The organism is Clostridium sp. C105KSO13 (assembly GCF_001517425.1).
GTDB lineage: Bacteria > Bacillota > Clostridia > Lachnospirales > Lachnospiraceae > Muricomes.
This window is the reverse complement of record NZ_FBWL01000169.1, coordinates 114,808-172,478: the sequence shown is the minus strand read 5'-3', so window position 1 is coordinate 172,478 and position 57,671 is coordinate 114,808. Positions and strand designations below refer to the sequence as shown.

General features: G+C 43.0%; 55 protein-coding genes, 1 tRNA gene, 1 other RNA gene, 3 pseudogenes, 1 riboswitch and 2 other annotated features (2 of these 63 only partly in view). Of the genes and pseudogenes, 11 read left to right on the top strand and 49 right to left on the bottom strand.

Annotated elements, in window-relative coordinates; translation table 11 throughout:
• From BN3456_RS11925 to rpsO, 9 genes are all read right to left on the bottom strand, one after another.
• Positions 1 to 193, bottom strand: partial view of a stage III sporulation protein AG gene (locus BN3456_RS11925; protein ID WP_176699185.1) — the beginning only. 413 nt of this gene lie to the left of the window's left edge; the window shows 193 of its 606 coding nt (coding positions 1-193); the start codon lies at positions 191 to 193; its stop codon lies beyond the left edge, outside the window.
• Positions 183 to 554, bottom strand: coding sequence for a stage III sporulation protein AF (locus BN3456_RS11920; protein WP_089984356.1), 372 nt, complete (start codon positions 552 to 554; stop codon positions 183 to 185). Before BN3456_RS11920 ends, BN3456_RS11925 begins: the two co-directional genes overlap by 11 nt.
• Before the next feature lie 155 nt (positions 555 to 709).
• A complete protein-coding gene (locus BN3456_RS11915; RefSeq protein ID WP_089984355.1) occupies positions 710 to 1,909 on the bottom strand; it encodes a stage III sporulation protein AE in 1,200 nt (399 codons plus the stop codon).
• Positions 1,906 to 2,292, bottom strand: a complete 387-nt coding sequence (locus BN3456_RS11910; RefSeq protein ID WP_089984354.1) for a SpoIIIAC/SpoIIIAD family protein — start codon at positions 2,290 to 2,292, stop codon at positions 1,906 to 1,908. The genes BN3456_RS11915 and BN3456_RS11910 overlap by 4 nt, the downstream gene beginning before the upstream one ends.
• Positions 2,293 to 2,363: 71 nt before the next feature.
• Complete coding sequence (gene spoIIIAC / locus BN3456_RS11905; protein WP_089984353.1) at positions 2,364 to 2,558, bottom strand: stage III sporulation protein AC; 195 nt, start codon at positions 2,556 to 2,558, stop codon at positions 2,364 to 2,366.
• 14 nt (positions 2,559 to 2,572) lie between these two features.
• Positions 2,573 to 3,091 carry a stage III sporulation protein AB gene (locus BN3456_RS11900; RefSeq protein ID WP_089984351.1) on the bottom strand — a complete coding sequence of 173 codons (519 nt, stop codon included), beginning with the start codon at positions 3,089 to 3,091 and terminating at the stop codon, positions 2,573 to 2,575.
• Complete coding sequence (spoIIIAA, locus tag BN3456_RS11895; RefSeq protein WP_089984350.1) at positions 3,076 to 4,020, bottom strand: stage III sporulation protein AA; 945 nt, start codon at positions 4,018 to 4,020, stop codon at positions 3,076 to 3,078. The genes BN3456_RS11900 and spoIIIAA overlap by 16 nt, the downstream gene beginning before the upstream one ends.
• A 157-nt stretch (positions 4,021 to 4,177) precedes the next feature.
• Positions 4,178 to 6,265, bottom strand: a complete 2,088-nt coding sequence (locus BN3456_RS11890) for a polyribonucleotide nucleotidyltransferase (protein ID WP_089984348.1) — start codon at positions 6,263 to 6,265, stop codon at positions 4,178 to 4,180.
• Between the two features lie 73 nt (positions 6,266 to 6,338).
• Complete coding sequence (rpsO, locus tag BN3456_RS11885) at positions 6,339 to 6,605, bottom strand: 30S ribosomal protein S15 (protein ID WP_089984347.1); 267 nt, start codon at positions 6,603 to 6,605, stop codon at positions 6,339 to 6,341.
• Between the two features lie 277 nt (positions 6,606 to 6,882).
• On the opposite strand from rpsO, the gene BN3456_RS11880 reads away from it, so the two are divergent.
• Complete coding sequence (locus tag BN3456_RS11880) at positions 6,883 to 7,980, top strand: prephenate dehydrogenase (protein WP_089984345.1); 1,098 nt, start codon at positions 6,883 to 6,885, stop codon at positions 7,978 to 7,980.
• Positions 7,981 to 8,143: 163 nt separating this feature from the next.
• Positions 8,144 to 9,436 carry a 3-phosphoshikimate 1-carboxyvinyltransferase gene (aroA, locus tag BN3456_RS11875; protein WP_089984343.1) on the top strand — a complete coding sequence of 431 codons (1,293 nt, stop codon included), beginning with the start codon at positions 8,144 to 8,146 and terminating at the stop codon, positions 9,434 to 9,436.
• Between the two features lie 18 nt (positions 9,437 to 9,454).
• Here the strand turns inward: aroA and folK are convergent, their stop codons facing one another.
• The 12 genes from folK to BN3456_RS11815 form a co-directional block, all read right to left on the bottom strand.
• A complete protein-coding gene (gene folK / locus BN3456_RS11870) occupies positions 9,455 to 10,267 on the bottom strand; it encodes a 2-amino-4-hydroxy-6-hydroxymethyldihydropteridine diphosphokinase (protein ID WP_089984342.1) in 813 nt (270 codons plus the stop codon).
• 1 nt (position 10,268) lies between these two features.
• Positions 10,269 to 11,084: a dihydropteroate synthase gene (folP, locus tag BN3456_RS11865; protein WP_089984340.1), complete on the bottom strand. Its 816-nt coding sequence runs from the start codon at positions 11,082 to 11,084 to the stop codon at positions 10,269 to 10,271.
• 6 nt (positions 11,085 to 11,090) lie between these two features.
• Positions 11,091 to 11,573, bottom strand: coding sequence for an HD domain-containing protein (locus BN3456_RS11860; RefSeq protein WP_089984339.1), 483 nt, complete (start codon positions 11,571 to 11,573; stop codon positions 11,091 to 11,093).
• Positions 11,574 to 11,599: 26 nt separating this feature from the next.
• Positions 11,600 to 12,151 (bottom strand): GTP cyclohydrolase I FolE, encoded by a 552-nt coding sequence (gene folE, locus BN3456_RS11855; protein ID WP_347458055.1) that lies wholly within the window; start codon positions 12,149 to 12,151, stop codon positions 11,600 to 11,602.
• Positions 12,151 to 13,446, bottom strand: coding sequence for a bifunctional folylpolyglutamate synthase/dihydrofolate synthase (locus BN3456_RS11850; protein WP_089984336.1), 1,296 nt, complete (start codon positions 13,444 to 13,446; stop codon positions 12,151 to 12,153). The genes folE and BN3456_RS11850 overlap by 1 nt, the downstream gene beginning before the upstream one ends.
• A gap of 110 nt (positions 13,447 to 13,556) precedes the next feature.
• On the bottom strand, positions 13,557 to 14,732 hold the full coding sequence (locus BN3456_RS11845) for a SpoIIE family protein phosphatase (RefSeq protein ID WP_089984335.1): 1,176 nt from the start codon (positions 14,730 to 14,732) through the stop codon (positions 13,557 to 13,559).
• A 7-nt stretch (positions 14,733 to 14,739) separates the two neighbouring features.
• Positions 14,740 to 16,446, bottom strand: coding sequence for a [Fe-Fe] hydrogenase large subunit C-terminal domain-containing protein (locus BN3456_RS11840; RefSeq protein ID WP_089984334.1), 1,707 nt, complete (start codon positions 16,444 to 16,446; stop codon positions 14,740 to 14,742).
• Between the two features lie 15 nt (positions 16,447 to 16,461).
• Positions 16,462 to 18,204 (bottom strand): NADH-dependent [FeFe] hydrogenase, group A6, encoded by a 1,743-nt coding sequence (locus BN3456_RS11835; protein WP_089984333.1) that lies wholly within the window; start codon positions 18,202 to 18,204, stop codon positions 16,462 to 16,464.
• A 15-nt stretch (positions 18,205 to 18,219) separates the two neighbouring features.
• Complete coding sequence (nuoF, locus tag BN3456_RS11830; protein WP_089984332.1) at positions 18,220 to 20,007, bottom strand: NADH-quinone oxidoreductase subunit NuoF; 1,788 nt, start codon at positions 20,005 to 20,007, stop codon at positions 18,220 to 18,222.
• 21 nt (positions 20,008 to 20,028) lie between these two features.
• Entirely contained in the window at positions 20,029 to 20,409 is a 381-nt protein-coding gene (locus BN3456_RS11825; RefSeq protein ID WP_089984331.1) for a (2Fe-2S) ferredoxin domain-containing protein, read from the bottom strand.
• A 28-nt stretch (positions 20,410 to 20,437) separates the two neighbouring features.
• Positions 20,438 to 20,998 (bottom strand): ATP-binding protein, encoded by a 561-nt coding sequence (locus BN3456_RS11820; RefSeq protein WP_089984330.1) that lies wholly within the window; start codon positions 20,996 to 20,998, stop codon positions 20,438 to 20,440.
• 4 nt (positions 20,999 to 21,002) lie between these two features.
• A complete protein-coding gene (locus tag BN3456_RS11815) occupies positions 21,003 to 21,497 on the bottom strand; it encodes an NADH-quinone oxidoreductase subunit NuoE family protein (protein WP_089984329.1) in 495 nt (164 codons plus the stop codon).
• A gap of 180 nt (positions 21,498 to 21,677) precedes the next feature.
• Here BN3456_RS11815 and BN3456_RS11810 point away from each other — a divergent pair, with 180 nt between their 5' ends.
• From BN3456_RS11810 to BN3456_RS11785, 6 genes are all read left to right on the top strand, one after another.
• Positions 21,678 to 22,022: a DRTGG domain-containing protein gene (locus BN3456_RS11810; RefSeq protein WP_089984328.1), complete on the top strand. Its 345-nt coding sequence runs from the start codon at positions 21,678 to 21,680 to the stop codon at positions 22,020 to 22,022.
• Complete coding sequence (locus BN3456_RS11805; RefSeq protein ID WP_089984327.1) at positions 22,023 to 22,445, top strand: ATP-binding protein; 423 nt, start codon at positions 22,023 to 22,025, stop codon at positions 22,443 to 22,445.
• A 118-nt stretch (positions 22,446 to 22,563) separates the two neighbouring features.
• Complete coding sequence (locus BN3456_RS11800) at positions 22,564 to 23,967, top strand: [Fe-Fe] hydrogenase large subunit C-terminal domain-containing protein (RefSeq protein WP_089984326.1); 1,404 nt, start codon at positions 22,564 to 22,566, stop codon at positions 23,965 to 23,967.
• Positions 23,948 to 24,304 carry a hypothetical protein gene (locus BN3456_RS11795; protein WP_347458051.1) on the top strand — a complete coding sequence of 119 codons (357 nt, stop codon included), beginning with the start codon at positions 23,948 to 23,950 and terminating at the stop codon, positions 24,302 to 24,304. The genes BN3456_RS11800 and BN3456_RS11795 overlap by 20 nt, the downstream gene beginning before the upstream one ends.
• Positions 24,301 to 25,017, top strand: a complete 717-nt coding sequence (locus tag BN3456_RS11790; protein ID WP_089984325.1) for a PHP domain-containing protein — start codon at positions 24,301 to 24,303, stop codon at positions 25,015 to 25,017. The genes BN3456_RS11795 and BN3456_RS11790 overlap by 4 nt, the downstream gene beginning before the upstream one ends.
• A gap of 116 nt (positions 25,018 to 25,133) precedes the next feature.
• Positions 25,134 to 25,204, top strand: a tRNA-Gly gene (locus BN3456_RS11785).
• 199 nt (positions 25,205 to 25,403) lie between these two features.
• Here BN3456_RS11785 and BN3456_RS15955 read toward each other — a convergent pair.
• A complete protein-coding gene (locus BN3456_RS15955) occupies positions 25,404 to 25,565 on the bottom strand; it encodes a hypothetical protein (RefSeq protein WP_176699184.1) in 162 nt (53 codons plus the stop codon).
• Between the two features lie 177 nt (positions 25,566 to 25,742).
• Positions 25,743 to 26,018 (bottom strand): annotated as a pseudogene (locus BN3456_RS11780) (NAD(P)-dependent oxidoreductase); the annotation flags it as partial.
• 233 nt (positions 26,019 to 26,251) lie between these two features.
• Between BN3456_RS11780 and BN3456_RS11775 the strand changes: the two are divergent.
• Together BN3456_RS11775 and BN3456_RS11770 are read left to right on the top strand one after the other, a co-directional pair.
• Positions 26,252 to 26,665 (top strand): DUF4430 domain-containing protein, encoded by a 414-nt coding sequence (locus BN3456_RS11775; protein ID WP_089984324.1) that lies wholly within the window; start codon positions 26,252 to 26,254, stop codon positions 26,663 to 26,665.
• Positions 26,619 to 27,188, top strand: coding sequence for a hypothetical protein (locus BN3456_RS11770; RefSeq protein WP_242862869.1), 570 nt, complete (start codon positions 26,619 to 26,621; stop codon positions 27,186 to 27,188). The genes BN3456_RS11775 and BN3456_RS11770 overlap by 47 nt, the downstream gene beginning before the upstream one ends.
• 107 nt (positions 27,189 to 27,295) lie before the next feature.
• On the opposite strand, the gene BN3456_RS11765 is transcribed toward BN3456_RS11770, so the two are convergent.
• From BN3456_RS11765 to BN3456_RS15950, 3 genes are all read right to left on the bottom strand, one after another.
• Entirely contained in the window at positions 27,296 to 28,339 is a 1,044-nt protein-coding gene (locus BN3456_RS11765) for a ribonucleotide-diphosphate reductase subunit beta (RefSeq protein ID WP_089984323.1), read from the bottom strand.
• 94 nt (positions 28,340 to 28,433) lie between these two features.
• Positions 28,434 to 30,758, bottom strand: a complete 2,325-nt coding sequence (locus tag BN3456_RS11760) for a ribonucleoside-diphosphate reductase subunit alpha (protein ID WP_089984504.1) — start codon at positions 30,756 to 30,758, stop codon at positions 28,434 to 28,436.
• Positions 30,759 to 31,160: 402 nt separating this feature from the next.
• Positions 31,161 to 31,433 (bottom strand): hypothetical protein, encoded by a 273-nt coding sequence (locus tag BN3456_RS15950; protein WP_176699183.1) that lies wholly within the window; start codon positions 31,431 to 31,433, stop codon positions 31,161 to 31,163.
• A 265-nt stretch (positions 31,434 to 31,698) separates the two neighbouring features.
• On the opposite strand from BN3456_RS15950, the gene BN3456_RS15945 reads away from it, so the two are divergent.
• Positions 31,699 to 32,256, top strand: a complete 558-nt coding sequence (locus BN3456_RS15945; RefSeq protein ID WP_176699182.1) for a GGDEF domain-containing protein — start codon at positions 31,699 to 31,701, stop codon at positions 32,254 to 32,256.
• A gap of 153 nt (positions 32,257 to 32,409) precedes the next feature.
• Here BN3456_RS15945 and BN3456_RS11750 read toward each other — a convergent pair whose 3' ends face one another.
• From BN3456_RS11750 to BN3456_RS11645, 23 genes and pseudogenes are all read right to left on the bottom strand, one after another.
• Entirely contained in the window at positions 32,410 to 32,979 is a 570-nt protein-coding gene (locus tag BN3456_RS11750) for a superoxide dismutase family protein (protein WP_089984321.1), read from the bottom strand.
• Between the two features lie 49 nt (positions 32,980 to 33,028).
• Complete coding sequence (locus BN3456_RS11745; protein ID WP_089984320.1) at positions 33,029 to 33,802, bottom strand: ABC transporter ATP-binding protein; 774 nt, start codon at positions 33,800 to 33,802, stop codon at positions 33,029 to 33,031.
• Positions 33,795 to 34,676 (bottom strand): ABC transporter permease, encoded by an 882-nt coding sequence (locus tag BN3456_RS11740; RefSeq protein WP_089984319.1) that lies wholly within the window; start codon positions 34,674 to 34,676, stop codon positions 33,795 to 33,797. The genes BN3456_RS11745 and BN3456_RS11740 overlap by 8 nt, the downstream gene beginning before the upstream one ends.
• A 51-nt stretch (positions 34,677 to 34,727) precedes the next feature.
• Complete coding sequence (locus BN3456_RS11735) at positions 34,728 to 35,747, bottom strand: ABC transporter substrate-binding protein (RefSeq protein ID WP_089984318.1); 1,020 nt, start codon at positions 35,745 to 35,747, stop codon at positions 34,728 to 34,730.
• A gap of 119 nt (positions 35,748 to 35,866) precedes the next feature.
• Positions 35,867 to 36,112 (bottom strand) — a binding site (T-box leader).
• A gap of 105 nt (positions 36,113 to 36,217) precedes the next feature.
• Positions 36,218 to 36,961, bottom strand: a complete 744-nt coding sequence (locus tag BN3456_RS11730) for an amino acid ABC transporter ATP-binding protein (protein ID WP_089984317.1) — start codon at positions 36,959 to 36,961, stop codon at positions 36,218 to 36,220.
• A gap of 12 nt (positions 36,962 to 36,973) precedes the next feature.
• Complete coding sequence (locus BN3456_RS16365) at positions 36,974 to 37,657, bottom strand: amino acid ABC transporter permease (protein WP_347458054.1); 684 nt, start codon at positions 37,655 to 37,657, stop codon at positions 36,974 to 36,976.
• Positions 37,658 to 37,705: 48 nt separating this feature from the next.
• Positions 37,706 to 38,536: pseudogene (locus BN3456_RS16360) on the bottom strand (transporter substrate-binding domain-containing protein); the annotation flags it as partial.
• A 111-nt stretch (positions 38,537 to 38,647) separates the two neighbouring features.
• Positions 38,648 to 38,822: riboswitch (Lysine riboswitch) on the bottom strand.
• 456 nt (positions 38,823 to 39,278) lie between these two features.
• Positions 39,279 to 39,776, bottom strand: coding sequence for a hypothetical protein (locus tag BN3456_RS16355; protein WP_242862868.1), 498 nt, complete (start codon positions 39,774 to 39,776; stop codon positions 39,279 to 39,281).
• A 404-nt stretch (positions 39,777 to 40,180) separates the two neighbouring features.
• Complete coding sequence (locus tag BN3456_RS11710; protein ID WP_089984313.1) at positions 40,181 to 41,302, bottom strand: glycosyl hydrolase family 18 protein; 1,122 nt, start codon at positions 41,300 to 41,302, stop codon at positions 40,181 to 40,183.
• A 43-nt stretch (positions 41,303 to 41,345) separates the two neighbouring features.
• The gene (queA, locus tag BN3456_RS11705; RefSeq protein ID WP_089984312.1) at positions 41,346 to 42,371 is read right to left on the bottom strand and encodes a tRNA preQ1(34) S-adenosylmethionine ribosyltransferase-isomerase QueA; all 1,026 of its coding nucleotides are present in this window, start codon (positions 42,369 to 42,371) and stop codon (positions 41,346 to 41,348) included.
• Positions 42,372 to 42,402: 31 nt separating this feature from the next.
• The gene (gene pheT / locus BN3456_RS11700) at positions 42,403 to 44,820 is read right to left on the bottom strand and encodes a phenylalanine--tRNA ligase subunit beta (RefSeq protein ID WP_089984311.1); all 2,418 of its coding nucleotides are present in this window, start codon (positions 44,818 to 44,820) and stop codon (positions 42,403 to 42,405) included.
• A gap of 18 nt (positions 44,821 to 44,838) precedes the next feature.
• On the bottom strand, positions 44,839 to 45,858 hold the full coding sequence (gene pheS / locus BN3456_RS11695) for a phenylalanine--tRNA ligase subunit alpha (protein ID WP_089984310.1): 1,020 nt from the start codon (positions 45,856 to 45,858) through the stop codon (positions 44,839 to 44,841).
• A 100-nt stretch (positions 45,859 to 45,958) separates the two neighbouring features.
• Positions 45,959 to 46,186 (bottom strand) — a binding site (T-box leader).
• A gap of 81 nt (positions 46,187 to 46,267) precedes the next feature.
• Positions 46,268 to 47,110, bottom strand: a complete 843-nt coding sequence (locus BN3456_RS11690; protein WP_089984309.1) for a YihY/virulence factor BrkB family protein — start codon at positions 47,108 to 47,110, stop codon at positions 46,268 to 46,270.
• A gap of 133 nt (positions 47,111 to 47,243) precedes the next feature.
• Positions 47,244 to 47,422: non-coding RNA, 6S RNA (gene ssrS, locus BN3456_RS11685), on the bottom strand.
• A 117-nt stretch (positions 47,423 to 47,539) separates the two neighbouring features.
• The gene (locus BN3456_RS11680) at positions 47,540 to 49,231 is read right to left on the bottom strand and encodes a phosphoenolpyruvate carboxykinase (ATP) (protein ID WP_089984308.1); all 1,692 of its coding nucleotides are present in this window, start codon (positions 49,229 to 49,231) and stop codon (positions 47,540 to 47,542) included.
• A gap of 354 nt (positions 49,232 to 49,585) precedes the next feature.
• On the bottom strand, positions 49,586 to 49,933 hold the full coding sequence (locus tag BN3456_RS11675; RefSeq protein WP_176699180.1) for a hypothetical protein: 348 nt from the start codon (positions 49,931 to 49,933) through the stop codon (positions 49,586 to 49,588).
• Positions 49,933 to 51,453 carry a threonine synthase gene (gene thrC / locus BN3456_RS16080; protein ID WP_278280302.1) on the bottom strand — a complete coding sequence of 507 codons (1,521 nt, stop codon included), beginning with the start codon at positions 51,451 to 51,453 and terminating at the stop codon, positions 49,933 to 49,935. Before thrC ends, BN3456_RS11675 begins: the two co-directional genes overlap by 1 nt.
• Positions 51,451 to 51,915: pseudogene (locus tag BN3456_RS16350) on the bottom strand (3-isopropylmalate dehydratase small subunit); the annotation flags it as partial. The gene thrC and the pseudogene BN3456_RS16350, both read right to left, overlap by 3 nt.
• A complete protein-coding gene (gene leuC, locus BN3456_RS11665) occupies positions 51,915 to 53,189 on the bottom strand; it encodes a 3-isopropylmalate dehydratase large subunit (protein WP_089984306.1) in 1,275 nt (424 codons plus the stop codon). The pseudogene BN3456_RS16350 and the gene leuC, both read right to left, overlap by 1 nt.
• A 35-nt stretch (positions 53,190 to 53,224) precedes the next feature.
• Positions 53,225 to 54,310 carry an aspartate-semialdehyde dehydrogenase gene (asd, locus tag BN3456_RS11660; RefSeq protein ID WP_089984500.1) on the bottom strand — a complete coding sequence of 362 codons (1,086 nt, stop codon included), beginning with the start codon at positions 54,308 to 54,310 and terminating at the stop codon, positions 53,225 to 53,227.
• Positions 54,311 to 54,326: 16 nt separating this feature from the next.
• Positions 54,327 to 55,712, bottom strand: a complete 1,386-nt coding sequence (gene argH, locus BN3456_RS11655) for an argininosuccinate lyase (protein ID WP_089984305.1) — start codon at positions 55,710 to 55,712, stop codon at positions 54,327 to 54,329.
• Between the two features lie 67 nt (positions 55,713 to 55,779).
• A complete protein-coding gene (locus BN3456_RS11650) occupies positions 55,780 to 56,415 on the bottom strand; it encodes an epoxyqueuosine reductase QueH (RefSeq protein ID WP_089984304.1) in 636 nt (211 codons plus the stop codon).
• A gap of 34 nt (positions 56,416 to 56,449) precedes the next feature.
• Positions 56,450 to 57,671, bottom strand: partial view of an MATE family efflux transporter gene (locus tag BN3456_RS11645; RefSeq protein WP_089984303.1) — the 3' portion only. 137 nt of this gene lie beyond the right edge of the window; 1,222 of the gene's 1,359 nt are visible here — the last part of the coding sequence; its start codon lies off the right edge, out of view; its stop codon occupies positions 56,450 to 56,452.

The following is a 57,671-nucleotide window of genomic DNA, read 5'->3' as shown; positions in this document are numbered from 1 at the left end:
CAGACGGTGAAACCGACTTCTTTCCGGCATCCTCTGTATTCTCTGCAGCGCCCGTCGCTTTCCTGCCAGGCACAGGTATTGCAATCACTACCAGCAGGATGCCCACGAGCAGAATAATCAAAAGCTGGGTTTTCCCGGGAAATTTTCTCTTTTCTTTTAATTGATCTAACATTTCCTTCCATTTATTTTCCAATCTGAATACCCTCCACTTTTATCTCGTCAGAGGCGCCCTTTGACTCATTATCTTCCCCGGCATCATTCTGATATTCATCGGGAAGAAAATCCATAATATCCTGATCCTCAAAATATTTCTGCTGCTCTTCAATCTCATCTTTTGACAGTTCATATTCTTTGCTGTGATACAACTCATAAAAATGGTTCTCCATCCCCACAAGCTTTAGTACGGGTGTCAGCATCAGCAGTATCATAACCATACCGGAAAAAAACTGCACATATTTTTTGTATCCGGTTCCGGGAATTACCTGGAGTACTGCTGTGACGATCACAAGGAAAAAAGCCAGGGTTTGAATCCATTCATATAAATAATCAAGCATTGTCATATCCCCCTCATACAAATGATATGATACCAGGGTCAACAGGTCATGGGTTTCATGGCTGCATGAAAAAGCATGACTTTAGGATTGCGGGTGCACAAAGTGGGTAGCAATCCGTAGGTATCAAGGGTCAAAATACATTTTTGCCCTGTTGTTTAAGATGTTGTCGCTGTTATCACGGCAATGGTCAGCAAAAATAGTATTACTGTTGAAAGCACCACTTTTACGATAAGTTCATAACCTTCACTCACACTGCTGATACAGTTTGTAATTCTTTTATCTGAAACGGGCTGAACTAAAGCGGCAGCCAGCTTATACATCAGCATCATAAATATGTTCTGTAAAACGGGCACAGCACAGATAGAAATTATAATAATCGCTCCTGCCATCCCTATGCCGTTTTTTATCAGTATAGCAGTCCCCAGCACTACATCGGTGACTCCACCGATTGCATTTCCTATTCCCGGTATAGCCTGAGCTGTTTTTGTCAGAGCACTTCGTTTTAATGTATCGATAGCCGGTGCAAGCATGCCCTGAATAACATTTATCCCGATCACCACGGTAATCAATGTTTTAAGAATCCAGGAAACCAGCTTTTTTAAAAGTTCGGCAAACTGAGACAGATATTCTTCACCTGCAAGATAATTTATCACCTGCACCATAATATAAATATTAATAATTGGAAGAAGAAAACGTAAAATTATGACCTCTGCTGCATAAATCAAAAACAGTACAATGTTATAAAAGATCAGCGAGCTGGTGCTTCCCGAGGCAATTGCCACTGCAAGAAAATAGCTGGGACACAAGACACCCATAAAGTCCAGCAGCACACTCATCTGTCCTTCAATTCCTTTCATTGCAATACGAAATACATTCAGGCACATTGTAATCAGAAGAATATACAAAACATAAAAACTAATCTCTGAAACCTGTTTGTTTTGGAATGCATTGGAGAAGTTGGTGAAAACAGCTGCAATAATAGCAATCAGAAGCATATAGACCAGATTTTGTCTGTTCTGTCTGAATTCATAAAAAAACTGGTCTGCCACAAATTCCATGATATGCTTTCCGGCCCCTGCTCCTTCTCCCTTTATAAGAGAAGACACCAGTTCCTGAAAAGTGATTTTTTTTTCCGGAAACAGCTTTTGCAGGCTGTCGTCTATCTCCGTAAAATCAAATTCCGAAAACAGTTTGTTTTCGGTCTCATTTTCAATTGCATCATAGTCTATGTCTCCTTCATTCTCAACTGCATATACAGTCAGACAGTATCCCTTTCCATCAGAAAAGAATATTGCCGCAAAGAACAGAAGAAATAAGAAGACACATCCGGCTTTTTTTCCCTGTTCTCTCTTCATGATAAAAACTCCTGAATTGTTTCCAAAAGAGCAAGCAGCACAGGCAGCCCAAGGGCCAGTATGGTCAGTTTGCTGAAGATTTCAATCTGCATGGCTATTGTCTGGTATCCCGCATCTTTGCAGACACTGGAGGAGAACTCAGCAATATAAGTAATTCCAATCATTTTCAACATAGTTGCAATATAGCTGGTATCAATTTTAATATATTGGCTCACCTGAGACACTGCTTTCACGAAAAGCCCAAGCCTGTCTACAATACATGCAAAAATAAAAATACTGATAGCCACACTTATGTAAATCCCATATTCAGATTTCCCGCCTTTAAACTGTATGGACAGAAGGGCACCTATCACACCAATAATACCTATCTGAATCATGCTCATAGAATATGCTCCTTTCCCATATGTATATTGTTGTCTCTCAGATACTGTCCAAAACCGTCTCCGGGAAATGTTTACAGAGAAAATAATTGTTTAATAGATGTAAATAAGTCATATATATAAGGAAGTATCCATGACAGTACAAGTATCAATCCAGCAAAGCTCGTAAGAAATGCCTGTTCATCCCGTCCACTGTGTTTGAGGACCTGACTTAAAATAGAAACCAGTATCCCCACTGCCGCAATTTTAAATATCAGATTTATGGTCATGGAACCCTCCTATTTTATATTAATATGACAACCAAAAAAATCCCGCTCATTACGCCGAGACAGCTGCCAATTCTTTTCTTTGACGACATACCTTCTCTCATCTTTTCAATTTCCAGTTCCAGTCTGTTAATGTAAAGCTGCATGGATCTGCTGGAAGTATCCCCATTAAGCTGACCCATAAATGTTCCCAGTTCTTTCAGCTGAATGGCGTGTACACTTGCTAGATGAAGCTCGCTTAGGTACTTATCTACACCCCTGTTCCATATTTTTGCAAATTCATCTTCTTCCCTGTTTTCTATCTGACGTTCCATGCTTTTAAGCCAGCTTTTGTAAGGATTTTTTACCCTCACCGCAACTCTTGCAAATACTTCCCCCATAGGCGCATTGGAATATTCCATCTCACCTTTCAGCAGGTATACAATATGCCGAATATACAAAAGCTTCTCCAGATACCTCTGCAATTCCGCTCCGTATACCATTCCTGCACCTGTGGTTGCCGTAATAATCAGCAGGCTGCCTATAAATCTCTGCATAGCAGACTCCCCCGTTCATCATATACTTCCCGTATCTCCCCGGGTCTTTTTTCGTTTCCCAGTATGATATAGCGCTCAAACCTGCGCTCTTTAATCAGCTTTCCGAGCACCGGTTTATCCTTTGCCTCATCCATAGACATTCCATGTACGCTGGCGATCATCTTACAGCCGCACTGCATGGCATATTCAATGGCATGTATATCCTCGGGAGCGCCGATTTCATCTACCGCGATGACCTGAGGTGCCATAGAGCGTATGAGCATAATCATTCCCTCTGCTTTTGGGCACCCATCCAATATATCCGTGCGCATCCCCAGCTGATTTTGGGCAATACCAAGGTAACAGCCGCCAATCTCTGAACGTTCATCTACTACACCCACCGTGCAGCCCTTAATATATGTATTCCCGTCCGATATCTGCCGTATCAGATCCCGGATTAACGTTGTCTTCCCACAGCGTGGTGGCGAAATCACCAGAGTATGGCATATCTGCCGGTTCTTTGTAAGAAAAGGCAGCACTTTATCTGCGCATCCCAAAACTTCGTGAGCCATTCTTATGTTTACAGATGAAATATACTGCAAATTCTTCACCTTATTGTCTTCAAGTATTGCTTTTCCCATCACTCCCACGCGATGCCCTCCTTCAATCGTGATAAATCCCTGTCTCATTTCCTGCTCATATGCGTAAAGAGAGTAATGACTGACATATTCCATTGTTTCTCTTATTTCATCTTTGGTGACTATGTGCCCCTGCGCCTGCCCTGTCGGCAGAAGCCGTTCTCCATTGTCATAAATTATGCTAAGAGGCTTCTCAATCCGCATCCGAACCTCCTGCAGTTTTTCAAAATTCAGTCTTTCTGCCTCCATAATAGTCCGGATAGATTTCGCGATTACCTGCAGCACCTGCCGTTCTCTGTTTTCTTCACTCATCTTGTCCACCTCTTTAAACAATATATGAAAACATTCCGAAAATATACCACAAAAAAATAAGCGTATGAACAAGGCTGATTTAATATCATTCCCTATCTATACGCTTCTTTTTATATTTTTATTAATCTGTCAAGTCAAACCATGGCTTTATAATTCTCTACTCTGCTACATCTTTCATGCTGAAGCTGAATCTTCCCATCTTGTCCTTGCCCATACATACTACTTTAACAATATCGCCCAGTTTAAGCACATCCTCTACCTTGTTCACTCTTTCCTTGGAAATCTTGGAAATGTGAACCATTCCTTCTTTTCCCGGAGCAAATTCCAAAAATGCACCAAATTCCTTGATACTGATTACTTTTCCTTCAAATATCTGACCTGCTTCGAAATCTGTTGTGATAATAGCAACCATCTTCGCAGCTTTATCCATATCTTCTTTTTCTGTGCCACAGATGGATACAGATCCGTCATCTGTAATGTCAATTTTCACTCCGGTCTGCTCAATAATCGTGTTAATAGTCTTTCCGCGCTGTCCTACCACATCGCCAATCTTCTGTGGGTCAATCTGCATCTGAATAATCTTTGGTGCATAGGTTCCCACCTGTGTCCTGGATTCTGCAATTGTCTTGTTCATAACTTCATCCAGAATATAAGTCCTGGCCTTCTTTGTTGCTGCGATAGCTTCTTCAATAATCGGTCTTGTAAGTCCGTGAATTTTAATATCCATCTGGATTGCCGTAATACCCTTATGAGTGCCGGCTACTTTGAAATCCATATCACCAAAAAAATCTTCCAGACCCTGAATATCAGTCAATACTAAATAATCATCCTCTGTATCTCCCGTCACCAAACCTGCAGAGATACCTGCCACCGCTGCTTTAATCGGCACACCTGCAGCCATCAGAGACATGCTGGATGCACAGATACTTGCCTGTGAAGTTGAACCATTAGACTCAAAGGTCTCAGACACCGTGCGGATTGCATACGGAAATTCGGATTCATCCGGCAGTACAGGAACCAATGCTCTCTCTGCCAGTGCTCCATGTCCGATTTCACGACGTCCCGGACCTCTGGACGGTCTTGTCTCACCTACAGAATAGGAGGGGAAATTATAGTGGTGCATATATCTTTTTGATGTCTCTGCATCATCCAGTCCATCAATTCTCTGAGCCTCAGACAAAGGTGCCAGTGTAGTAACTGTACAGATCTGAGTCTGACCTCTCGTGAACATTGCAGAGCCGTGTACTCTTGGAATCAGATCGATTTCTGCAGCCAGAGGACGGATCTGATCGATGGCCCGCCCATCCGGGCGCTTGTGGTCTTTCAAAATCATCTTCCTGACAGTCTTTTTCTGATACTGGTATACAGCTTCATCCAGTACTTCCAGCCATTCATCCTTTTCAGCAAAGGCTGCTTCCAGTTTATCCTTAATTACGCGGATATTTCCTTCTCTTGTCTGCTTATCATCTGTGAACACAGCTTCTTCCATAGCAGCCGGCGGTACAATCTCGCGGATTGCCGCAAAGAGCTCTTTCGGAACTGCACAGCTCTCATAAAAATGCTTTGGCTTTCCGTACTCTGCAACAATCGTATCAATAAAAGCAATTACTTTCTGATTCAATCCATGTGCTGCAAAGATAGCATCTATCATTTGAGCCTCCGGCACTTCGTTGGCACCGGCCTCAATCATTATTACCTTTTCTTTTGTAGAAGCAACCGTCAGTGCAAGATCAGAAACTGCTTTCTCTGAAGCAGTTGGATTGAACACAAATTCTCCGTCCACCAGGCCCACCTGAGTCGTAGAAATCGGTCCGTCAAAGGGAATGTCTGAAATACATGTAGCGATTGCCGAGCCCAGCATGGCAGTCAATTCAGGACTGCAGTCCTGGTCCACAGACATTACCAGATTCTCCAGTGTTACATCATTCCTGTAGTCCTTTGGAAACAGCGGCCTCATAGGTCTGTCGATCACACGGCAGGTAAGGACTGCATTTTCAGATGCCTTTCCCTCTCTCTTATTAAAGCCCCCCGGAATCTTTCCTACAGCATATTGTCTTTCGTTATATTCTACACTCAAAGGGAAAAAATCGATTCCTTCTCTCGGCTTCTCAGATGCCGTTGCCGTACTAAGTACGGTAGTGTCGCCATAGTGCATCAGCACGGCTCCATTAGCCTGTTTTGCAACTCTGCCTACATCTACGCGCAGAGTTCTGCCGGCCAGTTCCATTTCAAATTTTTTAAACATAGTTGTCTCCTTCTTAACGCAGCAAAGGTTCCGATGCTGATGACATGCAAACGGAACCTTGATGGACTTGAAATTATTTTCTTAATCCGAGTTTTTCAATCAAAGTACGGTATCTTTCGATATCCTTGTTTTTCAGATATGCAAGCATATTACGTCTCTGTCCTACCATCTTAAGAAGACCTCTTCTTGAATGATGATCCTTCGGATTTACTTTAAAGTGTTCTGTCAGTTCATTGATTCTTGCTGTAAGAATCGCAATCTGTACTTCCGGAGAACCTGTATCTCCCTCACTTCTTCCATACTCTGCGATGATTGCCTGTTTCTTGTCTTTTTCAATCATGTTTTTGTTTCCTCCTTATATTATTTATTATTTTACAAACTGCCTGGTATTAAGCAATGGTCGGAGTATTCCGATTACCGAACACCGGCTGAATTCATACCTAGAAAGTATAGCATAAGACAATATAGATGTAAAGGAAAAATTCATATGGCACCATGCCATATGAACTTCAGCCATTCTTTAAAAACAACGAAAATCGAATTTACTTTTACACAGCAAAATGTTAAACTGATTTTATGCATTTTATTACAAATATGGACAGGAAAGGACATTATTTATGCTGACTAAAAAGATTGGTTTCATTGGTCTGGGCCTGATAGGCGGCTCTATCGCAAAGGCAATACACCAGTACTATCCGGACTGTGAACTCCTTGCATTTGACAAAAATAGAGAAACTCTGGCTCTGGCAGTTCAGGAGGGAACAATACACAAGGCCTGTTCTTCTATCGACAACAGTTTTAAAACATGCAGTTATATTTTTCTCTGTGCTCCTATTGCATATAATACCGCGTATCTTGGACAACTAAAAGAACTGATTCACCCGGATTGCATTCTGACGGACGTGGGAAGTGTAAAGGCATCCATTCACGAGGAAATCATCCGTCTCGGTCTGGAAGAAAACTTTATCGGGGGGCATCCTATGGCAGGCTCTGAAAAAAGCGGTTATAGTAATTCCAGACCAGTTTTAATCGAGAACGCCTATTATATTCTCACCCCTTCCGCAAAAGTTTCTTCTGAAAAGGTCGAAAAATATCGAAATTTTGTGGAGTCACTGAAAGCTCTCCCGATTGTACTGGATTACAAAGAACATGATTATATCACCGGAACCATCAGCCACCTTCCACATATTATTGCCTCAAGTTTAGTAAATTATGTCCATGAGACAGATACAGAAGAAGGGCTCATGAAGAATCTAGCTGCAGGCGGTTTTAAGGATATAACGAGAATTGCCTCCTCCTCACCTGGTATGTGGCAGCAGGTTTGCCTGAAAAACAGGGAAAACATTTCCAATATTCTCGGGGGCTACATAAAAACATTAAAAAAGGCTTTAACGTTCATTGATACAGGCTCTGAGGAGGAACTGTTTACACTTTTTGAATCTTCAAAAGATTACCGCGATTCCATGCCCAACACTTCTGCTGGACCAATCAAAAAGAGCTTCGCCTTTTACTGTGATATTATGGATGAGACGGGTGGAATTGCCACCATTGCCACTATTCTGGCAAATAATAATATCAGCATCAAAAATATCGGTATTGTACATAACAGAGAGTTTGAGGAAGGAGTATTACGCATTGAATTTTACGATGAATCATCTGCAAACATAGCAGCTGAACTGCTGCAAAAATACAGATATATTGTTTATAAGATATAGATAACTATTCCGGAGGGCAGAAATATTCACGAACAGCCCATGCAAGCTCGCTTGCTAAGGGCTGTTTGTGGATATTTCTATCCGGCGCTTAGCCGAAGCGAGATGTAGCAAAGCAAAATCGAGCTTGCCCTCCAAAACAATTACAAATCAGGAGGGCAGAAGTATGGAATTAAACAACATTACAGGATTAAAAGGTGAAATAACAGTACCCGGAGATAAATCCATTTCCCATCGCAGCATTATGCTTGGATCTATAGCCAAAGGGACAACCGAGGTCCATAACTTTCTGGAAGGAGCCGATTGTCTGTCTACTATAGATTGTTTCCGCAGACTTGGAATTGAGATTGAGCAAAAGCAGGACACTGTTATCGTTCACGGAAAGGGACTCCATGGATTAACGCCTCCCTCAGATATACTAAATGTGGCCAACAGCGGTACTACTGCAAGGCTGATTTCCGGTATACTTTGCGGGCAGAAATTCGATTCTAAGATTTCCGGTGACGAATCCCTAAATGCACGTCCCATGAAACGGATTATGGCACCTCTGACACAGATGGGCGCCAATATATCCAGTATTTTGCGCAATGACTGTGCACCTCTTTATATCACAAAAGGAAAACTTCACGGCATTCATTATACGTCTCCGGTTTCTTCTGCGCAGGTGAAATCCTGTATCCTGCTGGCCGGACTCTATGCAGAAGGGGAAACCTCTGTAACGGAACCGATCCTTTCTCGAAACCATACAGAACTTATGCTCCAGGATTTCGGTGCAGACCTAACTTCCTCACACCAGCTTCTGGATATCCGCACAACCGCTTCTGTACGCCCCGGCCGAGAACTTTACGGACAAAAGATTATAGTACCCGGTGATATTTCCTCTGCGGCATATTTCATTGCCGCCGGACTTATTGTTCCCGATTCTGAAATATTAATCAAAAACGTAGGAATAAATCCTACCCGTGCCGGGCTGCTGAAAGTGTGTGAAGATATGGGAGGTGATATTACACTCCATAATGAGCACATCAGCAGCGGTGAAAAGGTGGCCGACATACTTGTCCGCACCAGTCATCTGCACGGTATTACCATAGAGGGAAGTATCATTCCTGCATTAATAGATGAAATCCCTGTCATTGCCGTTATGGCAGCCTCAGCAGAGGGTACCACCATTATACGGGATGCTGGAGAATTGAGAGTGAAAGAAACAGATAGAATAGAGACAATTACAGATAACTTAAGAGCCATGGGCTGTCCTGCAGATTCTACCTTTGACGGTATGGTAATAGACGGCGGAAAACAGCTCCGCGGAGCCACCGTCCACACCCTCTTCGACCACCGTATAGCCATGGCTTTCAGCATTGCCGCACTGGCGGCGGAAGGAAGAACTAATATACTCAACAGCGAATGTGTAGATGTATCTTACCCTTCCTTTTATGATACATTTGAGCTGCTGTTATGAAATAAAAATTCTACCTATTTAACCTAACCCGGCCAGCATTTCTCTGACAGTTTTTCCGTTTCCGGGATGATGCTTGTATGGCGCTATTTCCTCAAGAGGCCTAAGAACAAAATCCCGGTTCTGCAGGTCTGCATGGGGAATACACAATGTATCCGTTCCCAGTATTAAATCATCATAGAACAGAATATCCAGATCGAGGGTTCTGGGGCCCCAGTGGATAGTTCTCTCCCGCCCTGCATCTTGTTCAATCTTATGCAGTGTACCCAGTAATTCTTCAGGAGACAGAAGGGTCTTAAGCTCCAGACACCCGTTGAGAAAATCATCCTGCTGAATCCTTCCATAAGGAGGCGTAACCAGCCAGGAGGAGGTCTTTGTCACATAACACCCCCGGGCCTCATGCAGGGCTTTTACAGCATCCTCCAGGTATTTCTGCTTATCTCCCATGTTTGATCCCAGTGCAACATAGGCCGTGTGCCATTGCCTTATAATTTTTACAGAGACATACTCCACCGGCAGGCCTACCGGTGCCCACGGCTTTTTCAATTCCAGTTCCACCTTTTCCAAATGCTTTGTTCCAAGCAGAAGAGCCTCTGCCAGACTCTCCGCGGCACGTTCTATTAGTTTATATGTATGCTTTTTCATATAGTCAGTTATAAACCGGCTGACCTCTCCGTAATGAATAGACGCCTTCAGATCATCTGTCTGACCGGCATGTCTCGTATTTGTATATAAGGTTACAGACACAAGAAATTTCTGTCCAAGAACATTTTCTTCTGGGAACACCCCGTGATTTGCAAATACTTCTAAGTTTTCTATATTAATCCGATCCATCTCACACCTCATGTTTCCTCATAATTGCCTGTGTCATCTGTATGGCGCGTTTGTTTTCCTTCACATCATGCACCCGCACAAAAGCACATCCGCTTAAGCTGCCCAGTACGGTCGTCACCAGAGTGCCTTCACATCTCTGGTCCACGGGTAAGTCCAGAGTCAGTCCAATCACACCTTTTCTGGATGCGCCAAGGAGGAGAGGATATCCCAGTTCTTTAAGGCAGCTCAACTCTTTCATAATTTCCAGGTTCATTTCATAAGTCTTTCCAAATCCTACACCTGGATCCAAAATAATTTTGTCCCTTTCAATTCCTGTGCGCCTGGCAATATCCAAGCTCACCTGCAAATCTTCAAGCACCTCCTGCAAAAAGTTATTATATTCTGCTTTTTTTCTGTTATGCATCAGACAGCAGGCAGCCCGGCTCTTTGCAATTACCCCTGCCATTTTATCATCATATTTTAAGCCCCAGATATCATTTATCAGATCTGCCCCTGCTAAAACAGCGGCTTTAGCGACTTTGCTTTTATAAGTGTCCACAGAGACGGGTACATCAAACTCTTTTTTCAATCTTTCCAACACAGGCATAATCCGCTCTATTTCCTCTTCATCCGGGATCTTTGTATGCCCCGGACGGGTGGATTCCCCGCCAAGGTCCAAAATATCCACACCTTCTTCAATCATCTCTTCGGCATGGTTAAGTGCCCCGTCTATATGGTTATATCTTCCACCGTCGGAGAAGGAATCCGGTGTTACATTTAAAATCCCCATAACGTAGGTATGGTTTTCTGTATCAAATTCTCTTTTTCCTATTTTCATATCTTACTACCAATCAATTTTCATGTTCTTTCTTTCACTGCTCCAATTACATTCTGCTTCTGCCGGACAGGCATAGCAGGATCTGGATAATTTGTCACTTTCATACATAAGCCGACCCAGCTTTGTCATATCATGAGCAGCTTTTCGATGCTCACAAATCGCCTGCAAAATTATACCGACTTCCTTAGAGGAAAACATATCAATATCCTTCAATATAATCTGCGCTATTTCCTGTCCCGCCTGTTCATGCGGTATTTTTTCCTCATACTGACGGTACTTTCCAATGTCATGGAGCAGAGCCGCAGCATAGATTACCTCTTTTGTAAAACCCATGCCTTCCTCTAAATTCCGAATATAAGCAATTCTTGCCACATCCAGCAAATGAGGCATCTGATGCCTGCAGAAGTTTCTATTTTCTTCTGCTGATTCCAGATTTTTATAATTTTCTTCATAAAGAGGATGGCACCTGATTTTTTCCAGAACTTCCATGTTTTATACACCTTTTGACCCTTACATCATTTTATCATCTGAAAAAATAAGTTAATAAGATCCGGATTATCTGTAAATTCTCCCCGTTTCACCAGGGTGACAGTCTGACTGCCCGGCTTTTTGATTCCCCGCATTGTCATGCACATATGCTCTGCTTCAAGCATGACACATACCCCCTTTGGGTTTATACTTCCCATCAGAGCATCGGCAATCTGTACCGTCAGCCGCTCCTGAAGCTGGAGCCGCCTTGCATATACTTCCACAGTTCTTGCGAGCTTACTTAAACCCACCACATTTCCGTCGGGAATATAGGCAATGTGGGCCTTTCCATAAAACGGAAGGAGGTGGTGTTCACAAGTAGAATAAAAGGTAATATTCTTCTCTACAACCAATTCGTTATTGTCCGCATGAAAAGTTTTTTTTAGGTGTTCTTCCGCACTTTCTTCCATTCCACCATATATTTCTTCGTACATCCGCGCAATGCGTTCCGGTGTATCTTTAAGCCCCTCACGATCCGGGTCTTCTCCTATCCCGTCAAGAAGCAGACGGACTGCCTGTTTTACTTTTTTCTGATCTATCATTTTCGCTCTCCCCTTTTTTTAACCAGCTCCATCACCAGTCCCAAATAGGACAAAGAGCCAAATGTAAGTATCACATCGTCTTTAGCTGCCGCCAGAAATGCATCCTTTACAGCCCCGGAAATAGCTGTCTCTGCCTTCACCTCGGCACAATATGGTGTCAATGCCCTGGCCAGGTCTGCAGCTCTTAGCGTCCGGTCTGTATCCGGCAGATCAACTGTAAAAATCTTAGAGGCCAGAGGCCCCATAATACGTGCTATTTTTTGATACTCCTTATCTCGAAAAATACCCATAATAAATACCAGCCTCTTCCCGGGAAAATAGGTTTCAACAGATTCCCGCAATCGTAAAGCGGCTTCCTCATTATGAGCTCCGTCTGCAATAAATATAGGCCCTGTATTGATACACGAAAATCTTCCCGGCCAAACTGTTTCCTCAAACCCTTTTCTGACTGCTTCTTCCGGAATACGATACCCGGCGTCCTTAAGCGAATCTATAAGCTCCAGCACAGTCACCGCATTCACAATCTGGTATCTTCCCGCCAGGGATATATGAATATTATCCCGGTTTTTATAGGTGAAGTACTGACCTCGCCAGCCTTCTTCCAATAGTTGCGTCTCATTGTCATCCGCCGTATACATCCTGCATCCAAGCTCATTTGCAAAGTTCTTAAAAACTTTCATCACTTCCGGCTTCTGTCCGGCAGTCACAACCACACAGCCCGGCTTCATAATTCCGGCTTTATTCACTGCTATCTTTTCCAGACTTTCTCCTAAAACCCCCATATGATCACGACTGACGGATGAGAATACAGCTGCTATTGTATTTTTCACAATGTTTGTCGCATCCAGTGTGCCGCCCAGACCGGCTTCCAATACGACAATATCACATTTGACTTTTTTGAAATACAAAAAAGCCACTGCCGTCTCAGCCTCAAAAACAGTGGGACTTGCCTCACCATGAGCCTCCATACGTACAATAGCTTTCTGAACTTCTTCCACTAATTCTGCGAAATCATCTTCCGGTATCCATTTTCCGTCTACCTGAATCCGTTCCAGATAGGAAACTACTGTTGGTGATACATATCGCCCCGTTCTGTATCCTGCCTCACTTAAAATTGTGGAAGTGTATGCAAGCACAGAGCCTTTGCCATTCGTCCCTGCGATATGTATGAACTTCAAGTCATCCTGAGGATTACCGAGTTCATTCAACAGACCTCGAATCGTATCTAAGCCAAGTACACTTCCGTATTTCGACACTTCGTCCAAATATACCCTTGCTTCTTTATAGGTCACGTTTCCCGTTTCCTTTCGTATAGTATTATTCGATGATATTCATTTATCACTGCTTTCAATCATATCACCAAATAATATTAATCACAAGTGGAAGAAAGAAAAACAATTTTTTAATAGTACATGACTGCTACTTTCTTTCCCATTTTTTCGACAGCGCTGCGCAGCTGCTTTACTAAATTCAATCTTAAGCTAAGGTCAAAATTTAATTTTGAGCTGTGATGTATCTCATTGACCGATGTACCTACGTACAAATTCAGTTCTGTACATTCTTCAATTAGTATTTTTGCAAGTTTTGATGCTCCGTTATCGGCATCCAGCTCGTCAAAAAATTTTGTGTCAAACTCATCATTGATATAACGTTTTAATAGCTTTAGTGTTCTCCCCAGAGTCAGCACACCTTCTGTTACCAAATCCAATCCTTCTATCACAGCTGTCGGGGGGATGTCGGGATTACTGTAATTTATCTTAGTAACAATATCTTTATGAAGAATCCGGGCTGCTATATTGGCACTTGAGCCTCCTGATACAATTTTTTTCCCTTCCATGTGCATGAAGTCATACATCAGTCTTTCATCATCCTCCATCCTCAAAGGGGGACCCGTAAAAATATTCACCACTCTTCTCTCAATAACTCTTGCCACGGCAACTGTCGTGTCATCTCCGGGCTTCTGCATGTACAAATCGTTGCAGGCCTGACAAAGCAGTGCGGTAAGCCTGGATGCCGACAAAGTTTTCTTTGTACATTCCAGAGTATATTCAGCCATACTCTTCCAGGTCCAGCCATGAAGGTTTAATATTTTCCCTGTACCGGCATAAATCACACCGTCACTCGTTATTACAAAACAGTCATCTTGCTGCACCCGAAAACAATATTCACGGATCTTTTTACCTTCTATTACCATTTCCTCATATGGGTATTTTATAATCTTCTTCTCCCGGATAAAGACACAGGCAGGGTTATCATATTCTATCAAATGTGCAAACCCATTGTGGAAGATTTGCAGTATACTAAAAGTTGCATACGCAGTATTACGGACCTGACAGATAGGCAAAGTTTTGGCTACTGTCTCTACGCAGGACTCAATCTTTGCACCTTCATACAACATAGTTCCAAGAATCTTTGATGTCAAAGTTGCCAAAATGTTGGCTTTCACACCACTTCCCATACCATCCGCCAGAATTACGATGTCGGAATTTTCTGTTTTTAGTACCTCCACTTTATCCCCACACAGCTCTTCATTATGTTTGTTTAGGCTTTTCCATGCCACATCAATGCTCACACTCATGCTATTTTTACCCTTCATTTAAAATGGAGTCACTAAGCTTTGTCAGTGTCACTTTTGTCTCCGCAGTTGTCTCCCCCAGAAGACCTGCAATTTCCTGAGCAGCCAGCATCTGTTTTTCAATAACTTTCTGTGCCATTTCCACAATTTCTACCTTCTTTTCAAAGCGCTGATCTTTCAGCCTCTCTTCCTCAGTCACATCCTGGAAAGTCACAAGTGCAGAATCCAGACTTTCAATATATACAATAGTTTCTTCCACAATCATATTCTCATTTTTTAACTGTAGTTTCTTATGAATAATCGATTTCCTTGTGTGCAGCGTCTCTTCAATATCTCCGGCCTCAATAAATTCAAAGATAAATCTCTGCACAGCTTCCTCTCTGCCGACATCCAGAAAACGCAGTGCCTTATTGTTGCATTCTACAATCTGCATATTACTGTCGACGACAAGTACCATGTTAGGGGTGGCATCCAGTATCACATTAGACATGGATTCTGCCCTTGCCAGTGCATAGGGCATGCACATAGAAAGTTCTGCTTTGTTCTGATAGACTGCAATGGCCTTGTCACGACAGGTGGGATAACCACAGGCGCCGCAGTTGAGTTCATCATCGACAGAATACTTTCCGGTGGATTTTAAAATTTCTCTGATTTCCGCCTCTGTGGGAACAAGATCTGTCAGATGCCTATCCCTGAATTTCTTTGCAAGCTCCTGTGAGCTCATAGATGGCAATTCCCCGGCAGCACGGTGAGATACAGAATTTTGAATTTTTATCTTTGCTTTGACATAGGATGTGTTCCACCTTGCGGAGGCAGGGCCTTTTGCACACCCTCCCTCACAGACATTTGCCTCAATAAAACAGGCTTTAAGTTCACCTCTCTGAAGACATTCCAGCATCTCCATGCAGTTTGCAAGTCCGTCCACATAAACCTTATGATAAGCATCGGACTCTTTTTCCGTCACCACAGACTGGATGATTCCGCCGCTGACCGGGTACATACGGTTTATCCCCGGATCAGGATTGCCCAACGGCAGATCTTCGCAGGTATCCAGCCGGATTCCTTCCTCTTCCAGCCAAAGAGCCAGCTCTTCAAAGGTAAGAATTGCATCTATGGCACCAAAAACTCTTTCATCGCCGGCAGCCTCCTGTTTCTTGGCGATACACGGACCTAAGAATACTACTTTCACGTCATTTCCGTAAAGTTTTTTAATATATCGCCCATGGGCTATCATGGGCGATACTACTGGAGCCAGCATAGGGACGCAGGCAGGATAATACTTCTCCACAAGATCATTGACGCTGGGGCAGCAGGTAGTGATGATATTCTCCATCTTCTTTTCCAGGATCATCTTTTTGTATTCGGCCGTCACCAGGACAGCACCTTCGGCCGTCTCCCTTACCTCCGCAAATCCCAGTTTAATAAGGGCATCCACAACCTGACCGGGACGAGCAAACTCCAGCACTCCCTGGTAAGAAGGAGCTATGGAAATAATCGTCTTATATCCCTGCCTTAAATATCCTCTTACCCGGTTCATATCACTGGCAAATTTTTTTGCATTCTGAGGGCATACTTCCAGACAGCGTCCACAATTGATACAGTGATTTTTTAAAATGTGCGCCTGCTCATTTTGGATGGAAATCGCCTTCACTTTACAGTGACGCACACATTTATAGCAATGCCTGCATTTTGCATCTTTAAAATCAATTACCCTCATGTCTGTGCCTTTCTTTTAATTGATAGTTCGTTTCACATAACTGGTATGTAGAATATGATGTGCTTTTTCACTTCCCGGCTTATCTAAGAATTCCGTGTACAGTCTCCTGACGGAAGGATTTTCATGGGATTTTCTGATTGATTTTGCCTCATCATTGTCATACAGAGCCTTTGCGCGGGCTGCTATAACACTCTCATAATTTCGGATATCTGCGTGCACCTGAGGCTGACCGCCTCCATTGACACATCCACCGGGACAACACATAATTTCAACAAAGTGGTAATCGGCTTCCCCCTTTCTGATCTTTTCCATAATCTTCCGGGCATTTGAGAGACCGGAGGCTACTGCCACCTTCACATCCATTCCCGCCACATTATAGACAGCTTCCTTAACCCCCTGTGTGCCGCGCACTTCCTGGAACTCCACATTTGCCAGTTCTTCGCCTGTAAGTGTTTCCACCGCAGTTCGCAGGGCAGCTTCCATCACACCCCCAGTTGCCCCGAAGATAACGCCTGCACCTGTAGATTCTCCCAGAGGATCATCAAATTGCTCATCCGGAAGACTCTTGAAGTCAATCCCCTGTCTGCGGATCAGACGTGCCAATTCCCTTGTCGTGATGGAGATATCTACATCGGGAACACCCGCTGCATTCTGGTCATCCCGATTAAGTTCAAACTTCTTTGCTGTGCATGGCATAACGCTGACACATACGATATCTTCAGGATTAAGTCCCATTTTCTGCGCATAGTAAGTTTTGGAGATTGCCCCAAACATTTGCTGGGGAGACTTACAGCTTGACAGATGTTCCAGCTGGTCCGGATAATAGTGCTCACAGTATTTAATCCAGCCTGGAGAGCAGGAGGTCATTAGTGGAAGTACCCCACCGTTTTGTACACGTTCCAGAAATTCATGCGCTTCCTCCATAATGGTCAAATCCGCACTGAAATCTGTATCGAAAACTTTGTCAAATCCAATTCTGCGCAAAGCCGCCGCCATCTTCCCCTCTACGTCTGTTCCCATGGGATATCCAAACTCCTCCCCCAGGGCAGCTCTTACTGAAGGAGCCGGCTGCACAATCACATGTTTACTCTTATCTGCAATTACAGCAATCACATCATCTGTAAAGTCCTTCTCATACACAGCACCCGTGGGACAGGCCGCAATACACTGACCGCAGGCCACACAACTCGTAGTGCCCAGCCCCATATCAAAAGGGGAACCTATAAATGTGGAAAAGCCTCTGTTGTTCGGCCCGATAACACCCACTGACTGAACATTCTCACAGACAGCTGTACATCTTCTGCAGAGAATACATTTATTATTGTCTCGAATCATATGAGGAGCACTGTCATCCAGTTCATATTCCGGGGATGCCCCGGCAAAATAGTTCTCATCCTCCACGCCCATCTCCTGACAGAGTTCCTGTAGTTCACACTGACCGCTTCTTACACAAGAAAGACATTTCTTGTCATGACTTGACAGAAGCAGCTCCAAAGTACGTTTTCTGGATTCAATCAACCCTGGTGTATTTGTCAGGACCTCCATCCCCTCACTTACCGGGTGCACACAGGCCGCCACAAGATTTCTTGCACCTTTAACCTCCACAACACACATACGGCAGGCCCCAATTTCATTGATTTCTTTCAGAAAACACAAAGTAGGAATTTTAATTCCTGCTATATGTGCCGCGTCCAGAATCGTAGAGTCTGCCGGTGCACAGACCTCCAGTCCGTTAATCTTCATATTTATATTTTCCATATTCGTTACCCTCTCTTATTCTTTATAAATTGCACCGAAACGGCATTTTTCCATACAGGCTCCACACTTGATGCATTTATCCGGATTTATCATATGGGGCTCTTTCACGCTGCCGGTAATCGCGTCTGCCGGACAGACTCTCGCGCATAAGGTACATCCTTTACATTTGTCTGCATCGATCCGATACTGAAGCAGAGCTTTACATACTCCTGCAGGACATCTCTTATCCACAATATGAGCAACATATTCATCTCTGAAGTAACGGAGTGTAGAAAGCACCGGGTTCGGAGCTGTCTGCCCCAATGCACACAGAGAGTTAGATTTCAGGTGATAACACAATTCTTCCAGTTTGTCCAAATCCTCCATTGTTGCCTGGCCTTTTGTAATTTTTTCCAGAATTTCCAGCATACGTCTTGTGCCGACACGGCATGGCGTGCATTTTCCACAGGATTCATCCACTGTAAATTCCAAGAAAAATTTTGCAATATCTACCATACAGTTATCTTCATCCATAACAATCAGGCCACCCGACCCCATCATAGAACCAATGGCAAGGAGATTGTCATAATCTATGGGCACATCAAAATGCTCAGCCGGGATACATCCGCCGGACGGTCCGCCTGTCTGTGCTGCTTTGAACTTCCTGCCTCCCGGAACGCCTCCGCCAATTTCCTCGACAATTTCGCGCAGTGTGGTTCCCATCGGAATCTCCACCAGTCCCGTATTGTTAATCTTTCCTCCCAGGGCAAATACTTTTGTTCCTTTTGACTTTTCCGTACCCATGGATGCAAACCACCGGGGCCCATTTATAATAATTTGGGGAATATTTGCATAAGTCTCTACATTATTCAAAATTGTCGGCCTCTGGAACAATCCTTTTGCCGCAGGAAACGGGGGACGCGGTCTTGGTTCTCCTCTGTGTCCCTCAATAGAGGTCATAAGAGCTGTTTCCTCGCCACATACAAAAGCACCGGCGCCGAGTCTCAATTCAATATCAAAATCGAAGCCACTGCCGAAGATATCCTTTCCCAGCAAGCCATATTCTCTTGCCTGCTCTATGGCAATCTCCAAACGCTTCACCGCAATCGGATACTCTGCACGTACATAAATATACCCCTGTGATGCGCCTATGGCATATCCCGCAATCGCCATTGCCTCAAGAACTACATGAGGGTCTCCCTCCAATACAGAACGGTCCATAAAAGCTCCCGGATCCCCTTCATCCGCATTACAACAGACATATTTTTGTTCCCCGGCATTGTCAGCCGCAAATTTCCATTTGAGCCCTGTGGGGAAACCGGCACCTCCCCGGCCTCTGAGGCCACTGTCTAAAAGAATTTGTATGACATCCTCCGGTTTCTTTTCCGTCAAAACAACGCCCAGCGCCTCATAGCCCCCTGTTCCTATGTATTCTTCAATATTTTCCGGGTTGATGACACCACAGTTGCGCAGTGCCACTCTTTTTTGCTTTTTATAAAATGTGGTCTCATTCAGGGGGAGAATGTCTTCCGTTTTTGTTGTCTCATCATAAAGGAGACGTTTTACAACCCGTCCTTTCAGGAGATGTTCAGATACAATCTCCGGGATATCATCCTCCTGGACCATAGAGTAAAATGAGCCTTCGGGGTAGACAATCATAATCGGCCCCAGAGCACACAACCCAAAACAGCCTGTCTGTACAACGCCGACCTCTTCTTCAAGTCCCTGGGCCTTAATTTCTTTCTCAAGCTTTTTTATAATTCTTCGGCTTCCGGATGAAGTGCATCCTGTTCCACCGCAAACTAAAACATGCGAACGATACATAAACCTTTTGCCTCCTTTTCCTTATTCAATACCCCTTTTGGCAGCACCCAGTGTATATTTTGTCACTACCTGGCCGTCCAGCAGATGCATTCTGAGCACTTCCATTGCCTTTTCCGGAGTCATTTTCACATATGTAACTTTCTCCCTGCCCGGTTCCAATACTTCTACAATCGGCTCATACTGACATAGTCCGATACAGCCTGTCTGGGTCACATTTATATGCAGAAGCCCCTGTTCCTGCACCGCATCCGAGAGAGCCGTCAGGACAGGCCTTGCACCACTTGCGATGCCACAGGTAGCCATTCCTACAATAACCCTGATTTGCCCCTCATTCTCTTTGCGGACGCCGACTTTTCCCTGCATCTTTTCCCTTATTGCACGTAACTCTTCAAGAGATTTCATGTTTCTCCTCCATTTTCACTTTTCTGCTTTAGATATCATTCCCCTGGTCAGTTTCTTCCTTTCCGGATATAAGATACTCTTTAATAAACGCGGAAACCTCCGGGTTTGAAAAGGAAACACCTTCTCCCAATATTTCCCGGATTTCACGGGTGTCCAGCACAAATTCATTTTCATTATACCGATAGGTATATATGAAATGTATTCTCTCGTTAAAAACGACCAGTGTATATATTGTTGCGGTTATATCGCCCAAAGGCATTCTGTCTATATGCGATAACTTAAAAACGGCTCTTACTATTGTTCCTTTCCCCGGTTTTGACACAATGGAAAAGGTCCCCTTTGTGCTTTCTGCGGCCTGTTTAAAAAATGGTATTCCAAGCCCTACTCTTCTGGTGATTCTTGTAGTATAAAAAGGATCCTGTACTTTCTCTGTCTGTTCTGAAGACATGCCGCAGCCGTTGTCTTTGATAACAACAGTTAGTGTATCCCCGGAACTCATTACGGACACCTCTATTTCAATAAGTGATGCCCCGGCACGTATAGAATTCTCAGCGATGTCCAGTATGTTCAATGATATTTCCGGCATCATAGGCTTATTCGTATTTTGCTAAAATGCGGTCAATATCATCGGTCGTAAGACGTCCATATACCTCTCCGTTAACCATCATAACCGGAGCCAGACCACATGCCCCCACACAACGGCAGGCGTCCAGAGAGAACTTTCCATCCGGTGTACACTCTCCGCCTGCAATTCCAAGCTTTTTTGTCAGAGCGCTATAAATATCTCCCGAGCCTTTTACATAGCAGGCAGTGCCAAGACAGACAGATATCTGATACTTGCCTTTAGGACTTAAGGTGAACTGTGAATAAAATGTCGCTACTCCGTAAATCTTTTCCAGCGGAATGCCTGTTTCATCAGATATCATCCTTTGCACTTCTATCGGAAGATACCCGTAAATATCCTGAGCCTTCTGCAGGATGGGCATCAGAGCACCCTTTTCATCTTTCAGCTCAGCTATCATTTTCAACAGTGATTCTTCCTGATCTTTTGTCCCTGAAAACGGAACTATTTGTTTCTCAGCAAGCATTATTTAACCTCCATTTTTACTTTCTATTTATAACTTACAACATAATACCATGATATATATCATTTTTCCAGCATTATTATACTAAATATTGCTTTTCATTTGTCTAAATGTTATACTAAACAAAGAGTTTTTTCCAAAATACGCAGTTCATTTTGTGCGTTATTTAGCAAGGAGGGTGATATGACTATACAGAAAATTCAAGAGCTGCTTCATGCCGATATTCTGTTTGGAGATGAATTATTAGATATGGATGCAGAATTTGCTTTCTCGGCCGATATGATGAGTGATGTCCTCGCTTTCGCAGAGCATTGTTCTGTTCTGATTACCGGCCTGTGCAACTCTCAGGTTGTAAGAACAGCAGAGATGCTGGATATTGTCTGTGTCATATTTGTCCATGGCAAAATGCCGGATAAACATATTCTTGCAATGGCCCGGGAGAAAAAAATGGTAATTCTCTCCACAGCACATTTTATGTTTACCACATGTGGCATACTCTATGAGCAGGGGCTCAGGGGAGGTATTTAAATGGGGGAACAGCTTACATTTATTTACTCCGTGCCGGGAGATGATTTTACCCGGGCCGGAGAAGCCAGCAGTGAAATAAAAAACAGGCTTAAAATGCTGGGCGTTGACAGCCAGGCTATACGAAAGACTGCGATTGCAATGTATGAAGGTGAAATCAATATGGTAATTCATGCAAAGGGCGGTACTATAACCGTCATTATCTCAGACACGGAAATTTCCATGGTGCTGACCGATGAAGGGCCCGGGATTGCCGACATCGGCAAGGCCATGCAGGAGGGCTATTCCACTGCTCCCGAAGAGGTCCGTTCTCTCGGTTTTGGTGCTGGTATGGGACTCCCAAACATGAAAAAATATTCAGATAAATTTCACATTGAATCAGAAGTGGGAGCGGGAACAATCGTCACCATGAAAGTATACATATAATACATATAAGGTAACATCCATGCCGCTAAGCTCAAAAAGACCTCGCTAAGCCGGCAGGTTGTACTTTACTACTAGGTTTGTCAAGGCCTCACCAAGTAGTTTAAGCAGAGGTGATTTTATGGATAAATTTGTGCGTTCTGTCCGGCTTAAGACAGAAGTCTGCAGAGGCTGCATCAACTGCATCAAATACTGCCCTACTCAGGCAATCCGTGTGCATAATGGAAAGGCTCATATAATTGATAAATTCTGCATAGACTGCGGGAGATGTATCCGGTACTGCCCTCATCATGCAAAGATTCCTATTTATGATTCACTAAATGTACTCAATCTCTACAAATACACGGTAGCACTTCCGGCTCCATCGCTCTATGCACAATACAATAATCTTACAAATGTGGATATTGTTCTCAATGCTCTTCTTAAATTGGGATTTGACGATGTATTTGAGGTCAGCGCAGCTGCAGAGCTTGTTTCTGAAGCTTCCAGGGAATACATGAAGGAACATACGGAGGAAGGTCCGTTTATCAGTTCCGCCTGTCCATCTGTAATGAGGCTGATTCGTGTGAAATTTCCCGCATTGCTCTCCAAGCTTCTGCCCATAAAACCACCTGTGGAGGTGGCGGCAGAGATTGCTAAAGCACGGGCAATTGCAAAAACAGGACTCTCTCCTGCAGACATAGGAATTATTTTTATATCCCCCTGCCCTTCAAAGGTTTCTTATGTGAAAGCCCCCCTCGGGATTGAAAAAAGCAGCATCGACAATGTAGTGGCAATCAAGGATGTTTATCCTCTGCTGCTTCCCCACATGACCAGGGATGAAAGTCAACTCAAGCCCCTTTCTATGACCGGACGTATTGGACTTGGCTGGGGAAGTTCCGGTGGTGAAGTGGGCGGTCTCTTAATTGACAATTATCTTGCAGCCGACGGCATTGTAAATATTATGCGTGTCCTGGAAGGAATAGAGGATGAGAAAATACACGGCCTTAAATTCATTGAGCTAAACGCCTGTAACGGAGGCTGTGTGGGAGGTACCCTCAATGTGGAGAATGGTTATGTAGCGACAGCAAAATCCAAACGTCTTCAGCGGTATCAGCCGGTTTCAAAAAGCCATCTTTCCTGCTATCCTGAAGTAGAAGATATCCTATGGGATAATAAAATAACCTATGAACCTGTGTTTCGGCTGGGAAGCACTTTTAAAGAAAGCCTTGAAATGATGAGTACTGTGGAGGAACTCACGAAAAAATTCCCGGGTCTTGACTGTGGTTCCTGCGGCGCACCTACATGCCAGACTCTTGCAGAGGATATTGTAAGAGGGGACGCCACCAGCAATGACTGCATCTATGTCCTGCGTGAGCATATCGCCGATCTCTCCAAAGAGATTGACTTTTTATCTAAAGCATCCGGCCGTTCCTGCGATTTTGAAGATGAAAGTACAAAATTACTCCACGAATATATACATAAGCTGACTGCGGAACTGGGCGGATTTGGGGTTCCGGAAGAAAATGATGAGAAAGGGAACTAAGAATATGATTGTACAGACTGTTTTAGATTTACCCGATTGCAAAGTGCTGACAAGCGGAAACCCTCAGCGTAAAATTTCTAAAATCTTTTGCTGCGACCTGTTAAGCATTGCCATGAGTAAGGCTCCGGCTGACAGCGTTTGGGTAACAGTGATGGGAAATAAAAACACACTGGCCGTCGCTTCTCTGACAGACACCGCCTGCATCATCCTGGCAGAAAATGCTGCACTAGATGAAAACACCCTGGCACAGGCCGAAAAGGAAAGGATTGCAATCCTCTCCACAGAACTTCCCGTTTTTGATATAGCTTTGAAGGTTTACGAGGCCAGAAAGTTATGACTGGATTATATTACGACCTGCATATCCACTCCTGTCTTTCCCCATGCGGAAATGATGATATGACTCCCGCCAACATTGTGGGGATGGCCTCCGTAAAAAAGCTGGATGTTATCGCACTGACGGACCATAACAGCTGCAAAAACTGTCCGGCCGCCATGCACCACGGACAAACCTATGGTGTCATCGTGATTCCGGGAATGGAACTGTGCACGGTAGAAGAAGTACATGTAATCTGTCTCTTTTCCACACTGGAAGATGCACTTCGTTTTGATGCCTGTGTCTATGAGCATATACTGCCTGTTAAAAATAAAGAAGAAATCTTCGGCAGCCAGAAGATTATGAATGATCACGATGAAGTGACCGGAACTGTAGAGAATCTCCTTATCAGCTCTACAGATATATCTTTTGATACTGTATTCTCCCTGGTGTCTTCTTTTCATGGAATTGCTTATCCTGCACATGTGGACAAAAACTCTTCCAGCATCTTATCAAACCTGGGGTTTGTACCTTCAGGCAGCACTTTCACCTGTGCAGAATTTCACGATTTAAAGAACTTACACCAAATACAGCAAAGGCACCCATACTTTGTGCAGTGCAATATCATAAGCAGTTCAGATGCACATTATCTGGAGGACATCCGTGAACCGGAGTACCAGATATTCTCAAAGTCCATGCATATACATGATATTTTGGAAGCAATTCTAAAGAAATAGCGCCCCTTCTCTGGAGAAGTAAGTTACTTAAATTCAACGCTTAAATTCAACACAGAAAAATCGGGAAATTATTGCTTGCTTTTACATGATAAAAGCGGTATAATAATTTTCGTGATGCAGATATAGTTCATTGGTAGAATGCCAGCTTCCCAAGCTGGAGAGGCGGGTTCGATTCCCGTTATCTGCTTTTATTGTGCCCTAAATACTATAGATTCAACATTCTTCAAAGTCACTGATACTAATTTTATACTATTTAACAAAGTTATGCCGACTCCTCAAGATTGAGAGGCCAATCGCAGTGATTACCGGTGCCAGCGTATATTCAGTTTCTCTATAGACTATAGGTCTTTTTTCTTTCAACAGAGCAAACAAATCATAACTGCTTTTCAAAAGCATATAATTAACGGAGGACCGAAAAATGTGACACCTATTCGCTCTAATTCCTTCTCCAGATTTGTTCGTTCCTCAGTAACAAGAATTCTGGTTTTCTTCACCCTGTCCGCTTCGTCCAGTACAGTGATACCTGCAGCCTGAGCCGGAGCGGACACACTCCAAAGCTATCCTGCTCTTTATATATTGTATCGCAAACCAAAAAAACAGTTCAGTCATGCGAAATAGAGCTGATGACTGAACTGTCATTGATCTGTATGTTCTTATCGAAATAATCTAATAATCACATAGTCTAATATAGCAATCAGTCTCTGTCTGGATTCTTTGGGAGCCTAGGAGATATGGGGCGTAATAATGCAGTTCTTTGCCTGCAGAAGGGGATTCTCCCCTTTGATAGGTTCTGTGGAGACTACATCCAGGCCTGCACCCGCTACTTTCCCGCTATTTAACGCATCCCTTAAGTCCTCCTCTACAATCAGAGGGCCCCTAGAGTTGTTCAGAATGATGATCCCATCCTTTATCTTGGCAATGTTTTCTTTGTTGATGATTCCCATAGTTTTGTCCGCCAGCTCGATGATGGGATAATCCCAGAAGCACCAGTCCGGGTTGCTCTCCAATCGTATTCCCAGACAGGACAAGAAGAATCATACAAAACTTATCATACGTAATGCAACCTTTCGGATTCTTAAAGTTAATGCAACTGCTAACGGATATGAGGGTTTCATTTAATTTGAAAATTTACGGAAATTAAAAAATTACAAATATTCTTTAACTTTCACTAACATATTTCGCCCATTTATATTATAATGGTATAGTCAATTTACAAAAGAAAGGATATTTAATTATGACAAAGAATAACTCAAAGAAACATATTATAATTGGTTTGGTGGTTCTCTTAGTGATACTGGCCGGCTTACTTTTTGCTTACACGAAATTTAAACCAACGACTTCCGGCGGTAACAAAACTATAACCGTTACGGTAGTTGACAGTAATGCTGAAGAAAAGAATTACACTGTAAAAACGGATGCTGAATACTTACAGCAGGCATTGGATGATACTGAAGGCCTAACTTATAAAGGCAGTGAAGGTGACTATGGCTTAATGATTACGGAGGTAAACGGGGAATCTGCCGATTTTAATAAGGACAAAGCTTACTGGTCTTTTTATGTAAACGGGGAGTACTGTAATTACGGCATAGCTGAACAGCCGGTTGCTGACGGCGATGAATTCAAAATTGTCTATGAAACTCAAGAATAAAGAAAAGAGCGACACCCATTTAACAGTTAGAGAGCTCACTATTCTGGCTCTTAGTGCTGCTTTACTTTTTGTCCTTCAAGTTGCCTTAGGGTTTTTGCCAAATATTGAAATTACTTCCCTGTTGATTATCATCTTCACTCTGATCTACCGCTTTAAAACTTTATACATAATTTATACATTTGCTTTGTTGGAAGGACTTTTTTACGGTTTTGGCATTTGGTGGCTGATGTACCTGTACGTCTGGACCATTCTATTCATCGTTACCTACCTGCTGCGTAAAAATCAAAGCGTACTAGAATGGGCTATTATCAGTTCCATGTTTGGTTTTGCTTTTGGTTTTCTCTGTGCCATTCCCTACCTCTTCATTGGCGGCGCAGGGGCAATGCTTGCATGGTGGGGCGCAGGAATTCCTTATGACATCGTACACGGCATTGGCAACTTTTTTGTTGCTTTATTCCTTTTTAAACCGCTTTATTCCTTAATCGGGCGTATATATAACAAAGTGGGCGATTATGCAAACTAATGGATTTTTAATTTAGAATCGCCTTTTCCTGCCTTTGGAAGAAAAAATGGATAGTTCCCCACATCCATGGGATAACTATCCATTTTTATATACTTTAATTATTATTTCTACAGGTCATCAACCAGTGCACTACTTTTGGCATATGCCGTGCTCTTGGCTTCAAAGAAATCTGTCTTGATTAGGTTTGCATTGGAAAACTGGCTGACCCAGGTCATGCTCTCCGGTTCGCTCTCATGTCCTTCATAAATTGGTTTAAATCCCAGCCCAGTGCAGCGCAGATTTCCCAGATACTGTATATAATCAGTAACCATCTCCCGGTTCAGACCTTCAATATCATCTCCGATTACATAATGTCCCCAGCGGATTTCCTGTTCACAGCCTTCCTTTATCATGTCCCGGTAAATTTTTTCCTTTTCGGGGATAAAGAGCTGCGGCTCCTCCTTTTTCAGTTCGGACAGGATACTGCGAAACAGCCACAGATGTGTGTTTTCATCCCGGTTTATGTAACGTATTTCCTGGACAGACCCCGGCATCCTCTGATTTCGTCCCAGATTATAAAAGAACATAAAGCCACTGTAAAAATAAATTCCTTCCAGAATATAGTTCGCAACCAAAGTACACGTCAGCTTTTCAAGAGTCTTTTCCTTCTGAAAATCATTATAGAGATTTCCAATAAATGTATTGCGTTCTAACAAATGTTTGTCCTCTTTCCACTGATACAATACATCGTTGCGCTCCTGTGGCTCACAGATTGTATCCAGCATGTAGCTGTAACTTTGACTGTGTACTGCTTCCTGGAACGTCTGAATAGAAAGACACAGGTTGACTTCGTTTGCCGTAATGTACTCTTCAATGTTCGGAAGGTTTGCAGTCTGCATGCTGTCCAAAAATATTAGAAAAGACAGTATCTTATCGTAAGCTCTGCGCTCAATGGGGGGCAGCATTCTATAGTCTTTGATGTCGACATTTAAATTAATTTCTTCCGGCACCCAGAAATTGTTCATAGCCTGACGGTACCAGCTGCTGACCCATGTATATTTCATGTGGTTAAAGTCATTGAGATTTGTAGTGTTGCCTCCAATTAGTCTTCTCTTTGCCGCATCAGTGTCCCCATCCGGGTTAAATAATGGTTTCTTTACCAATCCTGCCATCTTTAAGTTCTCCTGTCTAAATTTTTTTCTTTTTTAGTTTTCTTATGTGCAATATGACATCTACGTGCCCCAATGTCATAATATCATATTTTCATCAGGAAGAACACACCTCACACTCGTCCACTTCAAGACTTCGTGAACGAATGTAATAAATTGTTTTGACTCCCTCTTCCCATGCAAGAAGATAGAGATCCAGTATTTTGCGAAAAGTATATTCATTGGTAATATACAGGTTCATGCTCTGTGCCTGATCAATATGGCGCTGGCGGATTCCGCAGGCCCTTACAGACCATGTCTGATTGATCAGATGGGCATTTTTATAATACCAGAATGTTTTCGGCGAGAGATCTGGCGCCACCCTGGGCATCAGGCCGTTCTTCTTTTCCTCCAGAAAATACCGGTTCATCACCGGATCCATACCTGCCGTTGTTCCGGCTATAATGCTTGTGCTGCTGGTAGGCGCTGTGGCCAGAAGATAGCCATTTCTGAGCCCCTGACCAGCCACCTTTTTCGCCAGCCTCTCCCATCGTTCATCCACAAGATTCCTGCTGCAAAAGTATTCCCCTGTCTGCCAGTCACTGCCCTGGAAATATTCATAGCTGCCCTTCTCGGCAGCAATGTTACAGCTTGCATCCACTGCAGCATAGTGAATGTCCGAAAAAACTTTCTCCGTAAAATCCAGATGTTCCTGACTCTCCCAGCGGATGCCGCGCTTTGCAAGCATATGGTGATACCCGCTTACACCCAGTCCAACAGGGCGGTATTTCTGATTATTGATTCTGGCATAGGGCACTGGGAAAAAATTCAGATCAATTACATTATCCAGCGCTCTGACCGCACTCTCGGTAATATAGGACAGTTCTTCGTAGTCTTCTACACGAATATGTCCCAGTGACAGACTGGCCAGATTACACACTACAAATTCCCCGGGCTTGGTTACGGTCACCACCACTTTCTCACCGTCTACAGTCTTCGTTTGCTGCTCCACCAAATCAATAGCACTCATATTCTGGGCAATTTCCGTACACAGGTTGCTGCAGTAAATCATGCCTTTATGTTTGTTGGGGTTTGCCCTGTTCACCGTATCACGGTTAAAAGCAAAGGGGGTGCCTGTCTCTACTGCACTGCGGATAATCAGACGAAGGACATCCTTTACCAGTATGACACGTTTCTTAATTCGGTCATCCTGTACGCAGTCCAGATATTTTTCTTTCCATTCCTCTCCGAAGGAGTCCTCCAGGGCATAACCTTTCACTGTCAATATGTCGTGGGGACACATCAGGTACCAGTCTCCTTCTATGTTATCCCTGGCCTGCTCCCAGAAATAATCCGGATAGCATACAGCGGGAAATACATCATGTGCCTTCATTCTCTCATCCCCGTTGTTGGTTCTCAAAGATAAAAACTCCGGTAAGTCTCTGTGCCACACATCCAGATAAACCGCCACGGCCCCCTGGCGCACTCCAAGCTGATCTACCGCTACGGCTGTGTCATTGGCAAGTCTTATCCAACGGATAACGCCGCCTGCCGCGCCCTCAAACCCTCGGATAGAACTGCCGCTTGCCCGTACCTTTCCAAAATACATGCCCATACCGCCGCCATACTTGCTGACCTTCGCAAAATTATCAATGCTGCGGTAAATTCCATCCAGGCTGTCAGGTACCGTGTCAATAAAGCAGGAGGAAAGCTGATGATAGGGTTTTCTCGAATTTGCCAGAGTAGGGGTAGCCATTGTCACTTTTAAAGTGCTTAGCATATCATAAAAACGTTTGACCCAGACACTTCTGTCTTTCTCTTCCTTCATGGCGAGATGCATAGCAATCCCCATGAACATTTCCTGGGGAGTCTCCAGAGGCTCCCCGCTTTTACTGCATATCACATAGCGCTTGAGAAGCAGATCAAGGCCGGAATATGTCAGCAGTTTATTTCTGTCGGGGCAGATCCAGGATTCAAATTGTCCCAGTTCTTCCTCGGAATAATTTTCCAGTATGTAGTCTCCATACAGTCCCAGTTTCGTAAGATAACTGACTTTCTCGTAAAAATTGTGAATCTGCAAAGTCTTCCTACTCTCAGCTAACTGAACTTCAAACTGAAGCATCCTGATTCTGGCTGCAATCATCTCCCATTTTGGAGCTTCCTGTGTGGTCAGCTCTGCGGATGCTTTTATCAATACAGACAGCTTATCTTCGTCTGTTAGACTGGGGGTTAAAAATCCCTGAAACCTAGTGTTCAGCTTTTCCAGCTTATACTCATCCTGGGGATACTCCTTTTCTATTTTCTTCAGAACATCCGAAATCTCCGGAAGGTTCCGGAACTCTGCTACAATACTACGGCTGGGATTTTGTTTTTCCGTTCTATCCTTGTTATAAAAGATACTCCTCTTCACTTCATCCTTATGAGCCTTTTTACATATTTTCATAGGCATTTTACACCTCCATACCATTTGTTGTGGTTTATAATTTATGATACCACAATATATCGGTATATTCAACTTAAAATAGCCATAACTGACATTGTTTTCCTTTCGTATATTCACTCGATATCCACTCTTTTATCTAAAAATGAGGTCAGAAAAACACCTCGCACATGACAGAGCATTACATCATAAACTGTTATTTCGAGGGTTAAAAAGCCGATATATACTTAGGGATATGTAAGAATATCAGGACCTTCTCTTATTTAGCTGTTGCACAGCTCCCAAATAACCAATATAATAAGACATGTATATTGGATATATCACACAGGACTCACAGGAGATTTATATGTTTTCACATTTTATCAATATGTTCAATAAAAATTATAAATTAAAAAAGGAATATTTTCAGACTGCAGAAGATGAAATTGCAGAGATGAATTTAGGACTCTTAAAGTCGATCAGTTTAATTTCTTCTATATTGCTGGTCTTTTTCTGCTCGGCTGTCCCGTTCCTATTAAATAACCGGTCTGTTATCACGGTTTCTCTTCCTTTTTTTCTGTCTGCTGTGGCTTTTTTTGTTGTCTCTTCCAAATATATAAAATCCGGGCACAGGGATAGACAAGCAATTACAGTTCTATGTCTCTTATTTGAAGCTATTGTTTTTGCTTTTGCACTCATTATGGACCTGTCGCCTTGGACACGTAGCGGCGTGGTGCTTTTGCCGCTGATTTATATTACATTCTCTACTTGTTTTGTTTTTCCGCTGTGGCAAATAATCTCTGTCCACGTTGTAGTAGAAATTATATATATAACCTTGGCTATACTAATAAATACTCCCTACTCGAGCAAAATTAATATTTCTACTTCTATTGTAAGTTTAATTCTTTCTTTTGCGGCCGGCCAAATCAATTTGAAATCAAAGGCTAAGGATTATAATGCGCGCATGCAGTATAGGTACCTAAGTATGACGGATTCTCTCACAGGAATTCTGAACAAAAAGGCCTGTGAAGATGCCATTGGCGAATACCTGGATACTTACTATAATTGTTCTGGTGCTCTGCTTTTCCTAGATTTGGATAATTTTAAAAATGTAAATGATTATATAGGGCATGCTGCCGGTGACCAGATACTGGAGGAGACGGGAAAACTGCTTGTGGAATCTTTTCGCAGTACGGATATTATAGGCCGGGTCGGAGGAGATGAATTTATGGTATTGATTAAAGATTTTCATGATTCGGAAAATGCCTTGAAAAAGAAATGCGCTATGCTGCAATATAATATGTGCCAGACTATGCTGCATTTTTCTGTAGAGTCTTCCTGCAGTATAGGTGCTGTCTTGTTTCAAAATACAAACATTGAATTTCAGGATATTTACAAAATAGCGGATGCATCCTTGCATGAAGCAAAACGTGCTGGTAAAAGTCAGTATGTTATATACAACATCAATAATGAGGATAAGTCAAAGACCCCGCAGCAGGCTGACGGGGCATCAAACTTGTAGAGCAGCAAGTGCGGGGTCTTTGACCCTCGCGGCATTCGCCAAATGGAAATGCTTGCATTTCTGCTTGGCTCGTTGCCCCCGGAAATAAAGTGAATCCCGGATTCTAAATAAACTTTCTACATAGAATTCGGGATTCTTTTTTCTCTTTGCCATTTATCCATTGTTTTGTTCTGTATTTGACTGGGTTCCCATAACCGGCTGTGCTCCTGTTCCAGGTTGTACGATTCCTCCCGGTGCTGTTGTGAACTGAGATCCCCATTCTTTTATCTCACCACATGCAATTTTTTCTCCTGCATTCCCAAATGGCTGGCTTCTGTAATCGTCCGGATGATCATGTATAACTACAGTTCTGCCAATGACATCATCCGGGAAAAACCTGCCTGTATACACCGCAAGCCATGCCATGCCGTGGGAGGAAAGAAGTACCGGCAGATCTCCCACATGCTGCGGATGCTCCGCATATTCCGGACTGTAATGAGTCAACGTATCCGCAAAAGGCGGTTCATCCGGCGGCCCTGCGCACGCGGCCCCTTCGTGAACATGAAATCCAAAGAATTTGCCTAAATACTGTTGATCTTCATCGGGCAGCCCATAGATTTCTGCCACTACGATTGTTCCTCCGTGTACTTCGTAAAAATACACCATGCCATGCAAATCAGGATATTTGTAGGAACCTCTTACATCGGCATACGCCTCCGGTGCCCCATTCAATTTTTCTAACATAACATTGCCCTCCTCTTGCCAGTATATGAGGAAAAGGAGGAAAGTGATTCTAATTTCCGCACTCAATACTTATTTCATTAAATTTTCCCAATATATCATCGACTTTCATCTTCTGCTTCTCTTTTCCTGCAATGTCCAGCACAATCTGTCCCTGGTGCATCATAAGCAGCCTGCTTCCATATTCTACGGCGTAACGCAAGTTGTGCGTCACCATGATGGTTGTCAGGTCTTTTTCTTTTACAATCCTGTCGGTCAGCTCCATAATCAATTCTGCTGTCTTCGGATCCAGAGCTGCGGTGTGTTCATCTAAAATCAAATAATCTACAGGAGTCAAGGTGGACATTAAAAGCGCCATTGCCTGCCGCTGTCCTCCAGAAAGTGAACCTACTTTTACATCCATTTTATTTTCCAGTCCCAGGTTCAGGCGGCTAAGCAGCTCCTGGTAATTAGTTTTGCGTGCCTTATTAATACCTTTACCGATCCCATAAGTTCTTCCTTTGTTATCTGCAAGAGACATATTTTCCAGGATTGTCAAAGAAGGGCATGTACCCATGGCAGGATTTTGGTAAACTCTCCCGATTCTCCGGTTTCTTTTATATTCTCTCATCCCGGAAATATCTTTGCCATCCATCAATATCTGCCCTTCTTCTATCGGGATGCTCCCGCAGAGGATATTCAGCATGGAAGTCTTACCGGAACCGTTACTGCCCACGACAGAAATAAAATCGCCTTTATCTGCTGTCAGATTAAAATCTTCAAACAGGCACATTTCATTGAGGGTTCCCGGGTTATAATATTTTCGAATGTTTTTCAGCTCAAGCATTCTTCTTCACCTTCTTCTTTCTATCCATGCCGATAATCAATATAATTAAAAATAATACGGCTGTAATCAATTTCATGTCCTGAGGTTCAAAAAATTTCAATGCTGCAGCAACACAAGCTTTATAGATTACGGATCCTATCAGAACTGCAGTGGTCGTGTTAACGAGACGGACATTTTTAAACAAACTTGTTCCGATGATTACACTGGCAAGGCCAATTACAATTGCACCGGTTCCACTGGAAATCTCGAACACTCTCTGCTCCTGGCAGAAGATGCTTCCGGAAAGCGCCACCAGACCGTTTGCTATTGAGAGGCCCAATATTTTAACATTTCCATGATCCTTGGCAAGTGATGTCACAAGATTTGCGTTATCGCCTACTGCCCGGAGCAGAAGCCCTGATTTCGTCTTTAGATATAAATCAAGCAGTACCTTGCTGATTATCGCAATTACAAGTACAACCATAACCACTTTGTAAGATGCAAGGCTACCTCCGAAAATTTTGTCCATAGGGCTATTGTCAAAAATGCTTTCGTCTCCAAATATAGGAACATTCGCTGTCCCTGCCAGGCGAAGATTAATCGTCCACAGTGCTGTCATCATGATGATACCGGACAGCAGGTCTCTTACTTTACATTTCACATGGATAAGGCCTGTGCAGATTCCTGCGGCTGCCCCTGCAAGAAACGAAACCGGAATTGTCAGATACGGATTCACACCATTTGTAATCATCGTAGCCGTAATTGCGGCACCCAGCGGAAAGCTTCCATCTACGGTCAGATCTGGAAAATCTAAAATTTTGTAGGTAATATATACCCCCAGGGCCAATATTCCGTAGATCAGTCCCTGTTCTAAAGTTGTTACAAAAATAGTCATAATCTTCCTCCGGATTTCTATCTCTTTTTATGTCCCTCAGTATGAGGTGCCTTATTTCGAAATACTATCAAAACTTTCTACTGCACTCTTTACAAAATCTTCGTCTAAAGTAATCCCCAGGTTCTCTGCCGCTTTTGTATTTACATACAAGCCCGGTTCGGAAATTGTCTCGTAATTCATTTCAGATGCTTTCTTCTCCCCTTTTAATACCTCACCTGCCATTTTACCTGTCTGTTTTCCAAGGGCGATATAATCAATTCCTTCCGCAGCAACACAGCCCAATTTCACCTGTTCAATTTCACTTGCAAAGACAGGAATTTTCTTTCCATTTGCCTTATCAAGAATAGTTGCCAGCGAATTTACTACGGTATTGTCTGTCAGGTTTGTCAGGCAGTCTGCTTCGCCGAGGATCTCATCTGCAGCCAGAGAAATATCTGCTGTCTGCGAAACTCCTTTGGTCACAATTGTAAACCCGTAGTCCCCTGCAAGCTTTTCATACGTCTTAATTGCAGAAACTGAATTCACTTCACTCGTAGTATAAAGTATACCCACTTTCCTTGCATCCGGAAGAACTTTGCGAATCATTTCCAGTTGTTCTTTAATCGGAAGTTCATCACTTGTTCCCGTAACTTCTCCTGCTGGGGTCCCATCCTCCATGGCAAGCTTTGCCGCTTTCGGATCTGTCACCGCCGTAAAAATAACCGGGATACCAGAATTCATTGCAGAATTATATGCCGCCTGTGCACTCGGTGTCGCAATTCCACAGATTAAATCCACCTTGTCAGATACAAACCCATCACTGATCTGCTTCGCTGTCCCCTGATCTGCCGCTGCATTCTTCACTTCTACTTTCAGGTTTTTTCCTTCTTCAAAGCCCTCTTCTTTCAGCCCCTCAACAAAACCTTGTCTGCAGTTATCCAGTGAGCCATGTTCTGCAAACTGAGAAATACCGACTGTGTATGTCTTATCACCCTTTGTTTTGTTCTCCTTTGCTCCTTTGCTGTCTGCACATGCCCCAAGGCTCATAATCATCACAGATGCTAAAATGACTGCTAATACTTTCTTTTTCATAAATTAGTTTCTCCTTTTCTTCTATCTCTATTTCCATAAACGGTTCAAAAGCAAAGGAGCCGACTATGTGGATATTTTGAGTTATGCTTGTAAAAAAAGAAAACCGCCTCAAGCTAATAGCTTGAGACGGTAATAAAATACAGTTTTATTATCGCGGTACCACTCAAATTGACGAATTGTCCACTTTATCACGTACTACATACGTTCCTGATTGATAACGGGTTTGGTTCCCGACGGCGCCTACTCTTCTCATTTCAGGCCGCCCTCGAAAGTCCATTCAGAATTAAAATCCATACAGCAATCTCACCCACTGCTGCTCTCTGTGATATCTCTTAAAACTTACTTCTCTTTCTCATCGGTTTTGCTTTTGATAATTCCTATTGTAATCTCCATCCACCCATTTGTCAAGGAGTTTTTGTGAAAAGGGGTCAGTCCCTTTTGCCGACCGTTCTCAGAATATTCTGACTTTATCACTTAGAAACGTTCAGAATCCGCTGCAGGAATTGCCTTGTTCGCTCTTCTTTTGGATGAACAAATATGTCTTCTGCCGTGCCGGACTCAGCAATAACACCTTTATCCATGAAGATAACCCGATCGGACACATCTCTGGCAAAGTTCATTTCATGGGTCACAATTATCATAGTGAGACCCGTATGCGCCAGATCTTTCATAGTTTTCAGCACTTCACCGACCATCTCAGGATCCAGCGCTGACGTCGGCTCGTCAAAGAGCATCACGTCAGGGTTCATAGACAGAGCCCGCCCGATTGCAACCCGCTGCTTTTGTCCGCCGGAAAGCTGTGAAGGCTTGGCATCGACAAATCTCTCCATACCGACCTTTTTCAAGTTCTCCATAGCAGTTTTCTTTGCCTCTTCCCGGGACCTTTTTAAGACCGTAACCTGCCCGGTCATACAGTTTTCCAAAACATTCATGTTGTTAAAAAGATTAAATTGCTGAAATACCATGCCTAGATGGGTGCGGTACTTCGGCAGATTATAATTCGGAGCCAACACATTTTCATCTTTATAATAAATCTTCCCGTCATTCGGCTTCTCCAGCAAATTGATGCATCGAAGCAATGTGGATTTACCTGAACCTGAGGATCCGATAATTGTTACTACCTCGCCCTTATCCACCGTAAGGTGGATATCTTTCAGAACTTCATTATGTCCAAAGTTCTTTTTCAAATGTTCTATCTTAATAATTTCTGACATATCTGCTCCCTTCTACTCTTCTTCCGCTGCAATAGGTACATAGTCTTGCGGCCCGTCCAGTTTCTTCTCGACCAGGCGCAGAATCCTTGTTACACTGAAGGTCAATATAAAGTATATCACGCAGATAATAAAATAGGTCTGGAAGAACATATAACTTGCTCCTGCTGCTGATTTCCCCTGGAAAAATAATTCTGTAACGGAAATAATACTCAACACAGAGGTGTCCTTAATATTGATAACAAATTCGTTTCCTGTTGCCGGTAAAATATTGCGCAGTACCTGCGGAATAATTACCTTCCGCATCGTCTGACCATGTGTCATTCCGATTGCCTGTGCTGCCTCAAACTGGCCAGTGTCTACAGCAAAGATACCCCCGCGGACAATCTCGGACATATAAGCTCCGGTATTAATTGACACAATGAAAAGAGCCGCTGCGGTTCGATTCAGGTCAAATCCAAACAACAATGCTGTACCGTAATAGATGACGGCCGACTGCACAATCATGGGTGTGCCTCTAAATACTTCTACATAAACATTTAGAAACCAGCCAAAAAGTTTTTGAACAATTCTTTTTCCCTTTTTCTCCGACATCGGTATGGTACGGTATACGCCAACCAAAAGACCAATCAGACCACCTAAAATGGTTCCTGCCAGAGCCAAAAACATGGTCATCCCTGTTCCTCTTAAGAACAACATTCCATTTTGCTTCAGGATTTTCATAATAGGGTTTCCTGTATCTTCTTCGGATGCCGGCTGATTCTCAATAGCCTCGTCCATAATTTTTAAACGCTTGTCCTTGGAAATCCCAGCTAAAATTTCATTAATGGCAGCTATATTGGGATCACCTTTTCGCAGGCCAATGGCAACTGCGGTATCGTCAGGACTTGTCTGGAAACCATTTGCTGCAGAAAACTCTATCATCTTCAGCTTTGGATTAACGCTTTCGGCAGTAACTCCTTCGGGCCTTTCACTGACATACCCGTCAATCGTTCCCGACTCCAGAGCTACTCGCATAGCTGGAAAATTATCCATAGCTTCCTGCATTTTTACGCCCGGAATCTGGTTAATAACTGTATAGTGAAACGTATTGAGCTGAGCCGTAATCTTTGCCCCGGAAAAATCCTTCAGACTTTTTGCATCGGCATACTCGCTGTCTGTCCTGGTGACCATAACCAGGTTGGACTCATAATACACATCTGTAAAATCAATCTGTTTCTTTCGCTCCTCTGTAGGAGACATACCGGCTATAATTGCATCAATCTTACCGGACTGCAGTGCAGGCGGCAGGCCGTCCCATTCTGTTTTGACAATGACCAGCTTTTGCCCCAGCTTGTCTGCGATGCGTTTGGCAATCTCCACATCATACCCACCGGCATAGGATTTGTCCCCATCAATGGGAACAGCTCCGTTCTCATCCGTGCCTTGTGTCCAGTTAAATGGGGCATATCCTGCCTCCATTCCTACACGAAATTCCTTTTGCTCCGTTTCCTGCGCCTGTACTTCACTTGTCAACCCCGGCGTACATGCCAGCATTAACAGCAGCACCAATGACAGAATTGATACTTTCTTCTTCATACTTTTCTCCTTTTCCATGAAACCATCAGTTTATGGCGGAAACAAAGTTGCCGTAAAATAAAAAAGCACTCTTTGGAAAACCAAAAGCGCTTAATTCTTCTTCACCTATTTGTAAAACATAGCGCAACTTAGTCTCTAAAACTAAGACAGTCCATAAGCTCTTTACTTATGTCCCAACCAGAAGGCAAAAGAGATGCCAGCTGATTTCGGCGATGCTTCCTAGTTCTGCTTCCGCGTGTCTCTTCACTCCACAGCGTTAATAAGCCTCGCAACCTCTACCTCAGACAATGAGGTGTTTCACATATTCTTATTTCTTATCAATTTTACAGTATTTCAAAAGCCTTGTCAAGGAAAATATTTATATACATGAACTACATATTTGACAATCTAATGATATGAGGGTCAAAATACCATTTGACTGGGCAGGGCGGTTACCCTTTTGAATGATCTATGTACGCAACCAGAATCATAATAATGACTTTTCCTCATGTTTGGCAAGCAAGGGCTTTTTTGAATTCGAGTATTCTTTTGTCCATAAAAATAAAGAACACACAACGACCAAAAATAAAATTTCTGCAACTTTGACTCCTGCTAAGTTATAATTGCTTGTATTTCCCGAAAAAGACGAAACGAAGAGATTAAATAAAAAAATGCATTAGTGCACATACCCATACATTATTCGCTTTCATATACGCATACCCTATAACTATAGCCAAACTTACTGTGGAAAGAAGCCGCAAAGCTATGCCAAGACCATCCACATGGTATACGCTGAACCATATTGGCATATGCCAAAGTTCCCATGTAATCCCCAGTAAGAGGACACCTGCTCTCCTGCCAAACTTCCTTTGCATTTTTTCCTGAAGGAAGCCTCTCCAGCCATACTCCTCCCCAAAAAACATAATTGCCTGCATGGGAAAAGTAAAAAGGTAAATGGGAATATAAGCAGTACTCCTTTTACCTTCTTCCAGCCCTTTCCAGGATCAAGCTTTCCACCATCTATCCAAGTAAATATTAAGATTAATATTGAAACAGGAAACAATACAATATAATTAGCGAATAAGTTCAGAAATTGCTTTTCTATTATGCCCGTAATCCTTAATATAATAAAAAAAATATAACAAACAAAGAAACCTATATATACAAAATGTACCTTCCGATTCTCGTCATTTTTTATATCTCTATGTAACTTGGCTGCAGATACACCCGTAGCAGGAAGTATCATCATAAATGTGGCCATCACATCCCCACTCATAAACTTTTTATAATAATTAAGAATACCGACAGTCCAGCAGACACCATAGGTCACAATAAAAAACAAAATCGTTTCTATTATATTTTACCTTTTATCATATGACGCATTATGATCATCCAACTTTTCTGCTCTCCCTAATGTTCTTTATCTTCTAATTATACTATTCTGACAACATAAGCAAAGTGTAATAGAACTGTAATCAGCAAAACATACATAGGATGCGCCAGAATGATAGCTGCTTTCGCTGGATATGAGAATCCCCAGAGGGTGCTTTCCTACATTCTTTATGGATTGGAAGTCAATTTTCATCATCATCGGATAAATCATCGTTTTTCCGATGGCAAATGCAGTTAGGAGTTTTGGAAAATACTTCTCCCAACTGTTTATAATTAATTTGTTTTCTCCAAAAGCATCCAGTTTGCTCTAAACGGACGCATTAAATTCCAATATCCCACGCCCCAGAGGTTATGCTCCTTCGCAAGATTGATTTTTGCCTCTATGCTGCGCACATCTTCAAACCATACCTCATGAGAAATTCTGTCTCTTGTATACGTAAAGTGGGGAGTCTGAGATATGTCCTCAAATTCTATCTCTGCCCCGTTTTCCGCTGCAATCTGCACAGCTTCTACATTTCCTATGAGCCTTGCCCTTGTAATTCCTTTCTCATAGGGCAGGGGCCAGTCATATCCGTAATTGGGCACCCCCATAATTATTTTTTCAGCCGGGATTTCTGTCAGGGCATACTCTACCACTTGCCGCACCATGTTGATTGGGGCCACTGCCATGGGCTCACTGTATGTGTACCCCCATTCATACGTCATAAGAAATACGTTGTCTGCATTAGCCCCCAACAGTGCATAATCCATCCCTTCATAGAGCAGTCCCTCCTGTCCTGCAGATGTCTTAGGAGCCAGAGCCACAGATACTTTATATCCGTTTGCATTCATGGTTTCTCTCACGCTGCCCACAAACTCTGCATAGCCCACACGATTTTCCGGCAGAATGTATTCAAAGTCAATATCCACCCCTGCATAGCCTTTTTCCTGCACCGCTGCCAGCAGGTTTGCAATCAGAGTCTGTTGAATTTCTATATTTTCAACAAGCACTTTCACAAGCTGATTATTAAATGTGCCATTCGCAAAGGGGGTCAGTACAAGCATTGGATTGATTCCATTCTCCCATGCAGCTTCAATCATCCATAATTCGTCCTGGTACGGGGGGACAAGCTCTCCTGTGAATGTAAATCCATAAGAAAACACAAGCAGCTCATTGAGAGCCAAAAAAGTCTGGTCTAAAACAGCAGATTCAATAAAGGGATAAGCGTATCCCGTAACATACAGATTATCTCTTATACTTCCGGACTCATCCACATCAAGCAGGAGAAGTGCCTGACCGACCACAAGATTTGGCTGTCCGCTTAGCTGATTATCAAAAGCAATTTTCCAGACGGGAATCTGAGTCTGTTCAGATATCGAATATAATGTATCACCCATTTTTACTACATATATCACAAAAACACCCCCTATGTAACAACATATGAGAGTGTTTTTCTTTTTATGATATAAACATGGCATCTCCAAAACTGAAAAATCTGTATCTCTCTTCCACTGCCTCTTCATACGCCGCCAGCACATGTTCCCTACCTGCCAGTGCGGAGACGAGCATGATCAATGTGGATTCCGGCAGATGGAAATTTGTAATCAGACCGTCCAATATCTTAAAATGATATCCCGGATATATGAAAATCTCCGTCCATCCGCTGCAGGCCCTAAGATGTCCTTTTTCATCTGCCGCAGCTTCTATTGTCCTGCAGCTTGTGGTTCCTACGCAGATGACACGTTTCCCGTTTTCTTTGGCACGGTTTATTTTTTCTGCCGCCTCCTCATCGATAATGTAAAACTCAGAGTGCATGTGATGTTCTTTCACATCTTCCACCTTAACAGGCCGGAATGTACCGAGTCCTACATGGAGAGTCACCCGTGCAATATCTATTCCCTTATCCTGAATTTCCTGCAGTAATTCAGGGGTAAAATGAAGTCCTGCCGTGGGTGCTGCCGCTGAACCTTCGTGGGTGGCATATACCGTATTGTACCTGTCCTTATCCTTCAGCTGGTGTGTGATGTAAGGCGGCAAGGGCATCTGTCCCAGCTGATCCAGAATTTCTTCAAAAATTCCTTCATACTCGAAATGAATGAGGCGGTTCCCTTCCTCCACCACATCCATCACTTCTCCTACCAGAAGTCCGTCTCCGAAACTGATTCTGGTGCCCGGCCTTGCTTTTTTCCCCGGCTTCACCAAAGTCTCCCACACATTATTTACTTTTCTCTTCAAAAGCAAAACTTCTATCTTTGCCCCGGTGTCCTCTTTAGCTCCGATCAGCCTGGCCGGAATAACTTTCGTATCATTAATGACAAGGCAGTCTCCAGGTTCAAGATATCCTGCAATATCACGGAACATATGATGTGCTATTTCACCTGTCTTCTTATCCAGTACAAGAAGGCGGGATCCTGCCCTGTCTTCCAATGGATCCTGAGCGATTAGCTCCTGGGGCAGATCATAGTAAAAATCACTTGTTTTCAATGTAAACTCCGCCTTTCTAAATCTAAATTATCTACTGTCTCAGCTCTATACCCATCTCTTCCAGAGCTTTTAGGATTCTATTCATAGCTGCCGTTACATCGGCCTCCGCCAAAGTTTTGTCTTTTGCCCTGAACACAATGGAATAAGCAATGGATTTATATCCCCGCTTGATCTGGCTGCCTTCATACAAATCAAACAACTTATAGCTTTCCAGATAAGCACCGCCCTTCTTCTCAATCACTTCTTCAATCTGGCCTGCAAGAATATCACCTGGCACCACCATACTAATATCCCGGTTAACTGCCGGGTACTTTGCAATCCCTGTGTATTTTCGATCAAAGGTTGCGTATTCCTGAATCTCTGGCATATCAATTACCGCAATATAAGTTCTCTCGCCAATTCCGTAATTCTCTGTCACTTCCGGGTGGACTTCACCAAGATAACCCACGACTTTTCCCTGATAGATAATATTTGCCTGGCGTCCGGGGTGCAGATACGGTATGCCTGCATTCGGATCATAAGATTCTTTTTCTTTCATTCCGATTTTCTCGAAGAACTCTTCCACTACACCTTTCATGCTGAAAAAGTCTCCCGTACCATACATTCCCAGTGTAAACTGCATGCGCTCATCAGGAAGCTCAGTAATCGGAACCTGTTTGGGGAGATAAATATTCGCCAGTTCATAGAGGCGCACATCCTTATTCCGGCGGTTATAATTAGTTGCAAGAGACGTCAGCATACCATTCACAGAGGTTGTCCTCATAATACTGTAATCTTCTCCCAGCGGATTCATAATTTCCACAACATTTCTCAGGGGCGAATCTGCGGGGATTAAGAGTTTGTCAAACACCTTTGGACTTTCAAAGGAATAGGTCATGCCCTGGCTGAAACCGCAGAATTCTGCAATGTCCTCTGCAACACTTTCAATCCGCAGTTTGAAGGAAACTTTTCCGGCAGTTGCCTCCCCCTTTGGGAGGGTGGTGGGTATATTATCGTATCCGTAAAATCTTGCCACTTCCTCTGCCAGATCGGCCACACGATATAAATCCTGACGGAATGTAGGCGCTATCACTTCTTTTGTACCGGCGTCGTAGTCCAGCCCTATTTTTTTGAAATAGCCCAGCATTTCCTCTTTCGGTATGTTGGTCCCAAGCAAAGCATTAATTTTCTCGGCATCAAATGGAACTCTGACAGGTTCTTTCACCTTGCCATACACATCAACGGTGCCGCCTACAACCTCTCCTGCTCCCAGTTCCTCGATGAGCTGGCATGCTCTGTCTATAGCTGCCTGCGCATTATTCGGGTCCAGGCCCTTTTCAAACTTTCCTGATGCATCTGTTCGCAAGCCAACTCTTTTACTGGATTTACGGATATTAACGCCGTCAAAACAGGCTGCCTCGAAAAGCATCGTCTTTACATCATCTGTAATCATGGAATTTTCTCCACCCATGATTCCGGCAATGCCGATGGCTTTTTCACCGTCACAAATCATAAGCACGTCTTTATCTACAGTTCTTTCCTGCCCGTCAAGTGTAGTAAACTTATCCCCGTCCTTTGCATTCTTCACAATAATCTGATGCCCTGCTATGGTGTCCAGATCATATGCATGCATGGGCTGCCCATATTCTTCCATTACATAATTAGTAATGTCCACCAGGTTATTGATGGGACGGATTCCTACGGAGGAGAGCCTTCTTTGCATCCACTTAGGCGAAGGTGCAATTTTAATATTTTTTACTACCCTTGCACAGTAACGTGGGCAAAGGTCTGTATTTTCAACTGAAACCTTTACATAGTCGTTGACATCTTCATCATTGCCCGTTTCCGCAACTACGGGCGGTAAAAATTCTTTGTGGAAAGTTGCCGCCGCTTCTCTGGCAATGCCAATCACACTGTAACAGTCCACCCGGTTAGATGTAATCTCGTACTCAAATACCACATCATTTAAACCCAAAGCTTCTATTGCACTCACACCAACCTGGGCATCTTCCGGGAAAATATATATTCCTTCATCAGGAGATTCCGGATACATATCTTTTGTTGAGCCCAGCTCTTCAATGGAACACATCATACCCAGGCTCTCCACCCCACGCAGCTTTCCTTTCTTGATTTTTATGCCGCCGGCGGTTTTAGAACCGTCGTGTCCGCCTGCAACGCGGCCGCCGATCAGTACGACAGGAATCTTGTCCCCTTCATGTACATTATTGGCCCCTGTGACAATCTGCACAGACTCTGTCCCTACATTCACCTGACATATAATCAGTCTATCCGCATCCGGATGACTTTCAATTTTATCTATCTGCCCGATAATGATTTTATCCAGATCTGCATCCAGCTCCTTATATCCCTCTACTTTCGTTCCGGATAACGTCATTGCATCTGTATATTCCTGCGCCGTCACGTCCAACGCTGGAACATATGCTTTAATCCATGATAATGAAGTATTCACTTATCGTTCCTCCTTTTATTAAAACTGTTTCAGAAAACGAATGTCGTTTTCATACAAAAGTCTCATATCATCAATTTCATATTTTAAAAGAGCAATACGCTCGAGGCCTACACCGAAGGCAAAGCCTGAATATTCCTCGGAATCTATGCCGCACATCTCCAGAACATGGGGATGTACCATGCCGCAGCCAAGTATTTCGATCCAACCAGAACCTTTACAGAATCTACACCCCTTGCCGCCGCATTTAAAGCAGCTTACATCTACCTCTGCACTTGGTTCTGTAAACGGGAAATGATGAGGTCTGAATTTTGTCTTCGTCTCTGGTCCGAACAATTCCTTTGCAAATACCTCAAGGGTACCTTTCAGATCGGCAAAGGAAATATTTTTGTCTATTACCAGACCTTCAATCTGATGAAAGGATGGAGAATGTGTTGCGTCCACCTCATCAGAGCGGAACACCCTCCCAGGAGCAATCATACGGATGGGAAGCTTCCCCTGTTCCATCACACGGGCCTGCACCGGGGATGTCTGAGTACGCAGTACTACGTCCTTGTTTATATAGAAGGTATCCTGCTCGTCCTTAGCAGGATGGTCTGCAGGAATATTAAGCTTTTCAAAATTATATAAGTCGTATTCTACTTCTGGTCCTTCTATAACCTCATAGCCCATCCCCACGAAAATGCGTTCTACCTCTTCCAGAGCTATTGTGTTTGGATGCCTGTGTCCTGCCTTATTCTTTTTAGACGGCAGTGTTACATCAATAAGTTCTTTTTTTAACTTTTCTTCTCTGAGAATTTTCTCCATTTTTGTTCTGGATTCTTCCAGAACGGCCTCGATAGATGCTCTTGTTTCATTTACCAGCTGGCCCACCTTCGGCCTGTCCTCAGGGGCAACATCCTTCATTCCTTTAAGAACTGCAGTAAGTTCTCCTTTTTTGCCAAGAAACTTTACACGCACATCATTTAATTTCTCGGGTACATCCGATGCCTGAATCTGTGCAATAGCTTCAGCTTTAATCTGTTCTAATTTTTCCTTCATCATTCTGCTCCTTCCAGATTTTTTCAGGTTACGTCTGCTATAATAGCAGACGTATGCCGGAGAATGAAAGTTTCCGGCACATAAAAAAACTTCATCCCAACAAAGGGACGAAGTTCAACATTCGCGGTACCACCCTAATTCCTGCAGCTGTATCACAGGCTCTTAAGTTATGTGTAACGTACAACATACGGCAGTCTCTACTTTTACTTCAAGCCTGCAGCTATCGTGGGAATTTCAATTGCCATTTGAACTAAAGAAAACTTGCAGCCAGTGATTTTCTCTCTCTGATAGGAAATGGTACTCTACTGTACACGGTCATCGCTTTTTATACTATTAATATTCTAAAAATGATAGAATTTACTGTTCTATTGTAACATAAGATTTTGGAATGTCAAGGAGTTTGCCTTATTTATCTTCTTCCTCCATATCCTTCCAACAGTGCATTCAGCTCCCCGCCAAGCAGGATAACGTACATACAGCCATAGAGCCACAGCATAATGAGTATAATTGTCGTAAGGCTTCCATACATACTGGAAAATCCTGTAAAAACATCCAGATATATAGAAAAAACAAAAGATATCAGCAGCCATCCACAGGCAGTGAACATAGCTCCCGGAAGCTGCTGCCTCATAGTTGTCTTTGAAAGGTTGGTTCTATTCGGCAAAAATTTATACACAAGATCCCAGAATAAGGTTAATACAACCATAGTTATAAGCGTTCTGCTTTTAATAATCATGTCCATCACCGTTGTAAGGAAAGGCAGATGCCTGTAAACAAGTACGCTAATACTATTTCCGAAAACTGAAATTGCCAGGGAAAGTACAATTGCTATAATAAATAGTACCGTATATAAAGTAGCACGAAGTCTCAGATAAAGGTAATTTCTTGTCTCTATATTTTCGTAAATGCTGTTGAGACCTGAGTTTACAGAAAGTACGCCTTTCCCGGCCGACCACAAAGCCACGATAAGTGTAATAGGAATAACACCACCCGATTGTGCGTAAACTTCATTTACAATGGAGATGATTGTTCCTTCCACAGTCTTAGGGAATACCTGCATAACTGCATTCATTACATCCATTTTTGTAACTGGAGTAAACTGTACCATTGTCAAAAGCAAAAGAAGAATAGGAATCAGAGACAACACAAAAAAATATGCCGCCTGTGCCGCATAAGCACCGGTATGGTGCGATCCCACAATACCTGGTAACTTATAAATTTTCTCTGCAATGCTTTTGATTTTATCTTTCATTTATCTCTCCCGGCGGAATTATTAGATTAGAATCATATCATAAAAAGTGCAGCTATTCAAGCATGTCATGTCTGTTTATATTTTGAAGTTTAGAAAAGGCATCTGCACACTGGCAGATGCCCTTATCTTTTGTAGAATCCCCGAAATGCCGGTCCTGTATTTTGACTCCTAGCTAATGCTAGGTGGGCAACCGCATCTGCTTTTCTGTCTTCCCCTGCAAACTGGAGGCTTGACATATTACAGAAATGTAGGAATCCCGTTTAAAGTGCTGTAGGTTCAAAATAACAGGGGGGTCGAACATTCCAGGTTTTTCTCTAAAATTATTATAACCCAATTACATAGATTTTACAACTGGTAAAAAAATGGAGCTTAGAAAATTTGCAACAATTGAATCGTGCGAATTTTCCGCGCTCCATTATTTGCCTGATTTTAATTCAATTCATTTACAACTTTTTGAATAGCAGCCAGTGCATCATCCGGAAGTTTATCATATCCTTCTTTTTTAGTCTCGAATGCTTTGATCTCATTTACACGGTCATTCATGCGATCCTTCAGCTGAGATACATAATCTGCATCTTCCATATCCGGAACAAATCCTTCCCAGTCCATGATGTCAATGTCAGAGAAAGGACCCCATTGATGGAATTCAGCCTTTTTCTCTACGATTTTTTCCAGAATTCCAAGTGTATCCTTAGGCTGTACTTTCTTGCCCATGAAATCTCCTGTGTTGATGATGTAGCAGTCTACATTCTTCTCCTCAACCAGTTTTTTGAACTTACTATAATCGTCTGCCAGTGGATAAGTTCTGAAAGGATTCGCATACGGCACAACTACCAGTTTATTCGGATCTACGCCGGGTGCAAGTCTCTCTGCTGTGGATCTCTTTGTAGCCAGAGTTGCTCCCATTACGGAGGCAAGTGAGGCACCATTTAATTTTACTACCGGAGGAATCGTAGGATCTTTCATAATCCAGAAAATTGCGTTTACAGGAGCATCGATCTTATCTACACGATTTGGCGCCCATAACTTGGACTTGATAGCACGTCCGTTGCCGTTTCTGATGTCCTCCGTTACCAGCTGAATCTTCCCGTCTTCATCCATTGTTGCAGAGCAGTTCTGTGCTGTCAGAAGGAATTTATTGTCCGCACAGCCTGTGGGGTAATCCTGTGTCTTGTCAAAATAGGTAGGCTCAATAGCGATAGATGAGCATGTCTCTGTATTGATTATGAAAGCATCGTCATGGAGAACCTTGATTTCATATTTTCCGTTGTGCTTTGCATGTGTAATAGTAGACTTTCCCGATCCGGAGAGGCCGTATACAGATGCAACATATTTACTTCCATCATCCAGCAGGTATTCTTTCTGTCCGCCATGGCAGGAAGCATATCCGTTGCGGTTTGCAAGTGCCCACACCATAGTCAATGTGCCTTTCTTGTGCTCTCCGAAATATCTCATACCGAGGATGCATGCACAGTTTGTGTCTGTATTGAAATAACACAATGTCTGTGGGTCGCTTAAACAGCTGTAGTCAACTCCCGGACGATCTACCGGTGCCCACTGAGGATCTGAGAAAATATAAATATCCGGCTCTGTTCCATTGCCCACAGCAACAGATTCTTTGTACATTTTTACATATTCATCTGACATATACTGGAAGTTCAGCATCCAGGAATACATGATATTTTCTTCGCCTTCGGGAATCAGAAGATGAACCTTTACCATAAACTCCGGATCAAGACCTGCAAAGACAGTGGCATGGTACAATTTTTTATAGCGTGCAGTGTAAACTGCATCCATTACTACTTTGTCCAGTTTATCACAGTCCACGCCCGGCTCTCCTGCGATACGGCGTGCCGCTGCATAACGTCCTGTAATTGCACCATCATTAAACAAAAGAACTTTAGCATCTGCATCCAGGCCAAATTCCTCGCCCCTATATACCGGCATATCTGTTACGATTGTTCCCGGAGAATTTTTTGCTAATTTGTATGCCTCTTTTAATGTGTTTACCGAAACTACATTATTTCCGTAAAATGCTGCTTCAATGATGGATCTTGTTTTTGAAAATCCTGGTTTTCCTTTTCCAATTTCACTAATTGGATAGAACGCTTTTGTTGACATATAGTTAATTTCCTCCTTAAATCGAAATTTGTTCTATTATCGCATACCCGACCAGGAAAGTCAATAGTTTTTCTGAAAGCGTAGTGCACATATAATTCATTTATATTATATTTTCACTATTTTTTTTCTATTAGAAACGTAAAAATGAAAGTTCATTGCATGTATCTTGCATTTGAGACTAATTTATTGGTCAATTCCCCAATATTTTGTATTTTTTTCAGTACAATTATGCAATTCAATCGTTAAATAATTCACTATTGGTTTTTATGTAACAGGGAGCATATTTTTCTATTACACAAAAAAAACACAGTTCAGCCATAAACCCGATTCTATTTGCTTATGGCTGAACTGCAGCTAAAAGTATTGCTTCTTAAGTTTTGTTGTATACACCATGTACCAGACAAGGACAACAACAAAAGCTGCCATTGCTATCAGGTCTAGAACTGTGATTGGTGCCAGAAAATAGTGAACTGCGTCAACAGCTCCATAAAAAATTGTAACAATTCCCAAAATTAAAACTGCCGGAATAGCTTTCTGATTGAATGCCTTTTTGTCTTTGCACATCTGTTCAGTAAAGCCTTTTCCAAGAAGAAGAACCTCGTTAATATGACCCGTTTGTTTCATCTTTATATAGGCATAAATAATATAAACGCCGGCTCCCAATATCAATATACTGATTGCTCCAAACATATCCTCCATCATTATACCTCAATTCCTAAAATCTCTTTTACAGTTTCTTTCATCTTGTCTGCATCGCACTCTCTGGTATGAAGAATTTTCGCATTCTGAATTTTCTCAATTGCCTCAGGTATCTTAATCCCGGATGTTTTCTCAAGCTCATCGAACAGTGCAGACTCCTCCATTGTAGTATAAGTCTCATCTATCGCTGTCATTACACTTTTTGCAAACTTATAGGGACTTGCTGTAGATACAACAAGTACTTTTTTATTATCATTGTTCTTCTCTCTGCAGCTTTTGCATACATGGGCAGCCACAGCCGTATGGGGATCCATTACATAGCCTGTAGAGCAGTATGTCTCCCGGATTTCTGCCTTTGTCTCCTCTTCGGTAGCATAACCACCTACAAAATCCTTCAACTTTTCTTTCATGTCAGAAGAAATCTCGTAATGCCCCTCTTCTTTCAACTGCCTCATCAATTTTGTATTCTCCCTTGCATCTTGTCCTGCTATGGTATAAATCAGACGTTCAAGGTTGCTGGAGATGAGAATATCCATAGATGGAGAGGAAGTCAAAACAAATTCTCGGTTCCTATCATATTTTCCCGTACGGAAAAAGTCAAACAGAACTCTATTTTCATTTGACGCACAGATAAGCTTGTCTATCGGCACTCCCATTTGTTTCGCATAATAGGCCGCCAGAATATTTCCAAAATTCCCCGTGGGAACTGTCACATTAATCTGTTCCCCGTTCTTAATTTCTCCGTTTTGCAGAAGCTTTGCATAGGCATAAACATAATATACAACCTGGGGCACCAGACGTCCTATATTGATAGAGTTTGCCGAAGAAAATTGATAACCCGCCCTGTCCAGCTCATTCTTCAGTTCTTTATCCTCAAACAGTGCTTTTACACCGCTCTGGGCGTTATCAAAGTTGCCATGAATGGCTACAACAGAAGCATTTTCTCCTTTTTGTGTTATCATTTGCAGTTTTTGTACCCTGCTCACCCCATCTTTTGGGTAAAATACAATAATCCGGGTGCCCAAAACATCTGCAAAACCGGCAAGCGCTGCTTTGCCTGTATCTCCTGATGTAGCTGTCAAAATTACAATATCTTTTGTCACATTATTCTTTTTTGCAGCAGTGGTTAGTAAATGAGGCAGTATGGACAGCGCCATATCCTTAAATGCTATAGTGGCACCATGGAACAACTCAAGGTAATAGGTATTTCCCACTTTGACAAGGGGAGCAATTACTTCCGTATCAAACTTTTCGTCATAGGCACAGTCAATACAGTGCTTTAACTCAGCCTCCGTAAAATCTGTCAGAAATTGCTTCATGACTACATAGGCAGTTTCCTGATAGCTCATAGCTTTCAGCTCTTCCATCGTAACATCCAGCTTGGGTATCTTTTCGGGAACAAACAACCCTCCATCATCAGCCATACCTCTCAATATGGCTTCTGAAGCTGTCACAGCTTTTTCTTCATTCCTTGTATTTTTATATAGCAGCTTACTTTTTCTCTTACTGTTTGTATAGTTCACCAGTCCGCCTGCTGCAATTAATTTCTGCATGAACTCCGGAAAGGGCTGTCCCTGAAACTGAGTCCCTTTTGTCCGGTTATAAATCTTGCCGCTGTCAAAGTCAACTTCAACTTCATCACCTGCTTCAATTCCCCTTGCTGCCTCTGGGCACTCAATAATCGGAAGCCCTATATTGATTGCATTGCGGTAGAAAATTCTGGCAAAAGTCTCTGCAATGACACAGCTCACACCTGCAGTCTTCAGACAAAGAGGTGCATGTTCACGGGAAGATCCACAGCCAAAATTTTTATTTGCCACAATGATATCTCCCGGCTGTACCTTTTTTACAAATTCCGGATCAATATCCACCATCGCATGACTGGCAAGTTCCCTGGCATCAAAAGAATTCAGATATCTTGCAGGTATAATGACGTCTGTATCTACATTGTCGCCATATTTAAAAACATGTCCCAAAGCCTTCATTATATTTCACCTACTTTCTCCGGATTCGCAATATATCCGGCGATTGCACTCGCTGCCGCCACCTCCGGGGAAGCCAGATAAATCAGAGAATCTACATGTCCCATTCTTCCTACAAAGTTTCGGTTGGTCGTAGACACACACTTCTCCCCGGCTGCCATAACACCCATATGTCCGCCCATACAGGGTCCGCAGCTTGGGGTGTTTACCGCACAGCCTGCGTCCACAAAGATATCCAAAATTCCCTCTGTAATACATTCCTTATAAATTTTCTGGGTTGCCGGAATTACCATGACACGCACATCCGGATGGACCTGCCGTCCTTTTAATATTGCCGCGGCTTTCCGCAGATCTTCCATTCTGCCGTTTGTGCAGGAACCAATCACCACCTGATCGATCCAAATCGGCTCCATATCCTCAATTTCATCAATGGTCTTTGCATTACCAGGCAAGTGTGGAAATGCAACAGTCGGGCGCACCTCGGACAAATCAATCTCTATTACTTCATCATAAACGGCATCCTTGTCTGCCTCATATATTTTGTACGCCTTTTCAGAGTGCTCCTTCATATAAGATTCAGCCTGCTCATTCACAGGAAATATACCATTTTTTGCACCGGCTTCAATTGCCATGTTTGCCATCGTAAAGCGGTCATCCATGGAAAGTTCCCTGATTCCGCTGCCCGTAAATTCCATAGACTTGTACAAAGCACCGTCCACACCGATCCGGCCGATAATATGAATGATAATATCTTTACCGCTTACATACTTTCCAGGTTTCCCGGTCAATACAAATTTCAACGCCCTGGGAACCTTAAACCATAATTCCCCTGTTGCCATACCTGTGGCAATATCCGTAGTTCCCACACCTGTAGAAAAAGCACCCAGAGCACCATAAGTACAGGTATGAGAGTCTGCACCTATGATACACTCCCCGGCAGCTACAACCCCTGCCTCAGGCAGAATCGCATGTTCTACACCTGATTTACCCTGTTCAAAATACCATTTCAATCCCTGCTCTTTTGCAAACTCACGGATAGATTTGGAATTTTCTGCAGACTTGATGTCTTTATTCGGAGTAAAGTGATCCGGAACCAGGACTACTTTGTTTTTATCATAAACTTTTTCTGCCATCTCCCTGAAAATCGGCAGAGCCATAGGTCCGGTAATGTCATTTGCCATTACTATGTCCAACTTTGCCTCTATCAGCTGTCCGGCAGCCACAGAATCAAGTCCTGCATGTGCTGCCAGAATCTTTTGTGTCATTGTCATTCCCATTGCGGCACCCTCCTGTTTTAGTTTTGCCGTTTTCTCTATTTTGCCTGCATGTAACCTTTTGCCGCCAGTGCCTCTGCGCACAGGACTGCGCCACCCGCTGCTCCGCGGACCGTATTGTGGGACAAACCGATAAATTTATAATCAAACATGGAGTCCTCTCTGAGACGGCCGATAGATACACCCATGCCATGCTCATAGTCTACATCCAGTTTCACCTGAGGACGGTTATCTTTTTCCAGGTATTGGATAAACTGCTTCGGCGCACTGGGAAGACCTGCCTCCTGTGGAAAGCCTTTAAAGTTTACCAGTTTTTCTATCAATTGTTCCTTTGTTGGCTTCTTCTCAAAATTAATAAACACTGCTGCTGTATGTCCATTGAGCACAGGAACGCGTATGCACTGACAAGTGATTTTTGGAAGTTCTGCTTTCACAATCTCCCCATTTTCCACTTTGCCCAGTACTCTGAGAGGCTCCTGCTCACTCTTTTCTTCCTCACCACCGATATATGGAATAATATTCCCTGCCATCTCCGGCCAGTCTTTAAAAGTCTTACCCGCCCCGGAAATTGCCTGGTAAGTGGTGGCAACTACTTCCTTCGGTCCGAATTCTTTCCAGGCCGCAAGGCAGGGGGCATAGCTTTGAATAGAACAGTTCGGCTTTACGGCAATAAATCCATGTGCAGTTCCAAGGCGCTTCTTTTGATCGGCTATGACCTCAAAGTGCTCTACATTAACTTCCGGCACTACCATAGGAACATCTGGTGTCCAGCGGTGAGCACTGTTGTTGGAAACAACCGGTGTCTCGGTCTTTGCATACTCTTCCTCAATAGCCCTGATTTCGTCCTTCGTCATATCCACTGCGCTGAACACAAAATCAACGGTAGCAGCAACTTTTTCCACTTCATTTACATTCAATACTATTAATTTCTTGACAGCTTCCGGCATTGGGGTATCCATTTTCCACCTTTCCCCTACAGCTTCTTCATAAGTCTTTCCTGCAGAACGCTCACTTGCAGCTACTGTAACTACTTCAAACCATGGGTGGTTTTCTAACAGTGAAATAAACCGCTGGCCTACCATACCCGTTGCACCTAAAATACCTGCCTTTAATTTTTGTTCCATCTTCCTCATTCCTTTCCTATTCTGTCTCTGCATGTAAGTATGCTTCCTGTACAGCAATTACTTTTTCCATTGCTGCTTTCCCCGGAGCGCCAATGGTGCTTCGCATTTCCACACAGGTCTTCATGCTGATTTCCTCGTATATATCCTCCTCAAAAACTGGTGAGACAGCTTGAAACTCTTCCAGCGACATTTCATCCAGCGCTATGTTTTTCTCCATACAGTAAAGTACCAGCTGCCCTACGATTCCGTGTGCATCTCTGAAAGGTACGCCGTGATTTACAAGATAATCCGCCGCATCTGTGGCGTTGGTAAAACCGTGCTTTGCACTGTCTTCCATTCTACTGTAATTAAAGCCCATGGTGTCCAGCATACCTGTAAACAATGCAAGACATCCTTTCGTCGTATCAATAGCATCAAATAGAAGTTCCTTGTCTTCCTGCATATCTTTATTATATGCAAGAGGGATACCTTTCATCGTTGTAAGAAGAGACATCAATGCAGCATACACCCGTCCCGTCTTTCCGCGGACCAGCTCTGCAATATCCGGGTTCTTTTTCTGGGGCATAATGCTGCTCCCTGTACTGTAGGCATCATCTATTTCTACAAACTGATACTCGTTGGAATTCCAGATAATCACTTCCTCAGAAAACCGGCTCAGATGCATCATAATTGTTGACATTGCCGATAACAGTTCAATCAGATAGTCTCTGTCAGACACGGAATCCATGCTGTTTAAAGTAGGTCCGGCAAATCCCAGCAGCTCTGCTGTATATTCTCTGTCCAGCGGGTATGTTGTTCCTGCCAGCGCGCCTGCACCCAAAGGACAGTAATTCATTCTTTTATAAATGTCTTTTAACCGCAGCCTGTCGCGCTTAAACATTTCAAAATATGTTCCCATATGATGGGCAAGTGTGATGGGCTGTGCCTTCTGTAAGTGGGTAAACCCAGGCATATAAGACTCTGTGTTTTCCTTCATCAATCGCAGAAGAACTGTAAGAAGATCTTTTAACAGCACGTCCAGCTCCAGGATTTCGTCTCTCGTATACAGCTTCATATCCAATGCCACCTGATCATTGCGGCTTCTGCCCGTATGTAGCTTTTTACCCGGATTGCCGATGCGCTCTATCAGATTTGATTCCACAAAACTGTGTATATCCTCATATTCTTCTGTAATCTCAAGAGTTCCGTTTTCCACATCTTTCTGAATTCCTTCAAGTCCCTCTATAATCTGTTCTTTTTCTTTCTCCGTCAGAATTCCCTGTTTTGCCAGCATTGTCACATGTGCAATACTGCCGCGGATATCCTGCTTATAAAACCTTTTGTCAAATGAAATTGATGCGTTAAAATTATATACTAACCGGTCAGTTTCTTTCGTGAAACGACCACCCCATAGCTGAGCCATCTTTTTTCCTCTTTTCCTTATTTACAGTTTCTCATTAGTTTACCACAGTAAAGTGACGATGTCCACTCTAAACTTTATCCCTATGCCCGGTCTGCAGGGAATACTCACATCCACAATAATCCTGCCTGTACAACCCATATTCCTTTGACAATTCAATAGACCGCTTATAACCATTCTTCTTTTTAAAATCAGAAGTCAGATATTTTACTCCATACTCTTCTGCTGCCTCCAACCCGATAGAATTGAGCTTCTGGGCATTTTTCATGGGGCTGATACTTAAAGTGGTGGTAAAATAATCGAACCCGCCTTTTACAGCCTGCGCAGCGGTCTCTCTCAAACGCAATTCATAGCACTTGCAGCATCTCGCACCGCCTTCTTTCAGGTTTTCCATTCCCCTGGCCATTTCGTAAAATCTCTCCTGGTCATAATCACCGGCAAGAAAGGAGACCGGGTACTTAAAATGCATATCCCGGATTAGCTTCTGCTGCTCTGCAAGACGCATATAATATTCACTTTCAGGATAAATATTCGGATTATAATAGAATATCTTGACTTTAAAAAACTTTGACAAATACTCCAGAACGTAGCTGCTGCAGGGAGCGCAGCAGCTGTGAAGAAGGAGTCTTGGGACACATTTCTCCGTCTTCAGTGAATGAATGATTTTATCCAGCTCTTTCTGGTAATTTATATTTTGATTATTCATCTTATTTCAATACCTTTCTGAAGCGGTATAACTGTTAATGAATCGCTGACTTCCATTTTACCCTAAGTATTAAGATAGTAGAGATAAGTGCTGCTCCATAGTTAGAAAAAAGATTCCCCCAGAATACCGCATAATAACTTAAATAGCTTTCTGTTAAAAGTATAAAAATATAACGGAGCAGCCAGACCCTGAGGATACTCATCACCAAAGTTATCCTGGTCTTTCCAAGCCCAATAAATGCCCCCTGTTCTACCATAGCAATCCCAAAGCCAATAACAGAATATGTATAAATGTGAAGGGCCTTATTGGCCACGGACAGAACCTTTGGGTTCCTTGTAAACAATACTGTTAAATGAGAGGATGAGGGAACAATAATCGCAATAAGCAGAGCCGCTGTTACAGCACTGACGATACAACCAACCAGACACGCATGTTTTGCCCTTTTTGACTGTCCCGCACCTATATTCATACTTACCATTGTGGTGACTGCAGAACCAAAAGAGGCCGGAAGAATAAAACATACCGACGTAATATTGTTAGCAATTCCCTGCCCATTCAAGATGATTGCTCCGTATTTTTCCACTTCCGTATTAATCAGAAAGAATCCCAAGTTCAACATTAGATTCGAAAGCATAGATGGAAATCCTATGAAAAGCAGTTTTTTGATAATCTCCTTTTCAAAATGGAATCCTTTAAACTCCAGTCTTTCGCCCTTCTCGCTGACGAATAATTCGTAAAACATCCACACGGTAATCAAAATGTTCGAAGCCAGAGAAGCCATAACAGAACCAATCAATCCCCATGAAAACAAACCTACAAAGATCGCATTGAACAAAACCTTCAAAATCAGCATAATCACCATACGTATGAAGGAATCTTCCGGCTTCCCATTCGCATTTTTTATTGCATTGTAGATAGATTCCAAAAACGAAAATGGAATAACCAGTGCATTTAAAGAAATATACATCAAAACATTATGGGCAATATCGGCGTTTACATGCCCTGACAGAACAAATCCAGCCACTACCAGAATTGGTGCAAGAATAAATCCAAGTATAAACGCAAAAATAATCAGCTGAACCGTTGTCCTCCTGCTTTCTTCAAAATCGCCTCTCCCGTTGGATTGCCCTATAATCGCCATTCCTGCAGCACTTAAGCCCTGAGCCAGCGCGGTCATCATATTCACAACCGGTGTGCAATAAGTTACCGCGCTGGCAGCTGTTGTGCCGACTAAATTATTCAAAAACAGCCCGTCC

Excerpts from the sequence above, each read along its gene's own strand:
- BN3456_RS11920 (WP_089984356.1), bottom strand. The coding sequence starts at position 554 with ATGCTTGATTATTTATATGAATGGATTCAAACCCTGGCTTTTTTCCTT.
- BN3456_RS11915 (WP_089984355.1), bottom strand. The coding sequence starts at position 1,909 with ATGAAGAGAGAACAGGGAAAAAAAGCCGGATGTGTCTTCTTATTTCTT.
- BN3456_RS11910 (WP_089984354.1), bottom strand. The coding sequence starts at position 2,292 with ATGAGCATGATTCAGATAGGTATTATTGGTGTGATAGGTGCCCTTCTG.
- spoIIIAC (WP_089984353.1), bottom strand. The coding sequence starts at position 2,558 with ATGACCATAAATCTGATATTTAAAATTGCGGCAGTGGGGATACTGGTT.
- BN3456_RS11900 (WP_089984351.1), bottom strand. The coding sequence starts at position 3,091 with ATGCAGAGATTTATAGGCAGCCTGCTGATTATTACGGCAACCACAGGT.
- spoIIIAA (WP_089984350.1), bottom strand. The coding sequence starts at position 4,020 with ATGAGTGAAGAAAACAGAGAACGGCAGGTGCTGCAGGTAATCGCGAAA.
- BN3456_RS11890 (WP_089984348.1), bottom strand. The coding sequence starts at position 6,265 with ATGTTTAAAAAATTTGAAATGGAACTGGCCGGCAGAACTCTGCGCGTA.
- rpsO (WP_089984347.1), bottom strand. The coding sequence starts at position 6,605 with ATGATTGAAAAAGACAAGAAACAGGCAATCATCGCAGAGTATGGAAGA.
- BN3456_RS11880 (WP_089984345.1), top strand. The coding sequence starts at position 6,883 with ATGCTGACTAAAAAGATTGGTTTCATTGGTCTGGGCCTGATAGGCGGC.
- aroA (WP_089984343.1), top strand. The coding sequence starts at position 8,144 with ATGGAATTAAACAACATTACAGGATTAAAAGGTGAAATAACAGTACCC.
- folK (WP_089984342.1), bottom strand. The coding sequence starts at position 10,267 with ATGGATCGGATTAATATAGAAAACTTAGAAGTATTTGCAAATCACGGG.
- folP (WP_089984340.1), bottom strand. The coding sequence starts at position 11,084 with ATGAAAATAGGAAAAAGAGAATTTGATACAGAAAACCATACCTACGTT.
- BN3456_RS11860 (WP_089984339.1), bottom strand. The coding sequence starts at position 11,573 with ATGGAAGTTCTGGAAAAAATCAGGTGCCATCCTCTTTATGAAGAAAAT.
- BN3456_RS11845 (WP_089984335.1), bottom strand. The coding sequence starts at position 14,732 with ATGAGTGTGAGCATTGATGTGGCATGGAAAAGCCTAAACAAACATAAT.
- BN3456_RS11840 (WP_089984334.1), bottom strand. The coding sequence starts at position 16,446 with ATGAGGGTAATTGATTTTAAAGATGCAAAATGCAGGCATTGCTATAAA.
- BN3456_RS11835 (WP_089984333.1), bottom strand. The coding sequence starts at position 18,204 with ATGGAAAATATAAATATGAAGATTAACGGACTGGAGGTCTGTGCACCG.
- nuoF (WP_089984332.1), bottom strand. The coding sequence starts at position 20,007 with ATGTATCGTTCGCATGTTTTAGTTTGCGGTGGAACAGGATGCACTTCA.
- BN3456_RS11825 (WP_089984331.1), bottom strand. The coding sequence starts at position 20,409 with ATGAAATCTCTTGAAGAGTTACGTGCAATAAGGGAAAAGATGCAGGGA.
- BN3456_RS11820 (WP_089984330.1), bottom strand. The coding sequence starts at position 20,998 with ATGATGCCGGAAATATCATTGAACATACTGGACATCGCTGAGAATTCT.
- BN3456_RS11815 (WP_089984329.1), bottom strand. The coding sequence starts at position 21,497 with ATGCTTGCTGAGAAACAAATAGTTCCGTTTTCAGGGACAAAAGATCAG.
- BN3456_RS11810 (WP_089984328.1), top strand. The coding sequence starts at position 21,678 with ATGACTATACAGAAAATTCAAGAGCTGCTTCATGCCGATATTCTGTTT.
- BN3456_RS11805 (WP_089984327.1), top strand. The coding sequence starts at position 22,023 with ATGGGGGAACAGCTTACATTTATTTACTCCGTGCCGGGAGATGATTTT.
- BN3456_RS11800 (WP_089984326.1), top strand. The coding sequence starts at position 22,564 with ATGGATAAATTTGTGCGTTCTGTCCGGCTTAAGACAGAAGTCTGCAGA.
- BN3456_RS11795 (WP_347458051.1), top strand. The coding sequence starts at position 23,948 with ATGATGAGAAAGGGAACTAAGAATATGATTGTACAGACTGTTTTAGAT.
- BN3456_RS11790 (WP_089984325.1), top strand. The coding sequence starts at position 24,301 with ATGACTGGATTATATTACGACCTGCATATCCACTCCTGTCTTTCCCCA.
- BN3456_RS11775 (WP_089984324.1), top strand. The coding sequence starts at position 26,252 with ATGACAAAGAATAACTCAAAGAAACATATTATAATTGGTTTGGTGGTT.
- BN3456_RS11765 (WP_089984323.1), bottom strand. The coding sequence starts at position 28,339 with ATGGCAGGATTGGTAAAGAAACCATTATTTAACCCGGATGGGGACACT.
- BN3456_RS11760 (WP_089984504.1), bottom strand. The coding sequence starts at position 30,758 with ATGAAAATATGTAAAAAGGCTCATAAGGATGAAGTGAAGAGGAGTATC.
- BN3456_RS15950 (WP_176699183.1), bottom strand. The coding sequence starts at position 31,433 with ATGAGTGCAAAAGCAAAAACAATAGCTTCAAATAAGAGACATAGAACT.
- BN3456_RS15945 (WP_176699182.1), top strand. The coding sequence starts at position 31,699 with ATGCAGTATAGGTACCTAAGTATGACGGATTCTCTCACAGGAATTCTG.
- BN3456_RS11750 (WP_089984321.1), bottom strand. The coding sequence starts at position 32,979 with ATGTTAGAAAAATTGAATGGGGCACCGGAGGCGTATGCCGATGTAAGA.
- BN3456_RS11745 (WP_089984320.1), bottom strand. The coding sequence starts at position 33,802 with ATGCTTGAGCTGAAAAACATTCGAAAATATTATAACCCGGGAACCCTC.
- BN3456_RS11740 (WP_089984319.1), bottom strand. The coding sequence starts at position 34,676 with ATGACTATTTTTGTAACAACTTTAGAACAGGGACTGATCTACGGAATA.
- BN3456_RS11735 (WP_089984318.1), bottom strand. The coding sequence starts at position 35,747 with ATGAAAAAGAAAGTATTAGCAGTCATTTTAGCATCTGTGATGATTATG.
- BN3456_RS11730 (WP_089984317.1), bottom strand. The coding sequence starts at position 36,961 with ATGTCAGAAATTATTAAGATAGAACATTTGAAAAAGAACTTTGGACAT.
- BN3456_RS16365 (WP_347458054.1), bottom strand. The coding sequence starts at position 37,657 with ATGTTGTTCTTAAGAGGAACAGGGATGACCATGTTTTTGGCTCTGGCA.
- BN3456_RS16355 (WP_242862868.1), bottom strand. The coding sequence starts at position 39,776 with ATGGCCACATTTATGATGATACTTCCTGCTACGGGTGTATCTGCAGCC.
- pheS (WP_089984310.1), bottom strand. The coding sequence starts at position 45,858 with ATGAAGGAAAAATTAGAACAGATTAAAGCTGAAGCTATTGCACAGATT.
- BN3456_RS11690 (WP_089984309.1), bottom strand. The coding sequence starts at position 47,110 with ATGAAAGATAAAATCAAAAGCATTGCAGAGAAAATTTATAAGTTACCA.
- BN3456_RS11680 (WP_089984308.1), bottom strand. The coding sequence starts at position 49,231 with ATGTCAACAAAAGCGTTCTATCCAATTAGTGAAATTGGAAAAGGAAAA.
- BN3456_RS11675 (WP_176699180.1), bottom strand. The coding sequence starts at position 49,933 with ATGATGGAGGATATGTTTGGAGCAATCAGTATATTGATATTGGGAGCC.
- leuC (WP_089984306.1), bottom strand. The coding sequence starts at position 53,189 with ATGGGAATGACAATGACACAAAAGATTCTGGCAGCACATGCAGGACTT.
- asd (WP_089984500.1), bottom strand. The coding sequence starts at position 54,310 with ATGGAACAAAAATTAAAGGCAGGTATTTTAGGTGCAACGGGTATGGTA.
- argH (WP_089984305.1), bottom strand. The coding sequence starts at position 55,712 with ATGGCTCAGCTATGGGGTGGTCGTTTCACGAAAGAAACTGACCGGTTA.
- BN3456_RS11650 (WP_089984304.1), bottom strand. The coding sequence starts at position 56,415 with ATGAATAATCAAAATATAAATTACCAGAAAGAGCTGGATAAAATCATT.